Genomic DNA, 57671 nt, shown 5'->3' with positions numbered 1-57671 from the left:
TTTTACATTTACAACCTAAAAGTAACATAAAAAATAATCAGGTCAACCTCTAATTTACCCAATAAAGGTAAATGCATTCTTATTTTTACTGAAAAATACCGTTAATCTCTGTCAAAACTGATAAAAATTATTGAGCTGCGACTAAAACTTGCTCGATTCTACAGCGTAAAAATGAACACAAAATTAACAAGTTTTTAACCTTGAAGCGTGCGGCTTACAAGGCATTTAGAATTTGGCGAGGGAAAATAGCGGTAAATATCGTTAATAAAAAATGTATCTTTTTTGGGTATATAGCGAATAAATTAGTTTTATTGTAAAAACATATATAAAAATTGTGTAAAAAGTAAACGCGGTGACTTTTTTAGAAGATGTTTGAAATAAAAAAAGCAAACAACGGGTGTTTGCTTTTATAAAAAATCCTATTTGATCACAACTCAATTAAGCAGCGATTAAATAGGACTCTCGTCCTGCATGTTTTGCCTTACGCTGATATGCACCTTTGCCTTTTTTAGCTTTTTCAACTTTAGCCTGAAACAGCTTAGAGGTAACCAATGCAGCATAGGCATTGTCGTTAATTACGCCGCGGCCAATATCAACTTGGCTTTGGTTTTTTTGTTTCTTTTTGCTCATTTTTTACTCCTCATGAATGTGTCGCGATTGTATACCGTTAATACTGCTACGCAAGTAGTTTTATTAAAAATATGGCTCTTTTTTCACCCTTATTTTGTCGTAATTTAAATCAATGGCTGCCATGCATTTTTGCCATTTTTATGGTTAAGCGTGTTTTTTATTTGCATTCACATACCAACAGCTGGCAATACTGATTAAAACAACCATAGTTATTAAAAAATAATGACTAAGAATCAAAAAGAACAACAGGATCATAATGACTGACTTACTGTTAATAGCCTATATTTTCCTCATTGCAGGCATTATTGCCGTGCCAATAGCCACCAAGCTGGGACTCGGGTCTGTACTGGGTTACCTACTGGCTGGTATTGCCATTTCTCCTTTGCTAACCACCTTAAATGTGGATGTGATTGCCATTCAGCATTTTGCCGAATTTGGTGTGGTGATGATGCTGTTTATTGTTGGTCTTGAGCTTGAACCTAAAACACTGTGGTCAATGCGCAAACAACTTATTGGTCTTGGCGGAGGGCAAGTTTTATTAACCAGTGCAGCATTTACTGCACTGGCTATGATGTTGGATCACCCGTGGCAAACAGCCCTCACTATTGGCTTAATTTTATCGCTTTCTTCAACGGCGATTGTGCTGCAAACCCTGTCAGAGCGTGGGTTATTAAAATCAGACGGCGGCCAAGCATCATTTAGCGTGTTACTCACGCAAGATATTGCGGTTATTCCCATGCTCGCATTTATTCCATTATTAGCCCTACCAGAGCTGGCAACAGGAATAACAAGCACCAGCAATAACAGTCATACAGGGCTTAGCCTCGTAGCAGGGCTTAGCCTCGTAGCAGGGCTTGAAAGCTGGCAAGCAGCCTTAGTCACATTAGGTATGATTGCGCTTGTGGTGTTTGGCGGAAGCCATCTCACAGCCCCACTTTTTAGGTTTGTAGCACAAGCACGGCTACGTGAACTCTTTACCGCCACGGCGCTATTTTTTGTTATTGGCATAGCATTGATGATGTCGTTAGTGGGCCTTTCACCCGCATTGGGCACATTTTTAGCAGGCGTGGTGCTTGCAAACTCCCCCTATAAACACGAGCTTGAAAGCAATATCGATCCTTTCAAAGGGTTACTGTTAGGGCTCTTTTTTATCACGGTTGGCGCCAGTATTAATTTTCAGTTATTAACTGATAACCTCGCGACTATTGTGCTTTTAACGGCGATACTGATCCTTACTAAAACAGCGGCGTTATTAATACTTGGGCGACTGTTTGGCTTAAAGGGAGCCGCCCTGTGGTTACTGGCGCTAGGGCTTGCTCAAGCCGGTGAGTTTGGGTTTGTGCTATTAAGCTACAGCGTGGGCAATCATGTGCTTCCATCGGCTTTGGCCGACCAACTGTTATTGGTTGTCACACTTTCTATGTTGTTATCACCGGTATTATACATTGTGTATCAACGTTTCATTGCCCCTCGTTATATTGGCGAGCAAGCTCACCGAGAAGAAACCTTTCCTGAAGATAGCCACGTCATCATTGCTGGCTCTGGTCGTGTTGGAGGGGTTGTCGATTTAATCTTAAAAGCGGGCGGCTTTAACACCACCGTTATTGATTACAATTACAAGCAGCTTGATCGATTAGAGCGTGTCGGGATCCGCAATTTTTTTGGTGATGCAACAAGACCCGACTTACTCAGCGCCGCCGGAATAGACAATGCAAAATTACTGGTTGTTACACTCGATGATGCCGAGCAAATAACCAAACTGGTTCGCTATGCAATGCAAAACTATCCGCACCTTCATGTTGTCGCGCGTGCTGTAGACCGCCATCATGTTTATGACTTGTGGGCATACGGGTGTCGCGACATTATAAGAGAAACCTACGACAGCTCCCTTCGCATGGGTCGCAGCGCATTTGAAGCACTCGGCATTGAGCAACAAAAAGCACAAGAGCTGGTTAATATCTTCAGCGAATTTGACAAAGAAATGCTGCGCTTAGCCGCAGACGCCTACGAAATAGGAGTGCCATTTGAAGAAAACCACGCGTATATCGACTGCATTAGTAAACTACTCAACGAAAAAGAGCCTGAGATTAAACAGCGAATGCGCGACATATGCGAACAGGCTGCCAGTAGTTCAAAGCAATAAAGGCTTACACGTAACAGCGGCTTTATGCGGTATAACTCAAAGTGAATTAAACCGCTGCTATACGCTTTGCTTTACCCCAGCTGCGTTTTATAAATGCAGGGCGCTATACGTATACCACTGTGCTTAATTAAGTATTAGTATTCACCTTCGCAAAGACAAAAAAATAGCGCCTTTCGGCGCTATTTAAACTTCATTTCAATATAGGAATTAAAAGCTAAAACTAAGTTTTGCATAGTAGGTCATGCCATCAAAGCCATAAGGCAAGGCACGTACAGGGTACTTAAACGCTTGATTAGTGATAAAATCAAGTGCTTCATCTTCGCCTAACTCATCAGGGGTCACGTCGAAGATATTATCAATACCTGCCGACAGCATAAGCTCATCAGTTAACTGATAACCCACGTTAATATCAACTAAAACCGCAGACTCTACCGTACTGGTATCTTTAAATTCGCCTGTAGGTGAAAGCTCATCTGGTAAGCCTATGTGGTCATTACCAAAGTACTTAACGTCTGTTTCGCCATAATAATTAAAGCGCAACATACTGTTAAAGTCGCCACGATCATATTCAAACGTAAGCGTTGCACGCTCACCAGGTTGACCATCTGTTAAAAAGCTACGCTGCAAATCATCCAGTGCAATCGACTCAGGGATCCCCTCTGGGGCATTAACATTATCAATTTCGGTGTCGTTAATGTTACCAGCAAACGTTGCTGAGAAATTACCGTCGTACAAATCAGTACGGTACGAGGCAATAATATCAACCCCTTTCGTGGTTGAGTCTACCGAGTTTGAAAAGTAGTTCGCTTGCTGTGCGCCAGTGGCGTTCAATGCAGCCACAGCCGCAGGGCTAAAGGCTACATCATCCGCAGACATTAAGCTGCCAAGCGTAATGCGGTCTTTAATTTCAACATGATAAAAATCAACGGTTAACGACAGTTCACTGCTCACGTTATAAACAAAACCTGCGCTTAGGTTCTCTGAGCTTTCAAGGCCAAGATTATCAACGCCCAGTGCTGAAGGAAAATCAGATCCCGCCGTTGCAGTAAATGACTGCAATAATACCCCACCCGCACCTAAGTTAGTGGTGTAAGCCGTGTAGGCACTTTGCTGTAATGAAGGCGCTCTGAAACCCGATGAGATTGCACCACGCACTGCAAAATCATCAGAGATTTCATAGCGTGTCGCTAATTTACCAATGATGTCGTCACCCGCATCAGAGAAATCTTCATAGCGCAGTGCCGTACTCACTTGCCATGCATCTGTCAGCAAGGTTTCAGCATTGACATAAAATGCATAGCTGTCGCGGCTTTCTTTGTTTGATGCCTCAGGACGAAGGCCGTTATAAGCCTGAAAACCACATTCAGCAAATACGCTGTCATCGTTTACCGCTGGGTAAGAAGTGTCTGTATTAGCAAGGCCGCACGCATAGGATGCTTCTTCGCCTGGGACAATTTGATAGTTTTCTTTGCGGTACTCAGCCCCCACCGACACATACACAGGCTCACTGCGGCCAATATTAACAACGCCGTTTAAATCGGCATTAACGGTGGCTTGATCAAATCTAAACCCGCCCGAATACCCGCCTCGTGGGCCCGCATTAGCAGCAATATCTGCATCACTCGCACTTGGGTTATTAGCTACATATTCAGCAGCATAAGAAGCATTTAAGGTATTTTTTGAGGTGAAATCATAGCTATTTTCACCGTACACAGCAGACACATCATAACCCCAGTCAGGGTTTAGCTCGCCACGCAGACCCACTGCAAATGAAATATCTTCGGCTTCGTTGTCTATACGAGGTAAAAAGCCATCGCTGTATACTTGCACCACATTCTTTGCGGCCTGATTATAGTTACGGTAAAAACCATTCCCTAATGCTGTTCGGTTTGAATAGCCACCAAATGAGTAAAGTTCTGTGTCACCCAGCGGGAGTGCCATATTATAAAAAAGTGACGTAAACTCACTGTCAGCATTACCTTGCCCCCAGCGGACATCGTCAGATAATGTGCCAGCAGGGACATCTAACGACCCACCCGTATCACGCTCGGCTCTATTAGTGCCATCAGCATTACGGTATTCAGCCGAAAAATTAATAAACCCCCCTTCGTCGCCTAAATCAAAACCACGATTTAAACCAATCGAAATCGTATCGCCGTCGCCTTCGCCCGTACTACCTGCTTGCACATAGCCCGTTGTCACACCGGTAGAATCGTTAAGTGATAAGTTAATCACCCCTGCAATTGCATCAGAGCCATATTGCGCCGCTGCGCCATCACGCAATACTTCAACCCCTTTTAATGCGCTAAGCGGAATAGCGTTCATGTCGGTTCCCGCTGCACCCGCGCCCACTGTGCCGTTTAGGCCAAAAATAGACTGATTATGACGACGTTTACCATTAAGAAGCACCAACGTTTGATCTGGCTGTAAACCGCGCAGAGTCGCGGGTCTAAATAAATCAGACCCATCTGACACTTGCGTACGAGAAAAGTTAAAAGACGGTGCGGTCGCTTGTAAACTTTGGCCAAGTTCAGTGAAGCCCCCTTTATTCAGGGTATCAGCATCAATTAAATCAATAGGAGAGCTTGATTCGGTCGCAGTGCGGTTTGCTACTCGCGATCCCAAAACTGAAATTTGTTCAATATTTTTATCAGCTTGAACGTCTGTTGCTTGTTCAGCAGCCTGCAATGAAGTCGCCGACACAGCGACGCTGACGGCAATAGCCAGCATACTAAAAGAATGTGTTGTCATGTGAATCCTGTTGATATTCTGGCTTTTCCAAAGCTAAAAAATAAAGCGCCTCACAGGGAGAAACAAAGGAAAAGCATTAAGCACGTGTTATAGATTTATAAAATCTTAATTTTGAAAGCTAACTCAAGCCTGCGAGTTAACCTTTATAAAACATCCTATCAACAAAAAAATGAAAAGAAAGAAAAATTAGCTACGACTTAGGTATAATTATACCTATTTGTACTATTAAGTGATTAAAGAAAGGGGTTTTGACTATTTAATGAGCATAAATAAGCAAGAAAATGCAACTACACACTTATCTCTGCTATTAACAGGGGGAGGTTATTCTTGCTCTATCATCGCGAGTTTTTCATCTTCAAGCATCAGCGCCATCGTTGCAATCTCAGACAAGCTTTCATCTAACGCAGTAAAAAAGGTCGCAAAACCTTCTCCTAACTTATCAGGCTCGGGGTGATTTGCAAGCGCCTGATCCCACATTGCTAAGGTTGTGAGTAAATCAAGCGTTGCTTCAAAATTATCAATAAACAGCTGACCATCACCTGCGTTGTCATTCTGTTCATCGGCTTTCAACAAAAATTGTAAATCACTATGCCAGATATCTTGGTTAACAATATAGGCTGCAATGTAGCCACTGCAAAAATCTTGCAATGCTTGGCTTGGCTCGTTGGCTTTCACTTCATCTGGGTATAAATGTACGAGTAATTTTTTTTGCTCAACTTGTGCTTCCGTTACATTATCAAGCAGCTCAATCATCGCATCACGAGGGGCTGACTCAGTCATTAACGTGTTAAACACCGTTTCGTCGCCGTCGGCTATGTAATTAGCCAATTCAGACTCGCCAAAAAACTCAGAACACGCTAACAAGCCACTCATAAAACCGATTACTTGGTCTAAACTAACCTGCTGTGTTTCGCTTTGACTTGCGAGATAATTTTTAAATACATCTGCACTTTCTTTATTAAGCATATTGAGCCTTTATATTTTGCCTTTGTTAGGGTGTATTCCTACACTAGCGAATCCACATTTTTTTGCAACAACTTAGGTATTGTCAACAACTTGCCTTACATGACTGAGGATCGGAAACACACAGCTAATACGCGTTCCCATACCGTGTGTACTTTGAATATCAATCCGGCCTTGATGCTCATGCACAATAGCGTATGCCATAGTCATGCCCATACCGGTTCCCTCGCCTACAGGTTTAGTGGTGTAAAAGGGATCATAAATTTTAGCCATTGTTTGCTCCGACATTCCCTCGCCATTGTCTTCAATATCAATGTAAATATGATGCTCAATCTCATACACCGACACCGTAATCTGTGCCTCTGAGCGATTACTGTCACATGCTTGCTTGGCATTTATTAAAATATTAACGACAACTTGGCTTATCGCAGGCAAATTACACCAGCTAATCGAAATAGGACTGTAGTGGGTGTGTAAGTGGTAATAGTTTAACTGATTTGCTAACAGTTTTACGGCACTTTTCACCGCGTCAGTCATATCGGCAAATTGCTTTTCGTGCCCTTTAGGCCGCGAAAAATCGAGCAAATTTGCAACTATTTTACGGATCCGTTGTAAGCCTTGGGCAGTGTCGCTAATTAGCTCGGGCAAGTCGTTGGCTACATAATTAAATTCATGCTTTTTATTCAGTTGCGTCAATTGCTCAGAAAAAACATCTCTTTCAATGTGTCGCTTGGCAAACTTGTCACATGCACTAAGCAACTCACTAAAAAAATCACAGTAATCTTTTAAACAGTCAACATTACTAATACTGTAAGCCAGTGGATTATTAATTTCATGTGCAACACCCGCGCAAAGCGTGCCAAGTGTTGCCATTTTCTCGGCCTGAATAAACATCGCCTGATGATGCTCTAAATCAGCAATTTTTTGTTCAAGTTCACTGTTTAATGCAACCAACAGCCGACTTTTATCTGCTAACAATTGCTCCGCTTGTTCACGCGCCGCTTTTTCTAGTAAATAGGCTTGTTTAAAATCACCCATTTTAGCCTCAAACTTAGCTCATCTCTTATAAAACCTAGCACAAGCCCTAATTTAAGGCTATGTTATTGATTAAAGATGATTCAAAGCAATGTGGTATGGCAAAACAACTTAATAAAGAACATATTCAGGTTTTATGCATTGATGACGATGAAATTGTTTTACGCACCTTAGTTAGGTTGTTAACGGCAAATAATCTTTCGGTTAAAACCAGCCTTTCGCCCATTGAAGCACTAAAACTTTTAGACAGTTTCACCTTTGATGTGATCATTTGTGACATGCGCATGCCCGGTATGGATGGCGCAGACTTTTTTGCACAAGCAATCAACATTGCCCCCGATACACAACGTATTTTATTAACCGGCTATTCCGATATCGACAATACCATTGCCGCTGTAAATAAAGGAAAAATTCACGCTTATATTCAAAAACCTTGGCAAAATGAGCTGTTGTTACGCAACATTCATGACGGTATCGAAAAAACCTCTTTAAAACGTAAAAATAAGCAACTTGAGCAAAAAATTAAAGCCCAAAACAGCCAACTAAAAGAGCTCAATAATAACCTTGAGCAGATGGTTGAAAAACGCACCCAACAAATACGCAAAGTGCTTAAACAGCTTGAAGAAGCAAACGAACGTGAAAAACACGAACACCGCACAACTTTCGAGATTTTATATAATTTTATCAACGCCAACCCATACCTAGATGGTATTCAAGCGCAAAATATAGCGAACACCTGCAAGCAAATTGCGCAGGCACTTGGGTTAGATAAAAAACACATAGAAATGGCCGAAATGGCAGGCTATTTAGCGCAAATTGGCTTATTGGCAATGGAGCCAGCCCTGTATAAAAAGCCCACGCGTGAATTAAACGAAAATCAAAAAAAGCTCTTCTATACGCACCCAAGCACCGCGCAACTGATGTTAATGCCCGCAACCCATTTACACGATGTATCCGAAGCCATTTATTACCAATTTGAGCAATACAATGGCAATGGTATTCCAAAAGGATTAAAAGGCGCCGACATTCCGATAACCGCCATGATTTTGGCTATTTCTCGCGATTTTTGGCAAGCCGTGGCTCAAGTCAGTTCGCTGGGAAACAGCAAGTTCGAAAATGCACTGGGGCAATTACAACTTTACAGTGGCACCTACTACCATCCTAAATTGCTCGAGATTTTAAGCGGATTAAAAATTAGCTGCGCCAGTAACCAAGTCGTTGGCAGCATGAAAATCATTAATGCAAATGAGTTAAAAAACGGCATGGTGCTTGGGCATGCCCTGAGAAACTACGATGGAATTTTGCTTTTACCTAAAGGGCATGTATTTGGCCCTAAATCGATAAGTAAGTTACAGCAGCTCGAAGCGAAAAAACCGAATCCTTTCAGGATCATGATCAAAAATTAACGAATAAAGTGATCACTTATTATCGCTACTTCGTTACAATGTGATTTATATTACTTTTACTTCTAAAGGAGCGATCAGTGTCGCGATTTTCCGCTATAACAGATAAGCCTCATGATGGCCGATTTAATAAAAAAACCGGTATCTTATTGACCAACTTAGGCAGCCCTGATGCCCCAACCACAGCGGCACTCAGAACCTACTTACGCGAATTTTTATCTGATCCACGCATTGTCGAAATCCCGCGCTTCATTTGGATGATCATCCTGTATTGCTTTGTACTTACGCTTCGCCCAAAGCGCTCTGCTGCACTTTATAAAAGTATATGGACAGAAAACGGTTCGCCATTAACGCATATCACACGCCAACAAAGCGAAAAACTCGCCGCAATTTTAAAAGAGAAAGGCCATCAAGATACCGACGTTGTTATGGCAATGCGTTATGGTAATCCATCGATTGAAGCGGGGCTTGAAGCACTGCGCGAAAAAGGCATTACCCGCGTTATTGTGCTGCCGCTTTATCCGCAATACTCAAGCACAACGATTGGTTCAACGTTTGATGCTGTGTCGAACGTATTACGAAAATGGCGCTGGGTACCTGAGCTTCACTTTATAAACGGCTACCACGACCACCCTATTTACATTGATGCCTTAGCAGCCAGTATCAGCGAAGATTTAAATGCCCATGGTACACCGCAAAAACTGGTATTTTCGTATCATGGTATGCCAAAACTATTTTTAGAAAATGGCGACCCTTACTACTGTTTTTGTATGCAAACCACGCGTTTAGTGTCAGAAAAGCTAGGCTTAGACAAAGACTTAGCGGTGACCACGTTCCAAAGCCGTTTTGGTAAAGCAGAATGGTTAAAACCATACACCGACGCCACGCTTGAGAGTTACCCCGCACAAGGCATTAAAGATATTGCCATAATTAGCCCTGCGTTTAGCGCCGATTGCTTAGAAACATTAGAAGAGATAGAAGGCGAAAACCGCGAAATATTCGAGCATGCAGGCGGTGAAAAATACCGTTATATTCCTGCACTTAATACGCGCGACGACCACATTAACGCCATGTACGAAGTTATTAAGCCTTTGCTTAAGTAATTGTAGTTAGGCCCTAGTTACTAGGGCCTAATTGATACTCACACGCTGCCTTGTGTCTCGACCACCAAAATACGCGCTTCACCTTTTGGGTGAGCCACATGCTCAGTGCCAACACTGGCATAAAAGATATCTCCGGCATTTAACAGCTCAGCGCATACTTCACCCTGTTGCTTATAAAGCATCTCAACCTGACCACTTAACACCACAAACACTTCTTCACCGTCGTTGGTGTGCCACTTGTAAGGCTCATTCGTCCAATGCAAACGGGTTGTAATGCCGTTCATTGTGGCGATATCTAATGCGCCCCATGCACGGTCGGCAGTAAATTCATGACTTCGTATTACTTTCATTTGTTACTTTCACCTTTAATACTAATTTGTTTAATTAAGTGATCTATTTTGGGCAATATAAGCTCGTTAATAACTGGGCAAACATGTCGTTATTGAGGTGTTCTCGGCAATTACTCCCGCATTGCTCTGCCTCCAGCCTCCTGCATCCATGCAGTCGTAAATCAGACATTTTTAACGCAGCTTGCGACAGGTTTAATCTCTCAAAATGATTAAGCATCATTGCGGATTAGTTTAAATAGCCCCTAATCTTTGCGTGTCATCACTAAGGTTATTACCCCTGCAACAATCCCCCAAAATGCCGAACCAACCGTGAACAAGGTCAGGTTTGAAGCCGTCACTAAAAATGTCACTATGGCTGCCTCGGTATAATAAGCCTCTGTTAACGCTTGCTGTAAACTACTGGCAATCGTGGCAAACAAGGCTATACCCGCTAATGCTAAAATAAGTGCTTGCGGTAAACTGGCGACTAAACCAACTAATGTCGCAGCCAGTAACGCCATAATGATATAAAACACACCACCAGCAATACTTGCCCAATAACGCTTATCGGGATTTTTATCGGCTTCGGGGCTCATACAAATTGCCGCAGTGATCGCCGCAAGGTTAATCGAATACCCACCAAATGGCGCGATAAACACATTTAAAAGCCCCGTAACATTTAAAGCAGCCGAGACCGGAGCCTTATAATGATGTGCTTTTAACACAGCGATGCCCGGTAAGTTTTGCGATGTCATCGTCACAATAAACAGCGGTAAGCCCACACTGACCATGGCATTTAAATCAAACTCTGGCGCAATAAATGTAAACTCGCTTAATTTCCATTGCCAACTGCTTGTATCAATTTGTCCGGTCATTGCTGCCATTAAAAAGCCAACCACTACAACGGCTAACATCGCAAAACGGGGGAAATAACGTTTACCACATAAATAAACAGCCACCATCACGCCAATCACTAAGGGCAATTCGTTCATAAAATTGAACACATCAATGCCAAAATTCACCAAGACACCCGCCAACATAGCACAGGCCAATTGACTGGGAATTTTGTTCATCATTTTTTCGAAAATACCGGTGATACCGCATAAAAACACCAACACCGCCGAGAACATAAACGCCCCAACAGCTTGGTTTAAGGTGTAGCCTTGCGCGCTTGAAATAAGTAATGCAGCGCCCGTGGTAGACCACGCAACCAAAATGGGCACTTTATAGTAATACGACAATGCAATAGAGCTTACTCCCATCGCAAGCCCCAGCATTAATACCCAACTGGCCACTAAATCAGGGGTACCGCCTAGCACCATCACTAATTGATATATCAATGCGATTGAGCTGGTAAAGCCAATAATCACCGCCACTAAGCCCGCGGTTGCTCGACTGATCAGTTGACTCATAAAGGGGAGACTCCTTGCAAAACATGCAGATAAAAACCTACCTTATCGCAAGAAGCACACGTTGACACTGTACACTTTTGTAGTATTTGAAGAGTAATTTACTATACAGAAGGCCACCTAGTCACGGTGGCCGTATTTGTGCGTCTTTCGGTTAAGTAATCACTAAGCGGCAGTTTGATCAACCACTTCTTCGTTTACTTCTTTCGCTACGGGCTTGTCAAAAATACCTAAGCGGATACGAATAAAGTGCAAAATTTCTTTTGCGACATCAATGCCCAATGCACCTTCTAGGCCTTCAAAGCCAGGGCTTGAGTTTGCCTCACATATTTTAAAATGCTGCTCGTCAAATAATAAATCGATACCCGCTACATCGAGCTTTAAAACGTTGGCCGTTTGTGTTGCAAGCCACTCAATTTCGGGGGTAATTGGGAATGACTTACCTGTACCACCCGCACTGACATTTGCTTTAAAGTTTTTACCCTGCGAGTTGCGTTCCATACATGCAACGGCACGTCCACCGATAGTAAGTACACGCAAATCACGACCGTGGCTCGACTTAACAAACTGCTGCAAAATAATGTTTGCTTGTGGGTTTGCAGCCTCGATTAACTGCATAAGATCATCAAACTCTTCTTTCGACTTTGATAAAAAGACACCACTGCCTTGCGACCCCGATAACGTTTTAATCACCACCGGGAAGCCTATTTGTTTTTCAACTAAATCAATATTTACCGGAAACTTTACGAGCATTGTATTAGGGGTTGGTAAATTACACTCAGCTAAAATTTGCTGTGCAAATAACTTGTCTTTCACCGTTTCGATTGACTGCGAGCTATTCACGCAATACACACCTAAACGCTCAAGGTGGCGAATAATAGCCAAAGCAAAATACGTTGTGCTCGCGCCCATACGTGGAATAACAAAATCAGGTAGTGCAACTGATTGACCATCAATCAAAATGCTTTTGCCATCTTCGCGGGTAATGGTTAAATCAAATTGATCAGGCGAAAAAACTTGTAAATCAATGCCCTCTTCTTTGGCAGCTGCAAGTAAACGCTCAACTTCATAGGTTTCTTGCTTTAACAAGCCCGAACTGTCTTTATAAATGATCCACCCACGCATGGTTAGTACCTCTAGTCTTGGGGTTTAAGTGACAAAAAAACGCGGATTATGCGCAGCATTGCAGCCCGAGTAAAACAAATAAATTTTATCGTCACGATTACCAAAAGCAGTATTGATAGAACAACTATTGACCATTAAGTTAATTTAAGGTAAAAACTTACATTAAGTTAACATTAAAACCCGTAAGAGAAACATGTGAACAGGACGCTTGCATTAATCTTCATTCTTCCAATCAGTGCATTTGCGCTTAACGAATGGCATATTCAAAGCGATGGCTTTATCTCTACGCCAAGCGCTGAAAAGCCTGTTATAGCATACAAATCAGATGAGCAATTTATTGCACCTCAGCCTATTGTTAACTTAACCGCGCCCCTTAATCAGCTTTCAAACAAAGCGCACGACTACTTGTACAAACAAAGGCGCTTACCTAAAACGCTGAGCGATACCGCATTTAGTGAGTTTGATATTGAAACACTCAAAACCTTAAAAACCGGTGATCAGTATATTTTGAAGGTAGACGAATACCTAAGTTACACCGTCGAAATTACCGACATTATTGAAGCCAGCAACGGTGATCGCAGTGTGTTTGGTAAGCTAAATGATCACGCACAAAACTACCATCAAGCCGTTATGACCCTGACAGAAAATACCTTACACGGGCAGTTTAATGCGGGTAACGAAAACTACCAATTTGAAAGTTATGGCAAGTATGGCTGGGTAACCAAGCTGTAAGTGACAAGATTCAAGCAACAAAGGGCGAGTTTGTAGCCGCGGTTTTACATCGCACTACACGCTCGCTCTTTGCTTTTAAGCCGCGTATTACTTGTTTAACACTGGCCATAAAGTCGCGCCATCGCTGTCGATAGGGCTTAAAATTTTCAGGCCTAATATATTTGCAATAAGCGGATACACATCTAAGTTACTCACTTCATCAAGTTGCATACCGTTTTTAAACGCAGGGCCGGTGGCAATAAATGTGGCGGCCATATCATCGGTGTATGCGTAACCATGGGTGCCTAAATAAGGCGCCATTTTGCTGTCGGTGAATACGCGCGGTGCAGTCGTTTGTAAAATAATATCCCCCACACGCGGGCCTTTATCGTAATGATAATCACGCTTTTGTTGATCATTTAAAACGATGTATCGGCCATCTGCCGCCTTAGCAAGCTTTTTGCTAAACCCCGCAATATCGGCTTGGCTATCTGGTTTGGCGTAATAAAGCACGCGCGGACCGGTGTTTTTAACAATGAAGTTATCATCCTCTGGTAGCTGACTAATTTTGATGCTCTGTTGGGGATCAACTGTCGACATGCCATGATCAGAAACAATCACCAAATTAATATTCTCATCAAGCGCTTTTAAGCGTGTGTGCAAGTCTGCCATTAGGGCATCTAAGGTTTGTACTGCATCAAAGGTTTGCTTTGCATCAGGGCCATACTCATGCCCCATACTGTCTACCAACGAAAAGTAACTCACCACCAAACGTGGGCGCTTTTCTTTTGGTAAGCTTAACCATTGAATAATTTGATCAACACGTTTTTGGTAATCACTGTGCTTAGAATAGTGATAAAAATAATCAGGCAACATGCCGTTAAAGCGCGCATCAGACTCTGGCCAAAAATAGGTTGCCGCTTTAACCCCCTGCATTTGTGCAAGGTTCCAAAGCGGAATACCATTTAGCCAAGTGCTGTCGTCTTTGCCTTTGCCCATGCTGTAACACTCATTGCGCTGTGTATCGCAAAAACGGTTATCAACAATACCGTGGTTTACTGGCAACAACCCCGTAATAATCGACACGTGATTAGGAAAAGTTTTAGTTGGATAAACAGGGCGCATTTTGGTTGCCCTTACACCCTGTTCACTGATTGCTTTTAACGCAGATGCGCGGTGTTTTTCAATGTAATCCCAGCGAAACCCATCAATCGAAATAAGCACAACAGACTGCTCACTATCGGCTTTTACCGTTCCACTTATGATTAACAAACCTGCTAAAAGTAACTGAAAAATACGCATACAAAACCCTTATTAGTTTAATTTTTTGATTCGTTCGAGTATGTTACCGTACTCTTTTGAAAATTTTGTGATCGTGCTTTCAAGCTTTTTCACACTGCGTTTTAAACGTGTACCATTTGCTAAGCTATACATAAATCCCCACAGCCCAGTAACCACACTTAACACAATAAATACCACAACAGGAAAGCCATCTAAATGCTCCACGACTTGCGGGTATTGATCAAGTAACTCAATGCCGGCGTCTGGCACAAGCGCATTCACCAGTGGATATAAATCTTGCGGGTCTAAATACCAAGCCAAGCCAATTGATGTAAGGCCTAGCATTACCATACGGTTAAAACCATGCACCATACCAAAGCGTTTAACTGATGAGTAATCATATTTAATATCTTTACTCACATTCACCGCATACTCACGGAAGTACTTTGAATAACGCTGTGTTTCTACATCACTGTAGGCATAGTAAACCCAATCACCGACATCGACAGACCCTAATAAGTCTTCACCGGCTTTAAAAATATACGGCTCGCCCGAGGCTGTTTCGAGCATGATCTCACCTTTTAGGGTCGTGCTACGATTACGGTATACTTGAACGCGCTCTGTCACATCGGTGCCAACATAATTACCGCCACGGTAGGTGGTGGTGGTTTCTGTTGTAGTGACTGTTTCACGGGTTTCATTGGCGTGCGCGCTTTGTGCTTTGTCTAATACTTTACCTAGCACGGCACGGTGACGAATAGTGCCCTTTTCATTACGCGCCCACACGTTTTTATGCACATAGTTTGTTTTGTAGTCTAGGCTGTATTCACCCATTATGGCGTGTTCAAGATCAGCAATAGTGGTTGGTTTAACTAAATGTGATTCAGCCTTTCGCTCTGCACTCACCGTTTGGTTTTCTGTGCTTTGCTCGTCATCTGCCAAAACCGATGCTACCGGCTCAACATGCTGCTTAACACCACAACAATAACAGTGTGCGGCATCTTTACTAATACGCTGCTGACACGAAATACAAATTACATCGGACTTACTCGGCAAGCGAGCAAGCATGTGATACCCCAATTGATTTTGACTGGTTGATAACATGACATCGGTGGCCGCTAAAATCGCATCGTAGTGTGCTTCCTTTTTGGCCTTGGCTTTTTTATGGTATTTATGTTCTGCAATAAATACCCCGATAGCGACAGGCAAGGTTGCTAATAATGCCGGCACAAACTCAAGTTTGGCAGCAAATAGCATCACTAAAAATGTAATAAAGCCCAATACAAGCCATAGCACAGTCCCGCCGGTGTAGACTCGGTTAATGCTGCTATCCCAACTGCGGTATTGTTGATCAGCAAAGTGCACAATCACAATTGGCATAAAGCGGTTATTCTTCACGACTTTAATCGCGTCGTTGTTTGCTATTCGGTAATTTAGTGTCAAAGGGCTTGGCTGAAATGCAGTGATCACATTGCCCTTTTGTAAATTAGCAATCACCTCTTTTTCAGCATCCACGCTAAACTCGTGAATCTGGCCGTGTTTGTCTTCAACTTCTAACCACCAATAGCCATATAACATATCGTCATTATTGGTTTTATAACGGCGCTTATAGTAGTACATCGATTTAACAACACCGGTAATAGTGCAGGCTTGTGGCGAGTAGTGTTTTACTTCAGCAAGCAAGTCTGGGTTGAGCTCTTCAACCGTGTGCATTTGTCTTTTTTGCTCAAGAGCTTCACCACAATCACAACAGTGAAGATCGGTAGCATACACCGTATTTTGGCAATGTTGCATAGTCATTCCTTGCTTAATTATTTACTTAAATCAATTGTTAATGTTTGTTCGCCAGCCTCTATTTGATGCCAACGACGATACGTTTTATACCCCGGTGCCGACACCTGAATATCGTACGCGCCCGTTTTTAAAGTCATTCCTGGGCGGTACTTAGGACCTATATTCATAATACGAACCGTGGCATTAGGTGCATTGGTGGCAATGGTCAGTTTGGTTTTTTGCTCAACCAAATATTGTCTGCGAGATTGTTGCTCGGCGCTTAAATTTGCCGTCTCGTGACGTAAAATATCAACCTGTGCCAGCGCATGGCTCATCGGGCTAAAACGCTCGTATATATGCAGTTTTTCTTCAAAGGCTAAGCCTAAAGGATGCAGTACCGGCTGGGCATGAAGAGTCCAACGAATCGCGTAGCTAAATACCGGATTACTCGACTCATCCACTTTGTCTAAAAAGTAGTTAACCGGGCTTTGCTCATCTTCGGTAAAGCTATTATGAATAAAGAGCACTGGGGCAATTAAAATCACGGCAGGCATTATCAGTTTTTGCAGTACGCTCAGCCATGTTGTTGGCTGCTTTTCTTGGGCAGGTTTAATAAGTTGCCATAATTTCAACGGCAGCTTGCTAAACGTTAAACAAATTAAAAATAACGATAACGACATTGAAATAGGCGGAATAATCACCGAACGCAGCGCCTGTTTACCGTACTGTGCGTACTCACCGCCATCGGCAAATTTACCTTCAGCGCTATTAAGCATGGCTACGTACTTGTCGGTGCGTTTTTCAATATTCGGATCAAGCACCTGATCTTTAAAGTTCTTTTTATTCCAGTCTGCGCGAATGTTTTTCACGTATAAGTCGCCCATACGATCGGCGATTTTGGCTTGAATTTCTGGGTGTAACTGAAACTCAACCCAGCTTAAGTTAGGCTGTAAGCTCATACCCCGTTTGCGCATTTCACTTTGCCATTGGTTTGTCGCTTCTTGAGTGACTTTAGTCGCAACGGCATTAGCAAATACCTGACGTTGATTAACATTCCACGTGCTATCAAGCTCAAGGCCTTTGCTTGCAAAATGGGCACGCAGCTTTTGTTGCGTGGTGTCGTGTGCACGAAACGCCATTAAGTTTTCAAGGGTAAACGGGTAACCCGTTTCTTTAACAAACATTTTATGAAAATTAGGATGCTGTAAAAAACGTAGTTGATAATGATCAGGGTCGTCGGTGTATTTATACCGCTTATCTTTAAAGCCGCCGTCGCCACCGGTCGCTAAACTTGCCGCTTGCAATGCAGTGTAAACACCGCCCGTTAGCACACCCATTAAAATAGTGCCTGCGGCGTTTTCTGCTACCGAGACATCTTCTTCTATTAACCAATAGTCTGGCTCAATGTAACCAATACCGGCTTTTAAAATGGTGCTTCGGTAATCGGCCGCTTCACGTTCGTAACAGCGATTACGGCGGTCTTTTTCGCTGCTTTTATCGTAGCGCTCACGGCACTTCGCAATACTATTGTGGTAATCGTATATTTTAGGGCCGTACTTTTGTGCACGCGCAGAGGCTTTAGCAATATGGGCTTTTTGCGCTTGTTGATACTTATTCCACCCGCTGTTGATTTCTTGCTCAACCTGTTGCCAATAACCTTGCTCGCGCTCACCTATGCTGGCTAACGTGTGGTTATATTTTTTACTGCCCTGTGCGTAGGCTTTGTACTTAACCACCAGCTCATCGTACAACTGGCTGTAATTTTTATAATGTTTATCAAAATCTTGATACGCTTTCTTTTGCACGAAAGAGGCAATAATTTTACGCTTATCTTGCTCAAGGTTATCAGACAGTGCCGCATCGCTATAAAGTAGGCCACCAAACAACGCTAAAAAAGTCAGGTTTTCTGAGCTGTGCAACTGTTCGGGGTTGTAATCAAGGTCGTTTACTTTAATTGAGTTAATTGCCAAGGCATCACGCAGCGCTGCGCTATAGGTTGCAAACTGGCGTTGCTCAGCCGTTGAGGGTTCTATTAACGTTTTTTCGATGGCGTACTTTTGCCCAAAAAACACCACCGGCCACACAAGGCAAAGTAGCGCAATAAACGAAACAACACCGCGGCCAACTTTAGCAACCATGGCTTTGGGTAAAAAGTCGGCTAATAACAGTGCGACACCAACGCCCGACACCGCACGCCCATAAATTTCGAGGTGCTCTAAATCGGCCGCAGAAGGGGTGCCTAACCCTACGAGCGACACAAGTTGCGCATTAAAAATTGCTTCGGGTAATAAATATAAAGTAGCTAAAACAAGCAGCAGACAGCGCCACCAAAACGGCTTTATTATTGTAGTCATAGTATTGTTCTTTATTGCTTTTTACGTAGTTCTAATTCAACCGCTGGGTCGGTTTCCAAGCTAAAGTCTTCATCGGCTTGGCGTGTGCCAATTTCGAGATTGGGTGCTTTAGGCGTCTGTGTAACCTGTGGAACATAGCTCACTGCTTGAGTCGATTTAAGCGTGCCTCCAACAGCAGGATAAAGCTTGTTACTTTGATACGCTTTAAGCTCGTCTAGGCGCTCTAAATCAAGATCATCGGGCATGCTTGCTATTAACTTAGCGTCGGCTTCATCGCTAAAATAAGGGGTCACGTTTGGCAGCTCAAACACCGAGCAAAAGCCATACACTGTGTCGTCAATAATCACAGAGTCGGGACGCACCGAGCGCGACTGCGCTAGTAAACTGCGCTCATGATAGTCGTGACCGTTAATTGAATAAGTCGCAATCATAATGCCACGCGCCTTGGCACTGGGCTTTAAACGAGCAGCGGTTTGCTTGTAGTGTCGAATATCAAGCACGTAGCCAAAGTTACGCTTCAGCTGTTTAGCTAATTTGTCGAGCTGCAACGGGCTGTCGTAACGCTTTTCACGGTGATAACGATTACCTAACGCTTGCAAGCTTTCGAGCTGTTCTTTGTTACGCTCATAAATAGGGTCACTCCCTGCACCGCGTTTTAAGTCACTGGCAAGCTTGTTCATAGACGCTTTAGCTGGCGACTGAATAAACGCTAAATAAATGTCGGGGTTAATGTCACGCATACGCGTTAAATTGCGCATTTCTAAACTGCTAAAAAAGTAATTACCGCCACCAATGTATTCATACGCCAGGTAGTCGAGCATTTTAAGATCGTTGATCGAAGCGTTTGATTTAATTTCAATATTAAGCTTTTGATGCGGTTTACGATAACGCGCAAAGCTCGATGCTAACTCACGAAAAGAGGCAGGCAAGTCATCACTCAGTAAGCCTGTATCTTGATTGCGAAGGCGCAAATACCCCCACTCATTTTTATAACTCATCGACTCAATTTTGCGACGCTTGTTGTCGACCGTGCCCGTTTCGCGGCCGGTACGCGCATCGTGGTGTACAACCCACACATCGTCGCGGGTAATACGCACGTCAATTTCAATCACGTCAAAGTTATTATCAATGGCATCAATCACTGCATTAACTGAGTTTTCGGCGTAACGAATCGAACCTCGGTGGCTTTGCAGGTTAAATCCACTGCATTGTCGCGCCGACACATAGTTAATATTGCCAAGTTGGCTCTCAAAGAAGCCTCGGGCAAACAGTGCTTCTTGCTTGGCTTTCACTGCTTGCTTTTGTGCAACAGTGAGCGTGCTTTCGGGAGTCGCTTCTGGGGTACTTTTACAGGCCGTTAAGCCAACACAAATAAGTAAAATGCCGACCAGCAGCAAAGGTTTAGTAAACGAAGTTTGCATCATTGCATTTACAGCCAAAAGGCTTTCCTTTTTTATTAGAGCTCATAAAGAAGTGTGTAAAGCTGAATAATATATGAATAGAGGTCCCGATTTAAAGTAATAACTTTAATTAATCCAAATATTTTAATTTAAGATACAAGCTGTTAGATTAAATTTAATAACTATCGCAGTTTTGATAACAACACTGAGCAGCCTAATAGGAAGCGCCTCGTGGGAATGAAACATGATCGACTTTCGTAAAAAATTACCCCTGCGCGCGAAATGCGCTCAACCAACACGTTACACACAGCCCTTGAAAGTGATCGGGGGCGCATTATTAACAGTGCCGCCATTCGTCGTTTACAACAAAAAACCCAAGTTTTCCCACTCGAACGCAATGCAGCGGTGCGCTCGCGGCTAACCCACTCTCTTGAAGTACAACAAGTGGGGCGCTTTATAGTGCAAACAATTTTTAATAAGTTAAGCGACGCCCAACAAAAAGAGTATGGCCTTGCAGGCCTAGAAAGGCCCTTAGAGAGCCTTGTTGAAATGGCGTGTTTGATGCACGACATTGGCAACCCGCCATTTGGTCACTTTGGCGAAGCCGCCATAAACCAATGGTTTGAAAAACACTTAGAGTCCCTCACGCCAGAGCGCTGCAAAGCCAGTGGCATACATGTTATTTTTAAGCACCTTACACAAGACATCAAAAATTTTGAAGGCAATGCGCAAGGTATTCGCATTATTCATTCTTTGCTTTCACTTAACCTAACATACAGCCAAAGCGCCGGCATATTAAAGTACACCCGCCCTGCCAGCATGGCTAAAAAAGACATCCCTCAAGACAAAAATTACTTAATGAAAAAAGTGGGTTATTACTTTAGCGAAAAACCCTTTATTGAGGCACTGCAAACCGAGCTTGATATAGAGCAATATTGCCGCCACCCCTCAAGTTACATAATGGAAGCAGCCGACGACATTTCGTATTGCCTTGCCGACATAGAAGACGCTGTAGAAAAAGGCATTATAAACGTTGAACTATTGTGCGAAAAATTAAAAGAGCAATACACGCGCACCTTAACAAACCTCACGCTTAACGACACCAAGCACAGTGACTTTGCCGAAAAAGCCATTGATTACGCACTGAGTAAAGCCGCCGAGCAGCCCTATAACTATAATAGCGAGTTTTTTATTTACCTACGCGTGACCTTGCTACACCCGTTGGTAAATTATGCCGCAGAGCGTTTTGTTGGCAATATTGAAGCCATTTACCACGGCGACTTTAACCAAGCCTTACTGGAAGATCGCAGTCACTTGCATGCAGTCACACTCACGTTAAAACAAGTGGCCATTAAACATGTATTTTGCCACAAAGAAGTAGAGCGCCTAGAGCTGCAAGGTTATCGGATCATTAGCGGTTTGCTCGATTGCTACAAACCTTTACTCGCCCTTGACCACGACGCCTTTAAACGGGTTTTAAAAGGCGACCCTCAGTATTTAATTGAAACACGGCTCGTTAAAAAGCTCTCAAATAAACACATAAACAGCTACCAAAAAGCCATTGATGCCTTAAAAGCAGAGCCCGATCACTTTGCAGCCTATGAGTTTTATTACCGTTGCAGACTTGTTCAAGATTACATTAGCGGTATGACCGACCAATTTGCTTACGACGAGTACCGCGCTTTAATGGTTATTGATTGATTCATTTAGCTATTTATTTTAATTTGTTAACAAAATGTGGATAAAAAACCTATCAAGGCTTAGAATTAAGTCATTGTTTGGGTCACCAGATTAACCTTACTGGTCAGGAAACTATGCCAATTATAAAAACAACACTTTTACTGATACTTGCTAGTGTAAGTTTCACCAGCGAAGCGCAGTATAATGAGGCCATGTGCATTTTGTTAAAACAACAAATGCATGAATTTCGTAATAATACGAGTAATCGCAATTATCGCTCTGCAGCTCGTAACTATGAAAAGAACTGTAAAAATCCGACGCCTGTCCACAATGTCGAAGCATTTGAAAAGTTAACCGCGCAATCGGCAGAATCGACCCCCATAACCCCCAACAAATCAGTAAGCCCAACAGAGCACTCGGCAGCCATTCAAGGCATTGCTGACGATACCCCAGCACCTGAGCCACAAAACCTCGACGTAACGCAATTAGATCAAGCAACTCAAGATACGCCGCCTACATCAGAGCCAGAACTCATTTCTGATGTAGCCGCCATTGAACCTGTAGCCAATGCATCAACGCTCGAAACAACAGAGCCAGTGCAGAGCGTACCGCAGCCGCAAAACGAGACTAACGAAGCGCTAACAACGGCGCAGACAGCAACGCCACAAACAGCAACGCCGCATACAGCAGCATCACAAACAACAGCGCCGCAGACAAATAATTCAACCGATAACCTTGAAAGCGAGCCTGCATCTGATACACCCCCTGTGTCAGCAACAGAGGCAGAAAAACCAGTCGATGCCGCGCCAATACCCGCAGAGCCTGCACCAACACCACAACCAGCCCCGATGCAAAGCGCCGCGCCTAGTTCGTCAACGTCACTGCTTATGCCCAGCTTAATCGTGCTATTAGTGCTGCTTGTGGCGGGTTTGTTTATTGTACGATTACGCAAAAGTAAACAACAAGACACACACCCTGAACTTGAACACAGCTTACTAGAAGCGCAAGCACTAAAAGCTGCCGCAAACGCAAATAAAGAAGCCGAAGAACTTAAATCGGCCACCACCGCGATACTTGCAGAGCAAAGCACAGAACAAGCCCCCGACATAGAGAATGAATTAGAGCAAAGTCGTTCGTTTACAGCCACAGACAACGAAGACAGCAACGATGAGCTTTCGGAACTTGCCCGCTTTAGTGCTGAACGCGACTTTCACGAGCAACACACTGATTTTGCCGATGCGGCTCAGTTTAATGAGCTTGTACTCGATAACGACGAGACAGAGCCCAAAGATACTGAGCCCACGCAAACTGAAACCTTGTTAAGCAGTTCATCATTCGGCTTCGACGAGTACGCAAAGCAAGAGCCGCTTACAGACGACGAGCCATTGACCAATGAGCTTATAAATAACGAGCTTGAAAGTGATGATCTTGAAAGTAACGTTCTTGAAAACGATAGATTTGAAAGTGATGCTCTTGAAAGTAACGAGCTTGAAAGTACCGAGCTTGAAAATGACGAGCTCGAACAAGCGCCGGCTTTTACTAGTAGTTCATCATTTGGTTTCGACGAGTATGCAAAGCAAGAACCGCTTACAGACGAGCCATTGACCAATGAGCTTATTAATGACGAGCTTGAAAATGACGAGCTTGAACAAGCGCCTGCTTTTACTAGCAGTTCATCATTCGGCTTCGACGAGTATGCAAAGCAAGAGCCGCTTACAGACGACGAGCCTGTAAAAGATGACGTACCAGAGTACGACTTATCATCGTTAATGGGTGACGATTTATCATTTGCCGATCAATTTAACGACCAGCCATCGCTAGTTACTGAACCTAAGCCATCAAACACCGACGACGATATTAGCGACGACGATTTGGCAAAAGCGTTACAAGCACTTGAGCAAGAACTGTACGAAGAGCCTAAGCACACTCAGGTTGAATATACAGAGCAAAACGATGATGAAACACTAACAGAAACCGAGCAAGAGCAGGAACCAGCACAACAAGATGATAACGACGAGCATACCGACAGTAAGCCACACAATCCGTTTGCAAACTTGTCGCTAGACCCTGCGTGGGATCCAAACTCATCAGAAAAACCCTCGTTAGAGAGCAAAGCTAAACAGCCGAAATCTCAAGCCTTAATCGACGCCGAAGAACGCGCCAAACAACTCAAAACCGACGACTAGCGACTAAGGTTTTTTAAATAAAGGTTTTTTTAATCAATAAAGATTTTAAAAAAAGGGAAAGCACCGTGCTTTCCCTTTTTATTTCAGTGTGGTGCGCGGGCGCATCAACCAATGAAAAACAAATATCAACGAAAAGAAAACAGCCACGGCCAGCACACACAAAAGAATAATGTTTTTTGGCAAAAACGAGTCACTCTTGTAGGTGTGGCGCTTTATTTCGCGCTCAGCACTTAACTTTGTTCTTTCGGCTTTACTGGGTAATTTAAACTCATGAAATGAGTCGTTAGATGTTACTTCTGAACGCACCGTTTGGGTGCTCTTTTGCTGCCATAGCATATCAAACTGCTGAAACTGCACTTGCTTATTCTCAATACACCACTCTAAATATTGCACTGACAATGGCTTATTAAGGCAACGAGACGGGATCACATAAAAACGGTCCCATGCGGCCTGCTTGCTAATGTATGCTTGTTCTGACAAGGGTTTCGCTAACGAATTTTCAAGGTAAGCAATATCATGGTTATAAAATGCGAACTTGCGCTCAGCTATTTGCTCTTCGGTTAAACAATTCGATGCAATGCGATCAGATAAGTTTTGAATGCGCTGTTTGTAATCATCAACTTCGTCGAGCAGGTGAGTTTTACGCAGTGCCGATTGCAGTTCACTGCGTTTAGCTTCCATAGCGTGGCATTCAACTGAAGGTGCTGTTGTTTGCGCCCATGACACACACGGCGACAATAACAGAGAGAATAAAATCCATTTAATCATTAATTTACGTCACTGTAAAATAGAGAGGAACAGAGTACCATTTTTAGCTAAAAATTCAATACGGTTGCGTTAAATCTCCGCTCTTCTTTATCCGCTCTTCTTTAAATAATGGCTAAGATGAATACGCTCCTCGTATTCATTATTTACCCACTGGGCGCTGCCACTATTAAATCATTCTTGCTACAACAGACTGTACTACCTATTCACTTAATTAAATGAGCAATCTTGGGGCAATAAAATCCCGTTGATAACACGGCAAACATGTCGTTATTGAGTTGTTCTCGGCAATTGCTCCTGCATTGCGCTACCTCCTGCATCCATGCAGTCGTAAATCAAACATTTTAAGCACCGCTAGCGACAGGTTTAACCCCTCAAAATAATTAAGTATTCTTGCGAATTAATATAATGCCGCTTAGTTATTAAAGTGACTGCTGATGCTTATAAAATTGCTCATCGTCAAGCTCAAATTGGCGCATTAACCAGTCTTTAAAAACCTGCACCTTGTGCCATGTAAAATGCTCTGCTGGCCCCGCTAAATAGTATTTAAATTGGCATGGGTATTCAAAGTCGGGGTAAATTTCAAGCTGCCCAAGTTGTAATTGCGTTTCTATTAGGCGTCGGCGAACGATAGCAATACCTTGCCCTGCAAGGGTTGCTTGTATAACCAATGCCGCATTGTCTATTTCGAGCGAAGGTAACGCATCGGCGTTCATGCCTAATTGCTCTGCAAACGTTAACCAACCTCGTTCGGCATCGGGGCAAATATCTTTTATTAGTTTTTGCGCCATTACTTGCGGCTTAAGCGTTTTAGTTACATCAATTAAACCCGGTTTGTAAGCTAAAAATAAGCTGTCGTCGGTTAAAAGCTCACTTTGTAAGTCTGGGTAATTACCAAGACCAAAGCGGATACCTAAATCAACTTGCCCCGTTGAAAAGTCGGCCAATTGATCGCTAGGTTCAATACGTACTTTTATGTTTGGGTATTGGTGTTGAAAATCGCTGATACGCCCCAGTAACCAGCCACTAGCAAACGAAGGCAGCACCGATAAGTTTAACGTATTTGGGTGACTGTCTTGGCTTAATGACTGCACACCCGTATGCAAATGATCAAACCCCTTGAGTACATGAGGCAACAATTGCTCGCCCTGACGCGTTAGTTCAACGTAACGCGTATGACGGGTAAATAAAGCACAACCCAGTTGCTGTTCGAGTAGCCGAATTTGTTGGCTCACAGCAGCTTGGCTTACAAATAACTGCTCAGCGGCCAGCTTAAAGCTGCCAAGCTTTGCAGCATGCTTAAAATACCAAAGGCTCTTTAAAGGAGGAAGTTTCATATGCGCTTATGGTTAATAAAAACTTAAGCATAGGCAATTTTTAATCGTTTGTCAGCATTGTTCTCTCACGTAATACTCATACAGCCAACCGCCACCAATTAAGGATAACTGTTATGAAATACTGCATCATTTTACTCTTTATTTGCCTATCGAGTGCAAGCTATGCAAACCAACCCGCTGTAACACAGCTTGATACCGACGAAGGCTACCCCTATAAAAACTTAATTCAAAAAGTAGAACGCGTTGAAATTAGATACGTTGAAAACCAATACACAGTAACGTGCCGCGTGAATGTGCAAACACTGCATAATCAATACAATGGCAAAGAGTACACCGTGTCTGCAAAATTATTTGCCAAACGCCCCATGGCCGCTTGCCTCACACGTGACAAAGCCAAACAAATTTTAACCATGCTTTAACCCGTTTCAACCTTGTAAAACTAGGCTACGAAAAGCAGTACTTCCCCAGTAGCCTAGTTTTTTTAGCGCCCAAAATTTCTAACGTCTAATATCAAACGTCTAACTTCTAACTTCTAACTTCTAACGTCTAATTTATAACCTCTTCCACTTTCTCAACTTCAACCGGCTCTGCCAACGCATTCTCATAAAACGCGAACACCGCTTTGGTATAAGGCTGAGCATAATGCGCATCAAGCGCAGCTTGCGATACAAACTGCTCCACTAAAAACAAACAGCGCTGCTCCTTACTTGCAAACAACTCGAATCGGTTGCATCCAGGCTCTGCGCGAGTGGCAGCTAAAATGCACTGTAAACGCCCTTTACACTCTTCGAATAACGCCGCTTTAGGGGTGATTTTTGCAACTATATTTATCATACTGATTCCTTACTAAGTAACTTTAAAACCCATGTTCTAATAGGCGGTGCCACTGTAAACGCCACCACAAACGCAGCCGGCCACGCATTAGCAAAGGCCTTCATCCAACTTGCTATAAACGTATCGCTTAGGCCTAAATTCACGTATGTAACCCATGCCGATAATAAAAACGACATTAAGAACGAAAACGCCGCAGTAAAAATAAAATGAATTTTCATATGTCCTCCTTGGCGTTACTATATTTGCACAGGGCAAGTGACAACAGTCACGAAAATGCAAACTAAGATTGAGGGAGTCGTATGCTGGATGATCTGCATTTGTTTATTGAGATAGCACGCCGTAAAAGCATGAGCCAAACAGCAAAAGATCTCGGCTTAAATCTTTCAACCCTTTCTAGGCGCATACAGGCATTAGAAGACAAACTTGGCGAACCATTGCTGCAACGCACCGCCAGAGGCATTGTACTCACAGCCAAAGGTGAAACCCTTTACGATGAACTCGGTCAGCAAGTGCTTGCACTTAATAGCCAATTAAAACAATTAAATGACTCGTCGGGAGCAAAAGACTTTTACCTCCTGTGCCCACAAAATATCATTGCTGGCCCACTCATGAGCGCAATAAATCAGTTTGCCTTAGCCAACCCTGCGCTTAATCTCCACATTTACCCAAGTAATGCCAATAGCCAACTAAGCCAAAAGCGTTTTGACCTAGCGATTAGAGTGGGCGAACAACAAGATTCAAGCTATTTTCAAAAACGCCTAGGGGCGATTGCCATAAAGCTAATAGTAAAGAAAGGGGCGCCAACATCACGCCTAGTGCTGCCCTATTCAGAGTCGCAGCTGCCTAGCGGATTATTAACCGCATTAAAAAATGAATTTGAACAAATAAGCTTTTGTTTTGATATTACAATCGCCAGAAAAATGATCGAAGCAGGCTACGGTGTAGGCATACTGCCCATGAGTGAAATTAGCTGCATAAAAGACACCCACAACTTTAGTTATGTAGAAACGCCCCACAGCATTCCAGCAAGGCCAATATACGCCCTGTGGGCTCACTCGCGCACACCCTCTGCGAATGCGCAGTTATTAATAGCGCAACTACAAACCAGTATTGCGGGTTCACCAAGCTTACAGGGGGAAATATTAGCGCTTTAATACTTGCTGCTTGTGTTGTGAAAGAGCCTGTCGCAGCGATTTAACATCGCGTATTCGCTCTAGGCTTGGCTCTTTAAGCTCGACATCTAAGATTGACTCTCTAAGCTCGCACATCGCACCTTGGCGCTATTCCGCCCTTGTAGGCGTGAAATTTATTTCGCGCGTTTTCAATTGCAACCATACACAAAAACACACCGCCATACTTAACAGCCACCACCCGTAGGAGCCGTTTTAACGGTGAATCTGTCGCAGCGATTTATAGTGCGTATTCGTTCTAAGCTTAGCTCACTAAGATTGACTCTCCAAGCTCGCACATCGCATCTCGCATCTCAAATCTCGCACCTCGGCACTATTCCGCTCTTGTAGGCGTGAAATTTATTTCTCGCGTTTTTCAATTGCCGCAACATCCAAAAACACACCACCATACCTAACAGCCACCACCCGTAGGAGCCGTTTTAACGGTGAAATTTGGTTATCGAGCTTTTAAGTATTTTAATTAGGAACTAGAATGTTATCTTTCAAAAATACATGATGAAAGGATTTCTCATGATCCTAAAAGATAAATCACCCACTAAGTCTAATTCACCTAAGATCCAAGCTGGTGAAAAGCAAGAGCTAGACGTCGCATTTTATTTACGTCGGGCATTCAAAGATCATCCTCAAGTCTTCGTCTTTAATGATGTTAAATTTAAGCACAATAACGAAACGGCACAGATAGACCATCTTATTGTTTATACATACGGGTTTATACTAATCGAATCAAAAAGTATTACTGGTGAAGTTGCCATAAATGAACACCAAGAATGGAGCCGTAGCTACCGAGGAAAATGGCAAGGCATGCCATCACCAATAAAACAAGTTGAGCTACAAGTCGCATTACTTAAGAGTTTAGTTATAGACAATGCGCAACATCTACTTCCTAAAATGTTTGGCAAAATACAGCAAAACTTTGGTGGTCGAGAATAGCATAGTCTCTGTGCTATATCGAGTAATGCGATAATTAATCGAGATTGCATGCCTAAATCGCTTGAAGATCGATTAGTTAAGTCAGAGTTTATAGCTGATAAGCTTTTGCAAATTATGAAACTCCCAACTTCAACACCCAATGCATTGCACTTTTTATCAACAAATGTGCGCCCTTGGTTTAGTAAAGAAAGTATCACTAGAATTTGTAAGTTTCTTTTAGAGAAAAATATCGCGCCTACTGAACAGCTTATAACTGATACGACATCATTAAACCTTAGCGAGCCCACGCCAATATATAGTGGTGAAACAAAAGCAGAAGCCCTATCAAATAGTGAACAACCAAGAGTTATAAACCTACAATGTAAAGGTTGTGGTAGTGTAAATACTCTTGAAGCTCATTCAGGTCGTTATGGATATTACGTTACATGTTCCAAATGCAATACTAATACTCCGATGAAAGCTCCGTGTGTTCAATGCGAGGATGTAAATACTAAAGTAAGTAAGCGCAAAGATGCTTATTCTTTAATTTGTGGTAGCTGTGAAAATAAAGCATTAATCGTATTTGATAATTATGTCGCGTTGGCGACGGCAACCAAAGAGAAGTAACCGCCGACTTCTCTTTGGAATCTCTCGGCGCCCCGAGGTTCACACTGTTTCCTCAATTTGAATTAATTAAATGAACGTAACCAGCGTAGATAGGCCATCCATGGCCAAGCTACGCTTTCTACAGCATCCATGCTGTTAATTACTCATAATTAATTCAATTTCGGGTGTGAACACGGGGTGTAACCGTAACTAAAGCCTTCAAATTACCAATGAGTTATTATTTGTTTTCATTATCTATTTTAGTAAACTGACTGTTCGAAAACAGGGAGTCGTTATGGAACAGGTTGGTATTTACGAGCAACTGATTACGCAAGTAATCGAGCAACACCTAGATCGTGAACAGTTTTATGTCGGAGAACGCCAACTTGAATCAGCAGAAGCTGCCACTTGGCTGTCTCGATTTTTAGGTAAGTTAATTGCTCACGCGATTGATGCTATACCTAGTTCAAATAATCGCTTACAAGAGCAAATCAATCTAGCAAATAACTTAGTTTTTTGGCTTAAAGATCATATTCGAGATGATGAGCTAATAAGTGAAAACCTAATAGATAGCCAAGGTAGAATCCTCACTGCACTATTCAATACTGAAAACCCAATTGCAGCAAACCTCAAAGACTACGCCAAAAATATATTTCCATTAACAGGGCTTACCCAAAGCGAATTATTTAGTGGCGCGAATGCGGGTATATCGCTCGAGACAGAATTAAAGCGTGAGATAAAATCGGCCGACACTATTTACTGGTTAGTTTCATTTATAAAGTGGACAGGGCTAAGAATATTTAAAAATGAACTTGAAGCCTTTACCAAAAGTGGTAAAAAACTAAAAGTTATCACCACCTCTTACATGGGGGCAACAGATGCTAAAGCGGTTGAGTTTTTGGCAAGCCTACCAAACACTGAAGTAAAACTAAGCTATAACAATCAGCAAGAACGTTTACACGCAAAATCTTACTTATTTATGCGTAACACCGGTTTTCATACTGGCTATATTGGTTCGTCTAACTTATCGCATTCGGCACTCACCAGCGGCCTTGAATGGAATTTAAAAATTACAGCGCAAGAAATTCCGCATATTATCGCTAAAACCAAAAGCTCCTTTGAAACCTACTGGCAATCACCAGACTTTGAACTGTTTAGTGGTAAAGTTGAATGTAAAGAAAAGCTAATAAACTCACTGAATGAACAGCGTGGTAAAGGACAAGCAAGTAACCAGTTCTATTTTGATATAACCCCTAAAACTCATCAATTAGCTATTTTAGAAAAACTAAGTGTTGAACGAAGCGTTCACAATCGCTTTAAAAACTTAGTAGTAGCAACTGGCACAGGTAAAACAATCATATCTGCATTTGATTTTAAAACCGTGTACGACCAAAAACCAAATGCCAACTTTTTATTTGTTGCTCACCGAGAAGAAATCCTCACTCAAGCACAAAGCGCATATCGTGGAGTGCTAAAAAATAATGATTTTGGCGAGCTTTGGGTTGGCAACTACAAACCTCAAAGATACAACCAATTATTTGCCTCAATTCAAACCCTTAACAACCAAATCGACAACATAAAATTGAGTGCTGATTTTTATGATTATATTGTTATTGATGAAGTGCATCACGTAAGTGCTAACAGTTACCGTGGCATTCTTAATTACTTCAAACCAAACATTTTATTAGGGTTAACGGCCACACCTGAAAGGCAAGATGAGGCAAATATATTAGAAGATTTCTGTGGTGTTATTGCCGCAGAGATCCGCTTACCAGAAGCCATAAATCAGCGCCATTTATGCCCGTTCCAATACTTTGGCCTTGATGACGATACAGATTTAAGCACGGTAACGTGGCGAGGCGGTCGTTACGATATTAGTGAGCTTAGTAAGCTATATACAGGCGAGAATAACCGCGCGAATAAAATCATATCGAGTCTCAACGACATCGTTACAAATATTAACGCTATTAAGGCATTAGCATTTTGTGTAAGCCAAGATCATGCTGAGTTTATGGCCAGTAAGTTTAACCTTGCAGGTATAAGTGCAGACGTACTTACCAGTAAAAATACTAGTGAACGAAAACACAAACAGCAGGCGCTTAGACGAGGTGAAATACACATACTCTGCGTCGTTGATATTTTTAACGAAGGGGTCGATATTCCAGAAGTAGATACCCTGCTCTTTTTGCGTCCAACCGAGAGCCTAACGCTATTTTTACAGCAATTAGGTCGTGGCCTACGTTTACCCGACAACAGTCAAAAGCAATGTTGTACTGTACTCGACTTTGTTGGTAACGCTCGCCCCGAATATGACTTTGCCAATAAGTTTCGCGCACTCATTGGAAAAAGTAACCAGCCAATAAAAACCGAAATAGAAAATAACTTTCCGCACTTGCCGCTGGGCTGTCGTATAGAGCTACAAGAACGCACGCAAAAAACTATTTTACGTAATATACAACAAGCAACAAACAGCAAACGCCGTTTGCAACAGCTTATAAACAGTTATTCTCATCATACAAGCGACGAGCTAACGCTAAGTAACTTTTTACGTATAAACCCACAAGTCACATTAGAAGATATTTATAAACCAAAAGATACAAGGCATGGCGGTTGGCATTGGTTAAAAGACGATGATATTCCAGCAGATCAAGTTGATATATATAGTGCCTATTACAGAGCTATAAATACGCAATTACTTAGCTGTGATTCACTGAGCTATTTGTGCTTTTTACGCGATTTATGTAACAGCGACTTTAGCATTGAGATAACACCTCAAAATCAACAGTATGCACTCATGGCACATTACAATTTTTGGGATAACACTGGCACAAGTCTAGGGTTTAAATCCCTTAAGCAAAGCTTACAAGCACTAAAAAACCCGTTATTACAAAAAGAGTTATCAGAAGTGATTGCGCTTTTAATAAATCGTATTCATCAACAAGAAAGTGATTTAGCGTGCTTACCAAACCATGCAATAAAATTGCACAGCCGCTACACTCGCCAACAAATATTAGCGGCGTTCGGCGCGCATACGTTTGATAAAAAATCGACCGCTCGCGAAGGTGTATTAGAGTTCAAAGAACAAAATTTAGAGCTACTATTCGTCACGCTCAATAAGTGCGAAAAAACCTACTCACCAACAACGCTGTATCACGACTATGCAATCAGCCCAACCTTGTTTCATTGGCAAACGCAAAACAGCGCCCGACCAGAACACGGCCGCGGCCTAAGCTACATTCAGCACCAACAAACAGGCAAAACCATCTTGCTGTTTGTGCGTGAACAAAGCAAAGATGAAAACGGCCGAACCATGGGATTTGTGAACTATGGCGAGGTTAAATATCAAAGCCACAGCGGCAGCCAGCCTATGAACATAACATGGGAATTAGTAAGCCCCATGCCAAACGAGATGTGGCATGAGGCAGGAAAATTGGCGGTTGGGTGATAATTTAAATTAGAGGATATTATTTGAGTGATTTGTTTCAAGCCACCAAAATTATTGCAGCTCTATTTAAAGCTGCAACAGCCTTCATAATTGCATCTACGGGTGCATTTTCTTTCTTTTACCGATTGATAAAACGACTCATCGCTTGACTCATTAAGGACCTTGTAATAGGAGTTTTTACATATTTTATGCAACTGAAGACCTCCCCGATTAAGTTCAACCCAATAGAAATATTTACTGAAAGTAATAGGGGAGATAGTTTGCTGCTAACTTAGTATGTAATACATAAATTGAGTGAGGAGCACTAAGAACCCACCAAATAAGACATATATAATTCGCTCCCAATTTATCTTATAACTTTTCCCCTCTATCGCGGACAACGGCGTCAACGGTGCATTTTGTGAAGTATACTCCCACTCAATTCTTAGTATTTTAAGCTTATAATCAAGCTTTTCCTTTTCAATTGAGCCTTTTTCTATCTTAAGCTTTTCTAGCTGTCTTCTTAGCTTTCCATAACAACCAGCGGCAGATCTGTGCTGCTCCGCTTGCTCTGAAAATCTGGCAAAAGAAACAACACCAGATAAAACAGCTGCAAAAATGCTCATACAAACCATGAAGTATTTTAAAAAGCCTGATGCTTGTATAAACAACATAGCTGTAACTATTGTTGAACTAATTATTAATGCATATCCTGTTAAGTTAGCTCTTTTATATAAGGTTTCAGAGCGGGAGTAGTGACCTTTTTGAGCGTTATGTAGTCTAGTTATCCAGTCATTGATTAACTCTTTTAGATCAGTTGATTGCGTATTGTTTACGGCAGACATATTCTTCTCTTTACACTTTACTACAACTGAACTCGTTCTTTATGGACCTATGATGATAAGATCCTAAAGAACTAGAGCTAATTAACTCTTCGTAGATGTACTGAGGTACATCATAATATTGATAAATACCACTTTTAAATTCAATTTCGAGAGTTAAACTATTTTCGTCATATCCTACTGATACTAAGTTGCTTGATTCTACGGGTACTCTTTCCATATTATTTACTCTTATTTAGCTATTATTCATTTAACTTCAGTACATTGCGAGCGCCATGCACTCACCAAAACTTTAAAGTCGTGAGCCTTTCTTACATTAGTCCAACTTTTCGATACTTGAGGGTCGTGGCTATTCGGAAATTGGCCTGTTTTAGGTATCCTAAACTTAAATCGCATAGGTAACTTTGCTGCTTCGCCTGTCACTATAGCCTCACCAGTTCTTAAAACAGGTAAAGAATCAACTATACCTGAAAGGCTGTCTGCCATTGCCGACTTAACTCTACTACGATCCGCTGAATTACTTATTCTTAATGAAAATAGAGTTCCACATTGCGAAAGAATAGTTTCATCTATCTCTGAAGGTCTTTGACTTATTAACATTGAACCAACACCAAATTTTCGGCCTTCTTTTGCAATTCGTCTTACCATTGCTTTAGATAAACCACTATTTTCCACAGAAAGATAACGATGCGCTTCTTCCATAACGAGTAATAAAGGATTTAAGCGCATACCTGCATCTAAATTTCTACTCCAAATTGCGGACTCAAAGAGAATATCAAGCATTGAACCCAGTAAAAGATCCAGTTTCTCAGATGGCATCCCTGATAAATCTAATATTGTGATAGGTTTATCTTCACCTACCCAGCTCTTAATCAAATCCTGTAAGTCTTTCTCTGATTTGTAGTTTACGTCCGGTGACCAACCTCCAGGCGATAGGAAGAAGCTATACTGACTATCAAGTAACTTTGAACGCATATTATCAAGGTTTTTCTTCCATCGATTATCTCCTCCTTTCTTTGTAAAACCATCCGTTGAAGTATTTGGAGGCCTAAATTTTGGAGGTATTAAATTATCTATATCACCTTCCCCATTAACAGCAAAGGCAGGCGTTTCCATTTCTTTTTCATTCCAAGTGATTGAATCAAACTTATATAGGTCATACCATACTTTCTTTAAGCTAAATGGTATTGGAGTTGTTGCAGTTACTTTATTTGGGTCTAAATTAATTTCCGGGTTCTTATTAATAAACTCTTTTTTTTCTTCCACTATAAAGTCTAAAAATTTATTTTTTAAATCCTGGGTATTACCACAAAGAAATTCAATCAAGCTTTCGGGGGCTACACACCAGTATGGTATAAATAAATTCTCAGTACCTTTTTCACCATCAATGGTAAAAATATTCGCAATATCACCTAAGGCAGATGAATATTCACCATGAAGATCAAAAAGAACAACTCTAGCAGAAGGCATTAAAACTTCTGGTGTATGAGAAGTAATGATTGCTCTCAATAGACTAGCAACACTTGTTGATTTCCCTGAGCCTGTGGAGCCAAGAACAGCGCTATGCTTATTGACTAAGTTATCTAAATCGATACTTACATCAATACTATCAGAGCTTGAAAGCTTGCCTATTATGATTTGACCTAGATCTCCAGTACCATATATCTTTTTTAAGTCAGTCTCAGTGACTAAATGTACTTCTTCTGAAATTGAAGGGAATTGACTGATTCCACGCTCAAAATCACTACCTATGGCTTCACCAACTAACTCAACTTTAATTACCCTGCTTGTACTATGGTTATTTTTATCTGATGAATGTTCTGCTGTTTCCGATATAATACCGTAAAGATTGTTATAACCTTGCGGTATCCGAACAAAGCTGCCAACTTGTCCAATCCTATGAGTTTTTCCTTCAATAACTAATAAACCAGAAACTACTTGTGGTGTTAACTCAACAAAAATAGAAGCACCAGAGACCGATGTAATATTTCCTAAAAAGGTTGGGACTTTATTCATCTACATGGCCTTGTTCTACTTTTTTATCCTCTAATAAAAGCTCTTGTAAACGAATTGAGGATCCACCTGAACTAGCTAAAAATTTAGCAAAGGTAACAAAGTCACCTAACTTGAATGAATTATTCATCCAATATTCACTTCGAATAATATCCCAATTTTTGCTTGGTGATTGGCCTATTGCCCAAGGTGCTTTTATTCCATTAATTACAGCACCATCAGAACAATAGACACTTATATTTGGTGTTCTTAAAGCTGCACAAGTTGCATAAAGTTCTTCATCTAATTTCTTATATTGAAATGCAAGTATTGCTGAAGATTTATTTTCCGAAAGACATTCATCTAACTTAGCAGTTATATGTGCGTCGGCAAAAGAAAATCCGATTGTTAAAAGAAGGGTATCAGGTTCAAGAAGAAAATTTTTAAGTCTATCAAATAGAGCTGAAAATGGAGCTGATTGAGTTTGGTCATATTTTATATGAGAAGGATAAACCATCGTATCTTCATCGTTGCTATTTCCGCGTATTACCTCCCCCTTTTCATTTTTTGACCAATTAATTGACCCATGTAACTTCCATAACCTAATCCATTTAGCAGGCAAATCATTACTTGAAATACTAGATGGGTCAAAGAAAGCATTTCTAGAACCTGAAAAACCGTCAAAATATGGTGTTCTTACTCTCTCCATAGCCTCTTCTAATAATAAATCATAGTTTGTTGTAAATAGCTCAACTGCAAAGTCTCTGTTTATTCCATTAATCCATGAAATCAAGTGGCTATAAGGATTATCGCAGCTTGGTAGTTCCTTGCTCACTATAGCTTTAATAATACTACATATTTTGAATGATAACTTTTCATAACCTTTAGCATTAAGTCCATATACTTCAGTTATACCAATTACTTCAGCTAAAGAACGTACGCGAGAAAGTATTAATTCGATATTTTTAATACCGAGATCTATTTCTAAAGCATCGAATACTTTTTTCTCCGAATCATCTAAACCTTGATATACAAGCTCTGTTAACCCAGCAATATCTGGAATCAAGGGCTTTCTTGGAGTATTTGGATCAGCAGTGTTAATACTAACAGGTGCCCCTGCACCTATTAAAACTCCTATTTTCTTTTTGTTGTGCGTTAATAAATGGCGAAAGTCATACATATACTGATCTGGATTATGTACTGTCGTGGTCGTCATATTATTCCTTGAATATTTGTGGACTTTAAGATTTATATATTTTTCGCTATTAACTCAGCTTTCAACAAGCCACCCTTAGTCAATAATTTAGGGGCAAAGCTTGGATTTCGCTTAGATTTATAAGCGTCGAGTATTAACTTCAAACCATGTGCCTCGAGAAGAGAGATATTTACCTCTGTATCCATTTCAGCAGACTCAATAAAATCCTCAGAAAAACTCGGTGCAATTATTAGTACTTGAGCAACTCGTTTGCCCTGATTTTCAGCGCGAGTTACATAAGCTTTAACTTGGCGAGAGGTCGTTGAGTATTTAGCAAAATCACCGTTTTTGCAGGTTTTCGCTTCACCAATAATGATATCGTTATCACTCAACGAAATAACAATATCAGCCTTGTCTTTGGTTGTATTGAGGTCTTTACGCAGATCTTCATCAATGTTTAATTCTAAAACTTCTAATATAGCTTTTGTGACTTCTTCAAATTTAATACCTAAATCTGCCTCTAAAACTTCGACACCTGCATCTCGAAGTGCATTCACATCTCTTCTTGCTAAGGCATCGTAGTTTTCAATTAATTTATCTGTGGCATTTGCAAAGCTTTCCAATATTGCAAAACGAGGATTACCACGCTTTGATAAACCTATGCTGTCGCGCACTTCTTTTACTTCATCATTTGATAGCAGATATAAAATGTCATGGGGTGTGATACTAAGTGAACGAAGTTTTTCTGTGTCTATAATTTCAGTTGGCTCTAACTCAAAAGCTTCTTTCAAAACTGCTGGCATGGTTGGGAAGTGCTCTTCGAGCGTTTTGAGTAATTGTTTAAACCCACTAGCACTCAAAGAATCAAACTCTTTTTCAGTTGCACCAGACAACGAATTTAAAATTAAGCCTATTCTTTCATCTAAAGTTGTCCCCAACTTTTCAGTATCAATTTCAAGATCAGTGATTAACTGCTTTAAGCGTTCTTTTCGCTGATTTTGTGTATCTTCAGGGCTATGTATATCATCACTTAAAAGCTTAGATGCACTTATACCTGAATGAATAATTGTTTGAATTTTCTCAGCTCGACTAATGCCTCGGATCTTACGGCCATGAGCTTTTAGTGCATTTGAAAGTTCAGCATCTGTGCAAGTTCTTAATATTCTTAACACATATTTATCAGCTAAATCTTTGCCTTGTAATTCATTTAATAATGTAACAATTTCATCTGGAACAAATACTTCTTGTCGTTTTTTGCTGATAAATACTAAGCCCATATCTCTCAAGCTATTTAGCGCATCTAGAACACCATTTTCTGGAATCACATCTACTAAATGCTCTATTGCAGCGCACTCATCAGTTGTTAGCTCTAACTCATTAGAAAGAACATTTAGAATACTTCTTTCATCATCAGTTACTTTTGCATCACGATTATTTTTTTGATCATTAAAATACGCTTCATTCATGCAAGCATGATAAATTTTGAGAGCTTTATTTCTGTCGAATGTACTTTCAGGTGAGCCTTGCTTTATACATGTCAGTAGATCTTTAGATAGCTTTGACAACTCTTTCCACTCTTTTGCGTATAGAGTTTCAATCCAACTGATTCTTGCAACACAGTTACCATCTCGACTTAACAAATTAATTAATAAGTTTAGCTGTGCAGAACTCATTAAAATCTGTTCTTTAACAGACTCTTTAAAGAAGTCTCTCACTGTATTAAAAAGCTGAGTTATTTCACTGCCCGATGCATTTTTTATTTGTCCATCAATATTATCGATCGTTTTAGCTAGCTTCTTATTATTTTTAGCTGCATCAGAACAAAGGCGATCGAGACATGAAATGAATTTTGATTTTTCAACTTGGTTGACGATAGATAAAACTTGATTAAGTTTCATTTTACAGAGTCCTTTCTTATTATGTGGTTATTAACCTAGCAGTTATTTGTAATTAGAGCAATTTTCGTTCAGTTAATATTCATTTCTAGAGTTTAATGGAACAGCTATTAAGTAACACCAATCTACCAGCACACTCCAATTCCCCGTGATCACACCTGAAACTAAGTTAATGATGAGTAATTTACAGCATGGATGCTGTACAAAGCGTAGCTTGGCCATGGATGGCCTATCTACGCTGGTTACGTTCACATCATTAACATAAGTTGAAGATCAAGTGTGATCCTCGGGTGCGCCGAGAAAGTCCAGAGAGAGGTCGGCGGCAGCCTCTCTTTGGTTGCCATCGCCAACGCGATAAAACCTCAAATAGAGGTTTTTAATCCCTTAAAAGTCCTGCACGCAAACTCTAGGTCTGTACGTTAAACTTCACTATCTACACGTTATAACTTGGCTTACTTTCCGCCACTAAACCAAGCTCATTATTTTGCTGTTGATAAACAGCACTTTCTGCAAACTCAAAACTATTTATGCCTACCCACAATTTGGCGCTGTTTGCCTGTGCAACCTGATACGCCCAGTCGCTCACTGAGCGTGATTTTTCGGCATCACAATTAAAGTAATCGCTCAACTCACGAGATATATGCTGGTTATATATGACAAGGTTTTGTTCTTGCCAGCGCTCACGGTGCTCTTGCGCAGCTAAAAAGTCGCGTTTGTTGTTATTGCATTTACTATGAGCTGCCACAAAGTTGTGGCCTAAATCGTTGGCGTAACGCGTAAACGGAATAAAGTGATCAACCTCGGTTTTGCTGTTTAATGCCTTTTGACAATAAAAGCAGTGACCGCGTTGTAGTTCTATTAATACAGGCTTTGCTTTATTGAGTGCATTGCGATCAAAGCCAAATAAAAAGTCATGAAGTTGGCTTTGTGGGCCGATTAGCGCTTGGTTGTATTTAATACTTTGAATTTTTTGTAGCCATGCATTTTTAGCTAAGTACACAACTAAGTCGTAAAAGCGTCTAAAGCAACTGGCAATACCTGCATTTAAGGTAATGTATTGCTGCCCTTTAACATGAGGATATAAGAAACACTCTTCCTTGCCATTTAGCTTTTGTAATAACCATAACGGTCCATCTTTTATGGTTTGTAACGTTGTTCTGCGTATGTTTTTCCAATCACTGCACTTTTTTAATTGGCTAACTGAATTAATGTTATTTAATTTTGCATCGTGCAGTGTGGTGATGATTTTGGCTTGTTTTTTGGAATTGGTATTTTGTAAAAGCAGCTGGTCTCTATTATTACCAATGGCACCAAAAGGAGATGCTTGGTGCCAATACAACGCAATAAACTTTTCGACTAATTCGTCAAACGTTATTTGTAATTGCGCATTCGGATCTATTTGCTGTTTTTCAATGCTGATATCAGCAAGCGCATGCAACAAGGCAAACTTGTAAGTGGCACTAAAGTCCCCTTCCACCAGCATGCGTTGAATATAAGCGATAAAGTCGAGCTGTTGCTGCATAGCCATATCCAAACTATGCCTTTAATGAAGGCTTTGATAAAACGCTGAGGGCTTCTTTTAAGCGCATAAGCTAAATCCTGTTACTGCGGCTTAAAATGAGTAAACCGCTCCATGGTTATTTATTAATACTAAATAACGAGCCGTTAAGCTGCTATTAAGTTTAAAAACAATCTAGCACGAATAGCCATGATAAATATAGGGTTTATCGATGAATAAAGTGGTTGCTCTAAATTAACATGTGAGGGATTCGTTTAAAAATGCGGCATAACGGGGTATGCCGCACTGTCGTTTTGTAATTTACAAGACTAAAGACTTACTTTGGCGTTCGTTTATGCAAAATTGCGTTTAGCCATATTTCGTTGGCGCGCTCTGGGCGCTGGTCGGCGCTTTGCCATGACTTTAAAATAAACAGGTTGGTGTTTTTAATAATGCTTTCGAGGCCAACTTCGTTTAGGTCGGTAAATTCGCGGCCGTTGTGTTCTCGCTCGCCGTCGCCGTATTTAAACGATACATACACAATACCTTGAGGTTTAAGTGCGCGGGCTAGGTTATTAAAGGCGTCGGTTAAGTCGTTTTTTGAGACATGAATTAAACTTGCGCAGCACCAAATGCCGTCGTATTTTTCAACGTCTTTTAGGTCTTGAAAGCTGCTTACTGCCACCTCTTGATTTAAGTATTCTGAGGCTAGCTTGGCTATTTCGGGGCTTATATCAAACGCATCAACGCTAAAGCCCCGCTCTTTAAAAATAAAGGCGTCGCGGCCAGAGCCACACCCAGCATCTAACACGGTGCCATATTTTGGCAGCAGCGGTAAAAACTCATCGTAAAGCTGAGTTAAATCTACATCGAGCGTGGCATCAACAAATGCTTGTGCGTTTTGGTTGTAGTAATCGATTGTTTTGGTTGCCATTTTACGTCCTTTATCGTGGCAGTAATGCTTAAGTTAAAAATAGCATTAAAGCGAGATATCGGTAAATAAAATGAATGAAGAAAGTTCAATTAGGCCAAACCAGTTAAACAAAGCGAAGCATGAAGCCGTTATTGCATTTTTTACTGCTAATCGCCCCAAAAGTGTTAATTAATATAAACACGCGAAGTATTCCCCTGCCTACCTCACGACCAATTTAACACTTTAGCAGGTAAAAGCTGCGCCATTGCTTGCGTTATGTTTGATATATAACAGGTTATTTGTTGCAAAAGTCACAATTTAATAGTGCTTTTGTCGCCCATTTCTAAACATACGACTATAATGTTAAGTGAAATCAACATTCTTAATACTAAATACTAGGGATACACAATGAAAAAACTTCCTATCGCATTGGCGCTATGTGCTGCTTTCGTGTCTGCAAACACGCTTGCAGAAGTTCGCATAAATGGCTTTGCTTCAATTGTGGGGGGTAAAACTCTCGACGACGACACAACTTTATACGGCTACGATAACGATATCTCTTTTAAGAATGAGAGCATGTTTGCTTTACAGCTTTCAGCTGATTTACAAGAGAAATTAAGTGCGACAGCACAAATTGTTGCCCGTGGCGATAACGATTTTGACGCTGAGTTTGAGTGGGCTTATTTAACCTATGAGTTTACCGACGAGCTGCAACTAAGCGCAGGTAAAATGCGTGCGCCGTTTTACCGCTACTCAGACTTTTTAGATGTGGGTTACACGTACCGCTGGGTTCGTCCACCACAATCAGTGTATAACTTACCGTTTTCGACCTATGAAGGTTTAAGCTTATTGCACAATACCCAATTAGGCGATTGGGACTCTACCTTGCAAGTTATTTACGGCAGTTTCGATGGTGATATTGCGGTTGTATCTGTTAATGGCGACACTGAGTTAAACGACATTGCGGGTATTAACTGGACTCTAGCCTACGACTGGTTTAGCGCTCGCGCTGCTTACTTTGTTGCCGAAACAACCATTGATATTGCAAACGATACCGACGCAGGTATTGCACTTAATGGCTTAGAGCAAGCATTACGTGGTGCAGGCTTTGTTGATCAAGCCAATGATATTGCTGCAAATGAAGATGATGGCTCGTTCTTTGCGATTGGTTTTTCGATTGATTACAACAACATTTTATTTGACGCTGAGTACACTGAGTTTGAAGTAGAAAACAGTGCGCTGGCTAAACAAACACAATATTACACGTCGGTTGGTTATCGAATGAATGAGTGGACCGTTCACTTAACTTACGAAAACAACGACGACAAACACGATAGTAATCGCTATAACGCGTTACCTGCTGTACCGGCATTAAACGCGGGTATTAACCAGGTATTAGAGGGCGTTAAAGCAAAAAGTAACGTTTACACCATTGGTACTCGTTATGACTTCCACCCGTCTGCCGCTTTAAAAGTTGACTTTAGTCGCTTTAAAGATGACATCACTGATACAGAAACTGATGTCGTTGCTGTTGCTGTTGATTTAGTTTTTTAATTGGAGTTCATAATGAAAAAATTACTATTAGCTACAGCGGTAACGCTTTTATCGAGCACCGCTTTTGCAGACGTTGCCGTGATTGTTAATCCGGCCAATGGCAATGCAATTGATGAAGGCACCATTAAAAAGATCTACCTTGGTAAAGCAAAGTCGTTCGACGATGGCACTAAAGTAAACCCTGTAAACCAAGATGGTAACAGCGTGAGCGATGAGTTTAACGACAAGGTGGTAGGTAAGTCGAGCAGCCAGCTTAATGCGTATTGGTCTAAGCTGGTTTTTACCGGTAAGGGCACGCCTCCTGAAAAGCTGGCGAATGATCAAGCCGTTATTGACTTTGTTGCCTCTAATAACGATGCGATTGGCTATATTGATGCTGCGAAAGTGACCGACAAAGTAAAAGTTATTGCGACGTTTTAATCGGTATTTGTTTACGTAGTAAAAAGCCACTTCAATATGAAGTGGCTTTTTTAATTTTAGCGTGTCGTTTTTAGCTTATTCAACTTTAAATTTTGCTGTGGCGTCTAACAGTGAGTCAGACAGGTAATGTAAGTTTTTAGCAACATCGCGTACTGCCGAAAGCGAGTCCATGGTCTCTTCGAACGACATGTGCATGTTAGACACATTTTCTACAACCATGCTGGCAACAGAGGTTTGCTCTTCGGTTGCGGCGGCAATTTGCGAGTTCATGCCGTTAATTTCTAAAATTTGCTCAGAGATTTTCTCAATCGATAGGCCTGTATTCTCTGCGGCTTCGGCGTTGTTCATTGCCATGTCGCGCGCTGAGTTCATTGCATTTACCGATTCACTGGCTGCGGTGGTAAGTGTTGAAAGCAGCTCTCTGATTTCATTTGTCGATTGCGATGTACGTGAAGCCAGTTCTCTTACTTCGTCGGCTACCACGGCAAAGCCTCGACCTTGCTCACCGGCGCGCGCGGCTTCAATTGCAGCATTCAGCGCTAATAAGTTAGTTTGCTCTGCAATTGAAGTAATCACGTTCAAAATTTGCGTTACGTTTTTAGTGTCGCTTGCCAATTGGTTGATTGTTGAAGCGGCTTGGTTTATTTCGTCGCTTAAGGTGCGCGACTCTATCACTGAGCGCTGAATTTGCGTGCGGCTTTGCTCTACTTCGCGTTCTGCTGTTTGCGCTGCTTCTGATGCACTTGCAGCAGAATGAGAGATGTCGGCCACGCTTTGGCGCATTTCTTCCATTGATTGCTTCACTATTTCTGCATCGGTCGTTTGTTTGGTTGTGGCTTTTTCGGCGCGTTCCATACCTTGTACTAATCGGGTTGAGTTTTCCATTAGCGGCTCGCACACTGCAATTACTTCAAGTACTGCGGCCTTTAATAGCTTTATAAAGGCATTAAAGTTAATGGATACATGACCAATTTCGTCTTTAGCATGCACAGCCAGCTGCGTGCTCAAAGAGCCTTTGCCATCTGCAAGTAAGCGTAAGTTGTCGGCAGCCGCACTTGCAGACGAGCCAATACCACGGGCAATCCAAATTGAGGTAATCACCAATAAAACTAACGATATAATCGACACAACGAGCATTAAATGCAGTGCGTTGTCAGAACGCGCTTTAGTGGCTTGTACTAATTCAAAAAAGCGGTCATCAGCGCGCGCCTGAGCCCCTTTAAAACCGGTGAGTACGGCTTCATATAGCTTTGTTTTTTGCTGTGCCTGTTGCTGAATTTTACTAAAGTCGGCTGTACCGTCGATCATGGAGCTGGCAATAGCAGAAGAGGTTTTTGCGTATTGCTGTAGTTTTTCTTTTGTTTCTGCGTTCACATAGCTGTTATTGATAGCAATAATATTTTGCAGGTTTTCGTTAATTACTTTGTACGTTTGTGCTGCGCTATCGACTAAGTCTGACTCGCCAAAGGTGACCGCTTGTGTGTATAGCTCATCGAGCTTTTCGAGTAAGGCCACATTTGCAGAGGTGAGTTTAACGACTTGATAAGACGACTTTTCTAGCTCATCAAGTGAGCCTCTATTATCGCTCATCGCGATATAGTTGGTTAGCACAATAATGACAAATGCAATGACTGCAATGCATGTTATGGCATGAATTTTTTTTGTAATACTTAGATTTTTAAATGAAATACCTGCAGACATTGAATCCACCTTTGCTGTCTTGTTACCTAGTATTATCGCCTGTTTTCCCTAAAGTATTAATTATATTTTCATTTTCAGACTTTATTCGTATAAATAAAGTGTAGTATCATCATGATATAGGCTTAACTTGTGTGATTTTTCTAGTATAGCAGTTATCTAAATAGACACGCTTTTTGGTGTCAGTATTTTTAGATGTAATTCATTTATTTTCGCTAAGTTAGCAGATTATTTCGAACAGAAAACCGGTGTTAATTTGGGGGGAAAGGTCACATTTAGGGCAACAACACTAGGCCATGTTTATAAGGCATGCCCCTACTTTATACCCCCAGCCTAAACTTAAGGCTTGTAAAGTATGTTTGCTGGCTGTTTTTTCGCTACACACCTTACGTGTTAAGTAACTAACTAGCATAATAATCACGTTGAAACGAAAAAAGGCCCTTTCGGACCTTTATGTTACACGGGCATTACTGGGCGTTTTGCTTTGCAACTAACGCTTTTAAGCTGTTACCAGCAACAAACAACGACGCTGCAAACAACCCTATATCTTTTAATAAAAACTCACCCACAAAGCTCAATACAGGAAAACCGACATCGCTCGTAATACCTGATAAAAACACCATCATGCTAATGGTTACTGTAAATAACGCCATGGATAACAGCCCACCAAGCACCGATAAAGCGGGGTTAATAAAGCGTGCGAAAAATAATAAGCCGATGATAATTTCAAGCGAACCTAAAAAGTTTACCAGGCCTTGCTTTGAGAAAAGGGCATACATCCACGAAACCAGTGGGTTATTAGCTATCATGCCGTACATGCCCTCAGCCTGCCCCGCAGAAAACTTAATACCACCAAACCAAATATAGATGATACCGAGTGTAATGTAGATAAGCGGCACACCTGCTTTTTCTAGCTTTTCACCAAGGGCGTTAAACGTTGTTAATTGTGTATTCGTAAAAGCCATAACAGCTCTCCTTTATTTAACCTACTAGTAGGTAGGCTTGCTAGGTAAAATTTTTTGAGTGCTGAACTAGGCCAGCATCTCAATCCATGCATCACACGTTTGATTAAACAAACCAGCATGATGCTCACTTCGGTTTAGCATAAGTGCGCCTTTTATTGCGCAACATATAATGACCGCTTGCTGATAAGCAGTCGGTTTAAAATTAAACTCACCGTTATCAAGTCCGACTTGCAAAATATCACTGAGTATATTTAGCTCAAGATCAGCCATTTTTAATACCTGCTTTTGCAGCGGTTCGGCCATGAGTCGCAAGTCGGTTTGCATGGCGTAAATACCACACATTTGCCCATCGTTCGCACAACTTTGAAACACAGCAAAATAACCTTGTAAACGTGCTTTGGCTGATGGCAGCGTTTTTAAGTGTGATTCTAGCTGCTTTAGCTGCTCGCATTTTAACTGACAAAACGCAATCCCCAAATCGGCTTTGGTTGCAAAATGATGGTGGATACTCGCTTTGCGAATATCGAGCTCTTTTGCAAGGTCTGCATAGCTAAAACCATGGAAACCATTGCTTTGAATAAGCGCATCGGCGTGTTGCAGTATGTTTGTATATGTCGTGTTCATGCTGAGGATATTACCTACCAGTAGGTAGGCTTGCAAGTTATTTTTTAATCAATGCGTAAAATAAATCATGCCTGAGCATAAAAAATACGGTGCGTTTAAGGCTAAAAGCCGCGTTATTTCTGGCATGAGCACAGCGAGTAAGCTGTTTTTAAAAACGACTTTTTAAGCTGCATTGCGTTTTAAGTGCACTGTTAAAGGTTCACTGTGAGAAACATTTTTTAATCGATTGATCTGTTATCAGCAGCTTTATTATCAATTGTTCTTTTGTCAGTTTTTTATTGTCAGTGTGTTCTGCTAGTTAAAGGCTTGTAGCAATGTACTTAAGCGAGCAGCACCACACAGAACTAAAAGATTACAACAACCTATGTAAAACAATACAGACGAGAACATTGCACATTTACGAATTTACTAGCACTATTATATAAGAGAGTACTTAATAAATAGGTAAAAAATGCGCACTAACCAAACTAATTGCCAGCAAGTAAGCTGTAAACAGTGTGAAGACAACTTAGAACTAGGCTTTGACTTCACCATGGCTTTTCAACCTATTATTGACTGCTCCGCAAAGAATATTTTTGGTTACGAAGCCTTAGTGAGAGGCCCTAATAATGAGTCGGCTTATTCTGTTATTTCTCAGGTTAATGACGATAACCGTTACACATTTGATCAACTGTGCCGTGTTAAAGCCATTTCTCTTGCTGCAAAGCTAGCGTTACCGTCTATTTTAAGTATTAACTTTTTACCTAATGCGATTTATCAACCTGAGCGTTGTATTAAAACGACGCTAGCAGCCGCCCAAAAATACAACTTTCCTGTTAAGCAAATAATGTTCGAGTTTACCGAAGTTGAACAAGTCGAAGACACCGCTCATATAAAACGCGTTATTGAATATTATCAATCACTTGGATTTATTACTGCGACCGACGATTTTGGCTCTGGTTACTCAGGGTTAAATTTATTGGCCGATTTCCAAAGTAATATTATTAAGCTTGATATGGAGTTAGTTCGCGATATTCACCTTGATAAAGCACGCCAAACAATTGTTAGCCACTGTATTGCAATGTTCGAAGAGCTTAATATAACACCTCTTGCCGAGGGCATTGAATGTATTGAAGAATACCAATGGCTGCGCAGTGCTGGCGTCAGTTTAATGCAAGGGTATTTATTTGCTCGCCCAGGATTTGAATGCCTACCCGAGGTCGATTTTAGTTTGTTGAATTAGCATAAGCTGCGAAATTCGAGCTACGAAATTCGAGCTGCGAAGTACGAAGTGCTAAGTGCTAGCTACGAAATGCGAGTTACGAAGTGCGAGCTACGAAATTCGAGGTGCGAGGTACGAAGTGCGAGGTGCGAGGTACGAAGTGCGAGGTGCGAAGTGCGAGTTACGAGGAGCGAGTTACGAGGTGCGAGTTACGAGGTGCGAGTTACGAAGTGCGAGCTACGAAGTGCTAAGTGCTAGCTACGAAATGCGAGCTGCGAAGTGCGAGCAGCTAAAAGGGTAATGCGAGGTACGAAATTCGAGGAGCGAGGTGCGGACTAAATACGCGATGTAGAGCCATTGCTACCGATTGAACTTTTCGCACGAAATAAATTTCACGCCTACACTGTTTAAACTGTGTAGGGTGCATATAGGGCAATAAAGTCTGTTTTATTAGCTCTAATCTTTCCTCGTTAGTATTCATATAAATTTAATAGCCTTCCGGTGGGTGGATCTGTATAATCCGCGGCCTATTATTTACCCTATTGCTTGTTTATTTTCGCAGTTTTGCACCATAACCCTGTCAGTATTTTTCTAGGAATAATTCGTTGATCTCAACCGCAAATATCACCATGCAATTTGGCGCAGAGCCGTTGTTCGAAAACATTTCAGCCAAGTTTGGTAACGGTAACCGCTATGGTTTAATTGGCGCAAATGGTTGCGGCAAGTCAACCTTTATGAAAATTTTAAGTGGTGCACTTACCCCTTCTTCAGGCAACGTGTCGATTACACCAGGCTTAAAAGTCGGAACGCTAAGCCAAGACCAATTTGCGTTTGAGCAATACACAGTGGTTGATGCGGTAATAATGGGCGATACAGAGCTTTGGAAAGTAAAGCAAGAGCGTGACCGCATTTACTCATTACCAGAAATGAGCGAAGAAGACGGCATGAAGGTCGCAGAGCTTGAAAGTATCTTTGCCGAAATGGATGGTTACACGGCAGAAAGCCGCGCTGAAGAAATTTTAATTCAAGCTGGTATTGAACAAGCGTTTCATTACGGGTTAATGGCCAATGTAGCACCGGGTTGGAAACTGCGTGTGTTATTAGCACAAGCGCTGTTTGCTAATCCTGATATTTTGCTTCTTGATGAGCCAACCAATAACTTAGACATTTACACCATTAACTGGTTAGCCAATGAGCTTAACCAACGTAAGTGTACGATGATTATTATTTCGCACGACCGTCACTTTTTAAACTCGGTTTGTACGCACATGGCCGACATTGATTATGGCGAACTGCGCATTTACCCGGGTAACTACGAAAAGTTTATTGAGGCATCTAGCCTTCAACGCGAACAATTACTGGCCGAAAATGCGAAGAAAAGCGCTGAAATCGATGAGCTTCAAGACTTTGTAAACCGCTTTGGCGCTAACGCCTCTAAAGCGAAGCAAGCGAGTTCACGTGCTAAACGTATGGATAAAATTAAGCTAGATGAAGTTAAATCATCAAGCCGTATGAGCCCGTCATTGTACTTTGACGAAGGCAAAAAAATGTACCGCCAAGCACTTGAACTCACTAAGTTAGGCCATGGCTTTGACGGCGAAACCTTATTCAGCGGCGGCGACTTATTACTTGAAGCGGGTGCAAAACTGGCTGTTATTGGTGAAAACGGCGTGGGTAAAACGACGTTTTTACGCTGCTTAGTGAACGAACTTCAAAGTAACGAAGGGGTTGTTAAATGGTCAGAAAATGCAAGCGTTGGTTACTGCCCACAAGACAGCACTAAAGACTTTGATAACGACTTAACCCTATTCGACTGGATGTCGCAGTGGCGCACAGCCAAGCATAACGATTTAATGGTGCGTGGCATGCTAGGGCGTTTGTTATTTACCGCAGACGATGCCAACAAAAAGGCGCGCAACTGTTCTGGTGGTGAGAAAAACCGTTTGTTATTTGGTAAATTAATGATGCAAGACATTAATGTACTCGTAATGGATGAACCCACGAACCACATGGATATGGAAGCCATCGAAGCGCTTAACAATGCGTTAAAAGATTACGAAGGCACGCTTATTTTTGTGAGCCACGACCGTGAGTTTGTTTCGTCATTGGCAACCCGCATTATCGATATTAAGGACAAACAGATCATCGATTTTCAGGGCACATTTGACGAATATATGGACCATGTTGCACAACAAGAGTCATAACCCCTTTTTATACAGGTGAGCTATTTAGCTCACCTTTTTGTTTACGTTCAGTTACATAATACCTTTGACCTACTTACCCACTTTAGGTAATTTACATCTCCCTTACAAAACATAACAAATTTTTAGGATGTAAATGAAAAAGTTCCTTGGCGTATCGGCACTGACGCTTGCGCTCACGGCCTGTGGCGGCTCATCAACAGATAAAAAACCAGATGATAAAGTAGTACAAAATACCGCACCTACATTGTCTGGCTCATTAACAATAAATACAAAAGCACTTGAGCCTGCAACCTTAGTGGTTGATGTAAAAGATGAGCAAAACGATACAATCACTGCAACAATCATTGATAAGCCAGAATGGCTGAACCTCTCTAGCAAAAATAACCAAGTCACCTTTAAAATTGAACCCAGTTTGTTCGATATTGCGAACCATACATTTACGGTTGAGGTGTCGGATGGCAAAGCGACTAATCAGTATACGCTCATTGTGAATGTCGCTGAAAATCGCGAAGCATGGCAATCTATAACGTTAAGCGATGACGATATAATCGGTAATTGGCACACTAAGGATGCGAGCATTCAACTCATTTTTGCCTCGAAAGATAGCGGCGTTCTATCACACAATGGTGAGCTAAGTGCTTTTAAATGGTCAAATCCTGACGTGGTAGCGTTAAACACACACGCTATTGACTGTGTTTTGGACTGTTCTCAAAAAGCATTGATTGAAATTGATGTTTTGGCTAAGCGTGATGATGCACTGCGTGTTGAGTTTTTTAATGTATCTGAAGACAAAGGCGACGTAGTTACATTGTATAAAACACAGCCTGAATTACGCTCACACTATTATGTTGATACCCGTGTGAGTACATTTCACACTGTAAATCATTTGAATACAGAAGCAGAAGAAAGCTACTTTGAGTTTGTGTTAGCCAGCTCAGTGCCGACTCCCTCAGGAAAAACACTATTCCAACCTTATGCCGATTTTTCGGCGATGCTTAATGGCACACAACTTACAATTACTAGCGACACGCTTGTTAATACGTATAACACGTCGCAATTACACAAAGATGGCTACGAGTTTAATGTTGCATTTGACTTAAACTTAATAGATGCAGAAATTATTGCGCAATTTGATGACTTTTTGGTCGTAAAAGTAAGCCACAATTTAACTTATCACGATGAAATAACCCCAAGCCAAATAGCTGAGTCAGCAGAGCTTGTTGCCGCAATGCAAACGCAAACATCGATCGGCACATTTCGCCGTATTACACCAACCGCAGTACCCAACCTTGAAATTGGCACACGTTATACAGGCCGTTTAGATAATAAGATTGCAGACACTGGCGAGGGTTTAACATTACGCTATGTGCCTACACACTTTGCTATAACAGCTGCTAACCAAGCGACCGTCACGTTTAACACACCAAAAAACAACGATTCATTTAAGTGGCATTACACCTTAGATAATAATGGCGAAACCATAAAGTTAACAGGCAATGGCTCAGATACATCATTGCAATTTTTTACAATGCACACAGGTAAAATGCTTTATGCGCTTGAACGTAATAAAGAAGAGCGCCAAGCACGCCTAGCCTACGAGCTATTAGAAGTCATAGACGAAACCAATATCACATTAGCTGATTACAAAGAGGTATTTAGCTACTTACGCCAAGACTTTATCATCGGAAATAATAAAGTATTTTGGTTTATTAACGACGATGGAAAGGGCAGCTACTATTTCAACTCTAGTTTTGGGGAGACAGACGCTGCTTATTTCACACCAAACGCATACTGGCAACTCGAAAGCGACAATAGCATTACGTTTGCATTAATGTCTTTGTGTCCAAACGCTGATGATTTTGTAAGCTGTAAAAACGAAATATTAGCCAATGAAACTGGCAGTTATTTGTCATTAGCTAACTTTAAAATGCTTTATAAAGACGGTGATAAATACATTTTCGACCGCTTAATATGGCAACGTCTATATGATTACAGCGATCAAGTTTATAAAGAAAACGTATATCAGCATAGTTATTGGATGGGTAAGCAATAAGCAAACAGGTTTAGGTTTTTGTTTTTAACCTGCGCGCGTCAATTGTTTCATGATGTGGTTACACACTATGGCGCGATGACGCGCGAAATAAATTTCACGCCTACAAGTACGGGTTACGAGGTGCGAGGTTCGAGCTACGAGGTGCGAGGTGCGAGGTGCGAGGTTCGAGCTACGAGGTGCGAGGTGCGAGGTGCGAGCTGCGAGTTTCGAGCTACGAGCTACGAGCTACGAGCTACGAGCTACGAGCTACGAGCTACGAGCTACGAGCTACGAGCTACGAGCTACGAGCTACGAGCTTAGAGATGCGAGCTTAGAGAGTCAAGCTTAGCGCTGAATACGCGATATAAAATCGTAAAAAAAGCGCGAGAGATAAGTTTCATGGCTGCATTGCGCGGTATTTTTTCGTGGCATTTATATTATAAATTTAAAGCAGGGATGATACGCTGGAGACACTTTTTTAAAAAATGGTGGGAAAGGATAATGGTATTATTACGCGTAATATTAATCTCAGCAGTAGCGCTGTTTAACGTAAGTTCGGTGCTAGCAAATAATGAAAAACTCAGTTACGACGCTGAGTTGAGTACGTACTCGTACGACTACCCTGTTAAGTTTTTTAACCTGTCTTCTCAACAATCTTCTTTAAAAATGGCTTACTCATATTTAAAACCTAAGGGTGATAAGCCTACCGTTGTACTTATGCATGGTAAAAACTTTAATGGTCATTACTGGACATCGACAGCGAAGTATTTAAATGAAGCGGGCTATGGTGTTTTAATCCCCGATCAAATTGGTTTTGGTAAGTCATCAAAGCCTAAAGATTATCAGTTTTCGTTCCCTGCCCTTGCCAATAATACGCATCAATTAATTACGTCGTTAGGTATAAAACGCCCAATTGTTTTGGGGCACTCTATGGGTGGAATGCTGGCAAGCCGCTATGCATTAATGTTTCCTGAGCAAGTGCGAAAACTTATTTTATTGAACCCGATTGGGCTTGAAAACTACCTTAGCTATGTTCAATACAAAGACACTGATTTTTTCTATGATCTTGAGCTTGGTAAAACACCCGAGAAGATCATTGCCTATCAAAAACAAAACTATTATGACGGGAAATGGAATCAACACTATGAGCAACTTACGCACTTTTTGAGTGGCCAAATTCAGGGGCCTGATCATGAGTTAATGGCATGGGTTAATGCTAAAACCTATGACATGATTTTTACTCAGCCGGTTATTACTGAGTTCGACCAATTTAAAATGCCTGTTGCTTTAATTATTGGTACTCGCGATAGAACAGGTCCTGGCCGTAACTGGAAAAAGCCGGGTGTAGAATACCAACTTGGTCGCTATGACGAGCTGGGTAAAACGGCCACTAATCTCATTCCTACTGCGCACTTAATTGAACTAAAAGACATTGGTCACTTGCCTCATATTGAAAATTTTGAGCTATTTAAAAAGGCGATGAATAAAGCGTTAGCCTTTAAAGAATAACGCTCATAATGTGCGTATTTTTGATATGCAAGCGATGCTTACGCTTTAATAATATTGCTATAAAAAAGGCCACAGCAATGCTGTAGCCTTTTGATATTTATTAACTTAAATTAAAGATCAAAACGGTCAGCGTTCATTACTTTCACCCATGCGTCGACAAAGTCGTGTACAAAACGTGCTTTGTTATCGTCTTGTGCATAAAACTCGGCGTATGCGCGTAAGATTGAGTTTGAACCAAACACTAAATCAACCCGTGTTGCAGTCCATTTAGTAACGCCTGTGCTGCGCTCAATTATGTCGTAATAACCTTTGCCTATTGGTTTCCACGTGAAGGCCATGTCGGTTAGGTTTACGAAAAAGTCGGTGCTGAGTGTGCCTACGTTATCGGTGAATACACCGTGCAAAGTCCCCTCATAATTAGTGCCAAGTACACGCATACCACCCACAAGTGCTGTCATTTCTGGTGCCGTTAAGCCCATTAATTGCGTGCGCTCTAACATGAGCTCTTCTGCTGATACTGCATACTCTTCTTTAAGCCAGTTACGGAAACCATCGTGTATTGGCTCAAGCACGTCGAACGACTCGGCGTCGGTCATGTCGTCAGTTGCATCACCTCGCCCTGGTGCAAATGGTACGGTTACATCGACCCCTGCAGCTTTTGCTGCTTGTTCTATTGCTGCACTGCCACCTAGCACGATTAAATCGGCAAGGCTTACTGGCTTGCTTAAATCTGCTTGAACCGACTCGAGCGCACTGAGTACGTTGGCTAAACGTTTTGGCTCGTTGCCTTGCCAATCTTTTTGCGGTGCTAGGCGAATACGTGCTCCGTTTGCGCCACCTCGGTGGTCTGAACAACGATAGGTGCGGGCACTATCCCACGCGGTAGTAATAAGATCGGCTTGGCTTACGCCACAATTCAGTAACTTGGTTTTAAGCTCGCTAATTTCGCTGTCTGTTAGCGTGTAATCGACCGCTGGGATCGGATCTTGCCAGATCAGATCTTCATTCGGTACATCGGCCCCTAAATAACGAGACTTAGGCCCTAAATCACGGTGCGTTAACTTAAACCATGCACGCGCAAACACATCGCTGAAGTATTCAAAGTCGTCGTTAAAACGCTCGATGATCTTGCGATACGTTGGGTCCATTTTCATCGCCATATCGGCGTCGGTCATAATTGGGTTTAAACGAATAGAGGGATCTTCAACATCAACCGGTTTGTCTTCTTCTTTAATGTTAATAGGTTCCCACTGCCACGCACCTGCTGGGCTCTTTTTAAGTTCCCAGTCGTAGTTAAGTAGTAAATAACAATACCCGTTATCCCACTTAGTTGGGTGCGTTGTCCATGCGCCTTCGATTCCTGATGTCATGGTATCGCGGCCAATGCCACGCGAGGTATGGTTGTTCCACCCTAAGCCTTGTTCATATACATCAGCGGCTTCTGGCTCTGGGCCTACATTTGCTTCGCTGCCATTACCATGCGTTTTACCCACCGTGTGACCACCGACGGTAAGCGCTGCGGTTTCTTCGTCGTTCATTGCCATACGAGCGAATGTTTCGCGCACTTGCTCTGCCGTTTTAAGTGGATCGGGGTTACCGTTTACACCCTCTGGGTTTACGTAAATTAAGCCCATTTGTACCGCAGCCAATGGGTTTTCCATGGTGTTTGGTTTTTCTACATTGCTGTAACGTTCATCACTCGGAGCGAGCCATTCTTTTTCGGCTCCCCAGTAGATGTCTTTCTCTGGATGCCAAATATCTTCGCGGCCGCCCGCAAAACCAAAGGTTTTTAAGCCCATTGATTCGTACGCCATGTTACCGGCTAGAATCATTAAATCGGCCCAAGATAATTTGTTACCGTATTTTTTCTTAATAGGCCAAAGTAAGCGGCGTGCTTTGTCTAGGTTGGCGTTATCGGGCCATGAATTTAAAGGTGCAAAACGTTGGTTACCTGTGCCACCGCCACCACGACCATCTTCTAAACGATACGAACCAGCAGAGTGCCATGCCATGCGGATCATTAAGCCACCATAATGGCCCCAATCAGCTGGCCACCACGGTTGGCTTTCGGTCATGAGGTTTTTTAAATCGGTTTTTACAGCTTCAAGGTCGAGAGATTTAAATGCTTCGGCATAATTAAAGTCTTTGCCGTATGGGCTTGTTTTGCTGTCGTGTTGATGAAGAATGTCGAAGTTTAGCGCGTTAGGCCACCAATTTGTGTTTGATTGAGCGGTGACTGTGTTACTACCATGCATTACCGGGCATTGACCCGTTTTTCCATTACTCATTTTTTGCTCCTTATAAGCTAAAATGTGACGAAATATTTTAAATCTCAATTAAATGCAGTTTCGCCATAAAAGGGTTTTTCTGTTAGTTATGAATCACTAATCAGTTAGAAGTTCCCGTTATTTAGAACTATAGGAGTTGTATGAAAATAATGCCAGACCCCAAACGCGACTTTAAATCGATTGCTCTGATAGAAAAATCTGATTTGTGTTAACAGCGAAAGTCGACCATTTTATAAGGGTATTAATTAACAGTGAGTCCCATATGAAAACCATTAATCCTGATGTTGCTAAACAATTAAGTATTAACTTTTTCATCGCCAATTTGCCAATACTAGTATTAACGGGGATCATCGCTGCCTCTATCGCAGGACTGGCTTTTAGAAGCCCATTACTATTTTGGCTCGTGCTTATTGTTACGCCATTCAGTATTAATTATTTATATTCAAAAAGACGTATCAAACAATTTTGTAAAGACAACCGCTGCGATGATGTGTCATGTCTTGGTAAACACACTGATTAAATTTTAATTTTATTACCCTGTCACCAGATTATTTTCACTCCATTTAGTCTATTTTTTAGTTAGTTAGGCTATTTTCATCGGTAATTTAAAGGTTGCAGCAACACCTTGGTCTAGCTCGCTCGCTATACTCACCTCGCCTTGCAATGCTTGGGTTGCAAGGTTATAAACAATTGACATACCAAGCCCACTGCCTCCTGTACCACGTTTGGTGGTGAAAAAGGGTTCAAACACTTTATGTATTACCTCTGCGCTCATGCCGTGGCCGTTATCTTTATAGCACAGTGTGTATGTGTCGTTTTCGTGGTTAACGGTCACTACTATATCAATGTGATTTTGCTGACGGCCCGTAAACCCATGCACACAACTATTATTCACCAAGTTTAATATTATTTGACTTAAAGCCCCGGGCACGGTGATCAGATTAAGATCATCGTCGCACTTTATGGTCACTGTAACGTTATGACCGCGGGTCAGCGGCATTAAACTGTGCACTATGTTTTCGAGGTAATGCTTAATGTTTGTTTCAAGTAAATTAAGTGAAGACTGATCAACGGCGGTCTGTTTAAAGTCACTAATCAGCTTTGCAGCGCGCTCAAGGTTAGTGAAAGATATTTTAAAGCATTCATTTAAATGGTTCATACCATCAATAAGCGCAGCCTTTGTTAAGGTGTTTGACTGGACAAGCTTATCGAGTTCGGTGAGTTTATCTTTTGCAGAGCTATTTGCCGTGACGGCGATGCCAATAGGCGTATTAACCTCATGCGCAATGCCGGCAACAAGATTACCTAGCGATGCCATTTTTTCGGATTCTATGAGTTTTTCTTGGGTGTCTGTAAGCTCTGTTAAGGTTTTTTCGAGTGTACGAGTACGTTCTGCAACCCGTTGCTCTAATAGTTGATTTGAGCGCTCTAATTCAGCGTTGATGCGTTCATTTTCTTGCGCCGATAGCGCACGCCCATATAAATCGGCTAATGCCCCGA

46 protein-coding genes (1 of these 46 cut by a window edge) are annotated in these 57671 nt (G+C 41.7%); 18 read left to right on the top strand and 28 right to left on the bottom strand.

Annotation, left to right across the window (positions count from 1 at the left end; all coding sequences use genetic code 11):
* Positions 1 to 438: 438 nt before the first annotated feature.
* The gene (locus tag BM378_RS02280; protein WP_036972476.1) at positions 439 to 630 is read right to left on the bottom strand and encodes an alternative ribosome-rescue factor A; all 192 of its coding nucleotides are present in this window, start codon (positions 628 to 630) and stop codon (positions 439 to 441) included.
* Between the two features lie 256 nt (positions 631 to 886).
* Here BM378_RS02280 and BM378_RS02275 point away from each other — a divergent pair, with 256 nt between their 5' ends.
* Positions 887 to 2773, top strand: a complete 1887-nt coding sequence (locus BM378_RS02275) for a cation:proton antiporter domain-containing protein (RefSeq protein ID WP_074988488.1) — start codon at positions 887 to 889, stop codon at positions 2771 to 2773.
* 207 nt (positions 2774 to 2980) lie between these two features.
* Here BM378_RS02275 and BM378_RS02270 read toward each other — a convergent pair whose 3' ends face one another.
* From BM378_RS02270 to BM378_RS02260, 3 genes are all read right to left on the bottom strand, one after another.
* Positions 2981 to 5524 carry a TonB-dependent receptor plug domain-containing protein gene (locus BM378_RS02270; protein ID WP_074988487.1) on the bottom strand — a complete coding sequence of 848 codons (2544 nt, stop codon included), beginning with the start codon at positions 5522 to 5524 and terminating at the stop codon, positions 2981 to 2983.
* Positions 5525 to 5845: 321 nt separating this feature from the next.
* On the bottom strand, positions 5846 to 6490 hold the full coding sequence (locus BM378_RS02265) for a UPF0149 family protein (protein ID WP_036972480.1): 645 nt from the start codon (positions 6488 to 6490) through the stop codon (positions 5846 to 5848).
* 72 nt (positions 6491 to 6562) lie between these two features.
* Positions 6563 to 7525, bottom strand: coding sequence for a sensor histidine kinase (locus BM378_RS02260; RefSeq protein ID WP_074988486.1), 963 nt, complete (start codon positions 7523 to 7525; stop codon positions 6563 to 6565).
* Between the two features lie 95 nt (positions 7526 to 7620).
* Here BM378_RS02260 and nosR point away from each other — a divergent pair, with 95 nt between their 5' ends.
* Complete coding sequence (gene nosR, locus BM378_RS02255) at positions 7621 to 8928, top strand: response regulator c-di-GMP phosphodiesterase, NosR family (protein WP_074988578.1); 1308 nt, start codon at positions 7621 to 7623, stop codon at positions 8926 to 8928.
* A 77-nt stretch (positions 8929 to 9005) separates the two neighbouring features.
* Positions 9006 to 10028, top strand: a complete 1023-nt coding sequence (hemH, locus tag BM378_RS02250) for a ferrochelatase (RefSeq protein ID WP_074988485.1) — start codon at positions 9006 to 9008, stop codon at positions 10026 to 10028.
* Positions 10029 to 10066: 38 nt separating this feature from the next.
* Here the strand turns inward: hemH and BM378_RS02245 are convergent, their stop codons facing one another.
* The 3 genes from BM378_RS02245 to BM378_RS02235 all read right to left on the bottom strand — a co-directional run bounded on the left by BM378_RS02245 (position 10067) and on the right by BM378_RS02235 (position 12891).
* Positions 10067 to 10378, bottom strand: a complete 312-nt coding sequence (locus BM378_RS02245) for a cupin domain-containing protein (RefSeq protein ID WP_036972483.1) — start codon at positions 10376 to 10378, stop codon at positions 10067 to 10069.
* A 242-nt stretch (positions 10379 to 10620) separates the two neighbouring features.
* The gene (locus tag BM378_RS02240; protein WP_036972485.1) at positions 10621 to 11769 is read right to left on the bottom strand and encodes a benzoate/H(+) symporter BenE family transporter; all 1149 of its coding nucleotides are present in this window, start codon (positions 11767 to 11769) and stop codon (positions 10621 to 10623) included.
* Between the two features lie 162 nt (positions 11770 to 11931).
* Positions 11932 to 12891 carry an ATP-grasp domain-containing protein gene (locus BM378_RS02235; RefSeq protein WP_036972486.1) on the bottom strand — a complete coding sequence of 320 codons (960 nt, stop codon included), beginning with the start codon at positions 12889 to 12891 and terminating at the stop codon, positions 11932 to 11934.
* A 195-nt stretch (positions 12892 to 13086) separates the two neighbouring features.
* Here BM378_RS02235 and BM378_RS02230 point away from each other — a divergent pair, with 195 nt between their 5' ends.
* Positions 13087 to 13623 carry a protease inhibitor BamI-like protein gene (locus BM378_RS02230; RefSeq protein WP_065979268.1) on the top strand — a complete coding sequence of 179 codons (537 nt, stop codon included), beginning with the start codon at positions 13087 to 13089 and terminating at the stop codon, positions 13621 to 13623.
* Positions 13624 to 13710: 87 nt separating this feature from the next.
* On the opposite strand, the gene BM378_RS02225 is transcribed toward BM378_RS02230, so the two are convergent.
* From BM378_RS02225 to BM378_RS02210, 4 genes are read right to left on the bottom strand one after another with little or no spacing between them, the layout of a single operon-like run.
* Positions 13711 to 14904: an alkaline phosphatase family protein gene (locus BM378_RS02225; protein ID WP_036972487.1), complete on the bottom strand. Its 1194-nt coding sequence runs from the start codon at positions 14902 to 14904 to the stop codon at positions 13711 to 13713.
* A 12-nt stretch (positions 14905 to 14916) separates the two neighbouring features.
* The gene (locus BM378_RS02220) at positions 14917 to 16677 is read right to left on the bottom strand and encodes a hypothetical protein (RefSeq protein ID WP_074988484.1); all 1761 of its coding nucleotides are present in this window, start codon (positions 16675 to 16677) and stop codon (positions 14917 to 14919) included.
* A gap of 17 nt (positions 16678 to 16694) precedes the next feature.
* Positions 16695 to 19010 carry a carboxypeptidase-like regulatory domain-containing protein gene (locus BM378_RS02215; protein ID WP_074988483.1) on the bottom strand — a complete coding sequence of 772 codons (2316 nt, stop codon included), beginning with the start codon at positions 19008 to 19010 and terminating at the stop codon, positions 16695 to 16697.
* 11 nt (positions 19011 to 19021) lie between these two features.
* Positions 19022 to 20449, bottom strand: a complete 1428-nt coding sequence (locus BM378_RS02210) for a glycerophosphodiester phosphodiesterase (RefSeq protein ID WP_227006873.1) — start codon at positions 20447 to 20449, stop codon at positions 19022 to 19024.
* Between the two features lie 243 nt (positions 20450 to 20692).
* Between BM378_RS02210 and dgt the strand changes: the two genes are divergently transcribed.
* Both dgt and BM378_RS02200 read left to right on the top strand, forming a co-directional pair.
* Positions 20693 to 22111: a dGTPase gene (dgt, locus tag BM378_RS02205; RefSeq protein WP_074988482.1), complete on the top strand. Its 1419-nt coding sequence runs from the start codon at positions 20693 to 20695 to the stop codon at positions 22109 to 22111.
* A gap of 113 nt (positions 22112 to 22224) precedes the next feature.
* Positions 22225 to 24276 carry a hypothetical protein gene (locus tag BM378_RS02200; protein WP_074988481.1) on the top strand — a complete coding sequence of 684 codons (2052 nt, stop codon included), beginning with the start codon at positions 22225 to 22227 and terminating at the stop codon, positions 24274 to 24276.
* A 78-nt stretch (positions 24277 to 24354) separates the two neighbouring features.
* Here BM378_RS02200 and BM378_RS02195 read toward each other — a convergent pair whose 3' ends face one another.
* Together BM378_RS02195 and BM378_RS02190 are read right to left on the bottom strand one after the other, a co-directional pair.
* A complete protein-coding gene (locus BM378_RS02195; RefSeq protein WP_143104557.1) occupies positions 24355 to 25044 on the bottom strand; it encodes a hypothetical protein in 690 nt (229 codons plus the stop codon).
* 419 nt (positions 25045 to 25463) lie between these two features.
* Entirely contained in the window at positions 25464 to 26378 is a 915-nt protein-coding gene (locus BM378_RS02190; protein WP_074988479.1) for a LysR substrate-binding domain-containing protein, read from the bottom strand.
* Between the two features lie 113 nt (positions 26379 to 26491).
* Between BM378_RS02190 and BM378_RS02185 the strand changes: the two genes are divergently transcribed.
* Entirely contained in the window at positions 26492 to 26797 is a 306-nt protein-coding gene (locus tag BM378_RS02185; protein ID WP_074988478.1) for a hypothetical protein, read from the top strand.
* Positions 26798 to 26924: 127 nt separating this feature from the next.
* On the opposite strand, the gene BM378_RS02180 is transcribed toward BM378_RS02185, so the two are convergent.
* Together BM378_RS02180 and BM378_RS02175 are read right to left on the bottom strand one after the other, a co-directional pair.
* Positions 26925 to 27212 (bottom strand): putative quinol monooxygenase, encoded by a 288-nt coding sequence (locus BM378_RS02180; protein ID WP_036972494.1) that lies wholly within the window; start codon positions 27210 to 27212, stop codon positions 26925 to 26927.
* Positions 27209 to 27430 carry a DUF2798 domain-containing protein gene (locus BM378_RS02175; RefSeq protein ID WP_074988477.1) on the bottom strand — a complete coding sequence of 74 codons (222 nt, stop codon included), beginning with the start codon at positions 27428 to 27430 and terminating at the stop codon, positions 27209 to 27211. The genes BM378_RS02180 and BM378_RS02175 overlap by 4 nt, the downstream gene beginning before the upstream one ends.
* Before the next feature lie 81 nt (positions 27431 to 27511).
* Here BM378_RS02175 and BM378_RS02170 point away from each other — a divergent pair, with 81 nt between their 5' ends.
* On the top strand, positions 27512 to 28366 hold the full coding sequence (locus BM378_RS02170) for a LysR family transcriptional regulator (protein WP_074988476.1): 855 nt from the start codon (positions 27512 to 27514) through the stop codon (positions 28364 to 28366).
* Here the strand turns inward: BM378_RS02170 and BM378_RS20590 are convergent.
* Positions 28355 to 28480, bottom strand: coding sequence for a hypothetical protein (locus BM378_RS20590; RefSeq protein WP_256213497.1), 126 nt, complete (start codon positions 28478 to 28480; stop codon positions 28355 to 28357). The two genes, BM378_RS02170 and BM378_RS20590, sit on opposite strands and share 12 nt — an antisense overlap.
* A gap of 432 nt (positions 28481 to 28912) precedes the next feature.
* Between BM378_RS20590 and BM378_RS20585 the strand changes: the two genes are divergently transcribed.
* From BM378_RS20585 to BM378_RS02160, 3 genes are all read left to right on the top strand, one after another.
* Positions 28913 to 29332 carry a nuclease-related domain-containing protein gene (locus BM378_RS20585; protein WP_227006872.1) on the top strand — a complete coding sequence of 140 codons (420 nt, stop codon included), beginning with the start codon at positions 28913 to 28915 and terminating at the stop codon, positions 29330 to 29332.
* Between the two features lie 48 nt (positions 29333 to 29380).
* On the top strand, positions 29381 to 29938 hold the full coding sequence (locus tag BM378_RS20580; RefSeq protein ID WP_227006871.1) for a hypothetical protein: 558 nt from the start codon (positions 29381 to 29383) through the stop codon (positions 29936 to 29938).
* Positions 29939 to 30212: 274 nt separating this feature from the next.
* A complete protein-coding gene (locus BM378_RS02160) occupies positions 30213 to 33362 on the top strand; it encodes a DEAD/DEAH box helicase (RefSeq protein ID WP_074988475.1) in 3150 nt (1049 codons plus the stop codon).
* Positions 33363 to 33628: 266 nt separating this feature from the next.
* Here BM378_RS02160 and BM378_RS02155 read toward each other — a convergent pair whose 3' ends face one another.
* The 7 genes from BM378_RS02155 to BM378_RS02125 all read right to left on the bottom strand — a co-directional run bounded on the left by BM378_RS02155 (position 33629) and on the right by BM378_RS02125 (position 41697).
* The gene (locus tag BM378_RS02155; RefSeq protein WP_074988474.1) at positions 33629 to 34186 is read right to left on the bottom strand and encodes an SLATT domain-containing protein; all 558 of its coding nucleotides are present in this window, start codon (positions 34184 to 34186) and stop codon (positions 33629 to 33631) included.
* Between the two features lie 10 nt (positions 34187 to 34196).
* Positions 34197 to 34403 carry a KTSC domain-containing protein gene (locus BM378_RS20720; RefSeq protein WP_074988473.1) on the bottom strand — a complete coding sequence of 69 codons (207 nt, stop codon included), beginning with the start codon at positions 34401 to 34403 and terminating at the stop codon, positions 34197 to 34199.
* Between the two features lie 26 nt (positions 34404 to 34429).
* A complete protein-coding gene (locus BM378_RS02145) occupies positions 34430 to 36199 on the bottom strand; it encodes an ATP-binding protein (RefSeq protein WP_074988472.1) in 1770 nt (589 codons plus the stop codon).
* Positions 36192 to 37391, bottom strand: a complete 1200-nt coding sequence (locus tag BM378_RS02140) for an SIR2 family protein (protein WP_083422853.1) — start codon at positions 37389 to 37391, stop codon at positions 36192 to 36194. The genes BM378_RS02145 and BM378_RS02140 overlap by 8 nt, the downstream gene beginning before the upstream one ends.
* Before the next feature lie 32 nt (positions 37392 to 37423).
* Positions 37424 to 39268: a hypothetical protein gene (locus BM378_RS02135; protein WP_074988471.1), complete on the bottom strand. Its 1845-nt coding sequence runs from the start codon at positions 39266 to 39268 to the stop codon at positions 37424 to 37426.
* 430 nt (positions 39269 to 39698) lie between these two features.
* Entirely contained in the window at positions 39699 to 40787 is a 1089-nt protein-coding gene (locus BM378_RS02130) for an HNH endonuclease (protein ID WP_083422863.1), read from the bottom strand.
* 313 nt (positions 40788 to 41100) lie between these two features.
* Complete coding sequence (locus tag BM378_RS02125) at positions 41101 to 41697, bottom strand: class I SAM-dependent methyltransferase (protein ID WP_074988469.1); 597 nt, start codon at positions 41695 to 41697, stop codon at positions 41101 to 41103.
* Positions 41698 to 42084: 387 nt separating this feature from the next.
* Here BM378_RS02125 and BM378_RS02120 point away from each other — a divergent pair, with 387 nt between their 5' ends.
* A complete protein-coding gene (locus BM378_RS02120) occupies positions 42085 to 43230 on the top strand; it encodes a porin (protein ID WP_036972508.1) in 1146 nt (381 codons plus the stop codon).
* Between the two features lie 12 nt (positions 43231 to 43242).
* Entirely contained in the window at positions 43243 to 43650 is a 408-nt protein-coding gene (locus BM378_RS02115) for a type 2 periplasmic-binding domain-containing protein (protein WP_065979240.1), read from the top strand.
* A 75-nt stretch (positions 43651 to 43725) separates the two neighbouring features.
* On the opposite strand, the gene BM378_RS02110 is transcribed toward BM378_RS02115, so the two are convergent.
* The 3 genes from BM378_RS02110 to BM378_RS02100 form a co-directional block, all read right to left on the bottom strand.
* Positions 43726 to 45351, bottom strand: a complete 1626-nt coding sequence (locus BM378_RS02110) for a methyl-accepting chemotaxis protein (protein WP_036972510.1) — start codon at positions 45349 to 45351, stop codon at positions 43726 to 43728.
* A gap of 464 nt (positions 45352 to 45815) precedes the next feature.
* Positions 45816 to 46313 (bottom strand): DUF417 family protein, encoded by a 498-nt coding sequence (locus BM378_RS02105; RefSeq protein ID WP_074988468.1) that lies wholly within the window; start codon positions 46311 to 46313, stop codon positions 45816 to 45818.
* A gap of 66 nt (positions 46314 to 46379) precedes the next feature.
* Complete coding sequence (locus tag BM378_RS02100; protein ID WP_074988467.1) at positions 46380 to 46937, bottom strand: TetR/AcrR family transcriptional regulator; 558 nt, start codon at positions 46935 to 46937, stop codon at positions 46380 to 46382.
* 451 nt (positions 46938 to 47388) lie between these two features.
* Between BM378_RS02100 and BM378_RS02095 the strand changes: the two genes are divergently transcribed.
* From BM378_RS02095 to BM378_RS02070, 4 genes are all read left to right on the top strand, one after another.
* Positions 47389 to 48159, top strand: a complete 771-nt coding sequence (locus BM378_RS02095; RefSeq protein ID WP_074988466.1) for an EAL domain-containing protein — start codon at positions 47389 to 47391, stop codon at positions 48157 to 48159.
* Between the two features lie 584 nt (positions 48160 to 48743).
* Positions 48744 to 50342, top strand: a complete 1599-nt coding sequence (locus tag BM378_RS02085) for an ABC-F family ATPase (protein WP_074988464.1) — start codon at positions 48744 to 48746, stop codon at positions 50340 to 50342.
* A gap of 133 nt (positions 50343 to 50475) precedes the next feature.
* Complete coding sequence (locus BM378_RS02080; RefSeq protein ID WP_074988463.1) at positions 50476 to 52395, top strand: hypothetical protein; 1920 nt, start codon at positions 50476 to 50478, stop codon at positions 52393 to 52395.
* A gap of 480 nt (positions 52396 to 52875) precedes the next feature.
* Positions 52876 to 53883 (top strand): alpha/beta fold hydrolase, encoded by a 1008-nt coding sequence (locus tag BM378_RS02070; RefSeq protein ID WP_074988461.1) that lies wholly within the window; start codon positions 52876 to 52878, stop codon positions 53881 to 53883.
* Between the two features lie 110 nt (positions 53884 to 53993).
* Here the strand turns inward: BM378_RS02070 and katG are convergent, their stop codons facing one another.
* Complete coding sequence (gene katG / locus BM378_RS02065) at positions 53994 to 56171, bottom strand: catalase/peroxidase HPI (RefSeq protein WP_074988460.1); 2178 nt, start codon at positions 56169 to 56171, stop codon at positions 53994 to 53996.
* A gap of 262 nt (positions 56172 to 56433) precedes the next feature.
* Between katG and BM378_RS02060 the strand changes: the two genes are divergently transcribed.
* A complete protein-coding gene (locus BM378_RS02060) occupies positions 56434 to 56691 on the top strand; it encodes a hypothetical protein (RefSeq protein ID WP_036972519.1) in 258 nt (85 codons plus the stop codon).
* 63 nt (positions 56692 to 56754) lie between these two features.
* Here the strand turns inward: BM378_RS02060 and BM378_RS02055 are convergent, their stop codons facing one another.
* Positions 56755 to 57671, bottom strand: the 3' portion of a protein-coding gene (locus tag BM378_RS02055; RefSeq protein ID WP_074988459.1) for a GAF domain-containing sensor histidine kinase. The gene runs 457 nt beyond the window's last position; 917 of the gene's 1374 nt are visible here — the last part of the coding sequence; its start codon lies off the right edge, out of view; the stop codon is at positions 56755 to 56757.

Source organism: Pseudoalteromonas lipolytica, assembly GCF_900116435.1.
Taxonomy (GTDB): Bacteria; Pseudomonadota; Gammaproteobacteria; order Enterobacterales; family Alteromonadaceae; genus Pseudoalteromonas; species Pseudoalteromonas lipolytica.
This window is presented reverse-complemented; position numbering and strand designations above follow the sequence as displayed.

Coding starts and splice junctions, on each gene's coding strand:
- BM378_RS02280 (WP_036972476.1), bottom strand. CDS start 630: ATGAGCAAAAAGAAACAAAAAAACCAAAGCCAAGTTGATATTGGCCGC.
- BM378_RS02275 (WP_074988488.1), top strand. CDS start 887: ATGACTGACTTACTGTTAATAGCCTATATTTTCCTCATTGCAGGCATT.
- BM378_RS02270 (WP_074988487.1), bottom strand. CDS start 5,524: ATGACAACACATTCTTTTAGTATGCTGGCTATTGCCGTCAGCGTCGCT.
- BM378_RS02265 (WP_036972480.1), bottom strand. CDS start 6,490: ATGCTTAATAAAGAAAGTGCAGATGTATTTAAAAATTATCTCGCAAGT.
- BM378_RS02260 (WP_074988486.1), bottom strand. CDS start 7,525: ATGGGTGATTTTAAACAAGCCTATTTACTAGAAAAAGCGGCGCGTGAA.
- nosR (WP_074988578.1), top strand. CDS start 7,621: ATGGCAAAACAACTTAATAAAGAACATATTCAGGTTTTATGCATTGAT.
- BM378_RS02245 (WP_036972483.1), bottom strand. CDS start 10,378: ATGAAAGTAATACGAAGTCATGAATTTACTGCCGACCGTGCATGGGGC.
- BM378_RS02240 (WP_036972485.1), bottom strand. CDS start 11,769: ATGAGTCAACTGATCAGTCGAGCAACCGCGGGCTTAGTGGCGGTGATT.
- BM378_RS02235 (WP_036972486.1), bottom strand. CDS start 12,891: ATGCGTGGGTGGATCATTTATAAAGACAGTTCGGGCTTGTTAAAGCAA.
- BM378_RS02225 (WP_036972487.1), bottom strand. CDS start 14,904: ATGCGTATTTTTCAGTTACTTTTAGCAGGTTTGTTAATCATAAGTGGA.
- BM378_RS02220 (WP_074988484.1), bottom strand. CDS start 16,677: ATGCAACATTGCCAAAATACGGTGTATGCTACCGATCTTCACTGTTGT.
- BM378_RS02215 (WP_074988483.1), bottom strand. CDS start 19,010: ATGACTACAATAATAAAGCCGTTTTGGTGGCGCTGTCTGCTGCTTGTT.
- dgt (WP_074988482.1), top strand. CDS start 20,693: ATGCGCTCAACCAACACGTTACACACAGCCCTTGAAAGTGATCGGGGG.
- BM378_RS02200 (WP_074988481.1), top strand. CDS start 22,225: ATGCCAATTATAAAAACAACACTTTTACTGATACTTGCTAGTGTAAGT.
- BM378_RS02195 (WP_143104557.1), bottom strand. CDS start 25,044: ATGATTAAATGGATTTTATTCTCTCTGTTATTGTCGCCGTGTGTGTCA.
- BM378_RS02190 (WP_074988479.1), bottom strand. CDS start 26,378: ATGAAACTTCCTCCTTTAAAGAGCCTTTGGTATTTTAAGCATGCTGCA.
- BM378_RS02185 (WP_074988478.1), top strand. CDS start 26,492: ATGAAATACTGCATCATTTTACTCTTTATTTGCCTATCGAGTGCAAGC.
- BM378_RS02180 (WP_036972494.1), bottom strand. CDS start 27,212: ATGATAAATATAGTTGCAAAAATCACCCCTAAAGCGGCGTTATTCGAA.
- BM378_RS02175 (WP_074988477.1), bottom strand. CDS start 27,430: ATGAAAATTCATTTTATTTTTACTGCGGCGTTTTCGTTCTTAATGTCG.
- BM378_RS02170 (WP_074988476.1), top strand. CDS start 27,512: ATGCTGGATGATCTGCATTTGTTTATTGAGATAGCACGCCGTAAAAGC.
- BM378_RS20590 (WP_256213497.1), bottom strand. CDS start 28,480: ATGTGCGAGCTTAGAGAGTCAATCTTAGATGTCGAGCTTAAAGAGCCA.
- BM378_RS20585 (WP_227006872.1), top strand. CDS start 28,913: ATGATCCTAAAAGATAAATCACCCACTAAGTCTAATTCACCTAAGATC.
- BM378_RS20580 (WP_227006871.1), top strand. CDS start 29,381: ATGCCTAAATCGCTTGAAGATCGATTAGTTAAGTCAGAGTTTATAGCT.
- BM378_RS02160 (WP_074988475.1), top strand. CDS start 30,213: ATGGAACAGGTTGGTATTTACGAGCAACTGATTACGCAAGTAATCGAG.
- BM378_RS02155 (WP_074988474.1), bottom strand. CDS start 34,186: ATGTCTGCCGTAAACAATACGCAATCAACTGATCTAAAAGAGTTAATC.
- BM378_RS20720 (WP_074988473.1), bottom strand. CDS start 34,403: ATGGAAAGAGTACCCGTAGAATCAAGCAACTTAGTATCAGTAGGATAT.
- BM378_RS02145 (WP_074988472.1), bottom strand. CDS start 36,199: ATGAATAAAGTCCCAACCTTTTTAGGAAATATTACATCGGTCTCTGGT.
- BM378_RS02140 (WP_083422853.1), bottom strand. CDS start 37,391: ATGACGACCACGACAGTACATAATCCAGATCAGTATATGTATGACTTT.
- BM378_RS02135 (WP_074988471.1), bottom strand. CDS start 39,268: ATGAAACTTAATCAAGTTTTATCTATCGTCAACCAAGTTGAAAAATCA.
- BM378_RS02130 (WP_083422863.1), bottom strand. CDS start 40,787: ATGCAGCAACAGCTCGACTTTATCGCTTATATTCAACGCATGCTGGTG.
- BM378_RS02125 (WP_074988469.1), bottom strand. CDS start 41,697: ATGGCAACCAAAACAATCGATTACTACAACCAAAACGCACAAGCATTT.
- BM378_RS02120 (WP_036972508.1), top strand. CDS start 42,085: ATGAAAAAACTTCCTATCGCATTGGCGCTATGTGCTGCTTTCGTGTCT.
- BM378_RS02115 (WP_065979240.1), top strand. CDS start 43,243: ATGAAAAAATTACTATTAGCTACAGCGGTAACGCTTTTATCGAGCACC.
- BM378_RS02110 (WP_036972510.1), bottom strand. CDS start 45,351: ATGTCTGCAGGTATTTCATTTAAAAATCTAAGTATTACAAAAAAAATT.
- BM378_RS02105 (WP_074988468.1), bottom strand. CDS start 46,313: ATGGCTTTTACGAATACACAATTAACAACGTTTAACGCCCTTGGTGAA.
- BM378_RS02100 (WP_074988467.1), bottom strand. CDS start 46,937: ATGAACACGACATATACAAACATACTGCAACACGCCGATGCGCTTATT.
- BM378_RS02095 (WP_074988466.1), top strand. CDS start 47,389: ATGCGCACTAACCAAACTAATTGCCAGCAAGTAAGCTGTAAACAGTGT.
- BM378_RS02080 (WP_074988463.1), top strand. CDS start 50,476: ATGAAAAAGTTCCTTGGCGTATCGGCACTGACGCTTGCGCTCACGGCC.
- BM378_RS02070 (WP_074988461.1), top strand. CDS start 52,876: ATGGTATTATTACGCGTAATATTAATCTCAGCAGTAGCGCTGTTTAAC.
- katG (WP_074988460.1), bottom strand. CDS start 56,171: ATGAGTAATGGAAAAACGGGTCAATGCCCGGTAATGCATGGTAGTAAC.
- BM378_RS02060 (WP_036972519.1), top strand. CDS start 56,434: ATGAAAACCATTAATCCTGATGTTGCTAAACAATTAAGTATTAACTTT.